A 57671-nucleotide genomic window follows, 5' to 3' on the forward strand; every position below is an offset into this window, starting at 1 on the left:
TTCTCAAAGCGGGTGCAAATATACAACCACTTTTTAATCCCACCAAAACTTTTTGAAAAAAAATAAAAGTTTTTTTTAAACCTGAATTAAATCTAACAAAACCCCTTAAGAACCCGTGAAATCTAAATCAACAAACAAAATCAATCTCAATGAACTAAACAAAAAAAATACCCCGTTTTGCGGGTGCAAACATACAACCCTTTTTCTTTTCAACAATACTTTTTTTAAAGAAATTTTTAATCTTTTTATAACAGCCTAGAAATAGCAAACTTACACAGTAAAAAAAATACAAATAACTAAAAAAGATGATTAAACATTTAGAAATTGAAATGTCATTTTACTTAATCACTTTTATTTCTATATCTAGAATGGTACCTCTATTTACAACAGAATCAACCATGATTTTTCCATCCAGCTTTTTTAACCTGTTTCTAATACTTCGCAATCCTATCCCTTCTTTATTCGGATCAGGCACAAACCCTACACCATTATCTTCATACATTATATGGATATTATCTTTTAATAAATCTATTTGAACCGTAATCGCTGTAGCTTTTGCATGTTTAAATGTATTGGTAAGTAATTCTTGAATAATTCTGAAAACTTCAACAGATAATTTTTCATCTATAACATCAATCTCCTTTTTAGGAAACGCGCTAAATGTCATCCTTAAATTATTTGCTTTCACTAGATCGTTTAGATACTCCTCCAAAACTTCGGTAAATCTATTACCATAAAAATTATCAGGGATAAGATTATGAGAAATCTTTCTAACCAGACGATAAGTTTCGTCAATCTGTTTTTTTATTAGACTGAATTCTTGATTTTGTTTCTTTACAGAACCCAATTTCAAGTTTATTGCTGCAAGATTACCTCCGATACTATCATGCAAATCCTGTGCTATACGTTTTCTTTCTGTATTCTGAACATCCAAAGAAGTTTTCACCAACTTTAACTCTTGTCCTTTTATAATAGACTTTATTCGTTCTTCATTAATCTCTTCTTGTTGTTTATTAAGCTTGTTTTTTGCTACTAATTTCTGTCTATACACTATTAAAAGAATACAACTAGATAAAGTTACAAAGAGGAATCCATAAAAGAGTAATCTCGTATGTTTTCTTTCTGAGAATAAAAGATTATCCTTAATTTCTTGATTCTTTCTTAATAATTCGATTTTCTTCTCTCGATCAAGAATATCGTATTTGATCAACAACTCTGCAATCTCTTTATCTTTTTGAATCTTAAGTAATGAATCTTTTAATTTATATTTATAAGTAGTGAACTCATCTGCTTCTTTATATCTATCCTGTATTTTTAAAGAGCTGCTTAGATTCTTCAAAATTTCAATTTCAATATCAATAAATCCTTTTGATTTCACTTTTTCTAATAAATCATTATAAATGCTAACAGCTCTTTGATAATCCTTTTTATGATGATACGCTTTTGCCATTGTATTCCTGGAAAGAAGTACAAATTTTAAATCTTTATCCTCAAACATTTCCTGAACTAGCTCCCCATAAAAAATCGCTTCATCAAATTTTTCCATTTTTAAATAACAAGCGCTAATACTTTCTAAGCAATATCCTCGTGCTTTATAACCTTCAGGAGCTTCACAAGCTTTTTTTAGATAATAAAGAGCATTCTTAAACTCTCCTTTTCTCGTATATATCTGACCCAAATTATTATAAGAAAAATAAACAGTGTTATTATTTTCATCAATCTCTATACTCTTCTTATAAAAGGGTATTGCTTTATCGTATTCTTTTTGGTCGAGATAATAATCAGCTAACCCTCTAATATGATGAACGGACATTTCCTTGGTTACCAGTTGTTTTTCAAACAAATCCAAGCCTCTTAAATGATATTCACCTCTAATCTTAACCAAACCTTTAAAACCATATCCTACCGCTAGCATATTATACGCTTTACTAAGCCATTCATAAGACAAAGAGTCGGTTTTACCTATAGACAATTCATATATTTGATTACCGTAATAAATTGTAGAATCAGCTACTTCTTTTTCCATATAATACCTACCTAGATAATCTAAGCCCCAAATACGCGCTTTTTCATTATTTAAAAGAGGAGACACTAATGGGAAAAACTCTTCGGGGTTTAAGCTATTCATGTTTTTGAGTTTTTGTTCTAATCCTTCGAGAACATAATTAGCTTCTTGACAAAAAGAGAATAGGCAGTTAAATAACACTATAAAAAAAGACACAACCTTCACTAGATTGTTGTACGGTTTTCGGTTATTTTGTTTATAAACGATCAGTTTCATTAAGAATCAAAGGTAATAGCTGCTCCCTTATCTAACAAATGAAAACATAAATACAACACATCTAACGACACTTAATCTCTTCCTTAAAAGCAATATATCGCAAAAACGAGCTCTCAACCATTGGATAAATTCCCTCTCTAATTAACATCATCATACATTCGGTACACTTTCAAATTTTATTTATTTTAAATATTCCGTAATTATTGTGAGGGTTTTATTATCGTATTATCTTTGCGACTTTAATTTAGAAAAACAATGATCAAAATTAAGTTGCCGGACGGTTCGGTTAGAGAATACAATAGTAGTGTAACTGCTATGGATGTTGCAAAAGATATAAGCGAAGGATTTGCTAGAAATGTGATTTCGGCAAAATTCAATGATACTATCATAGAAACATCAACAGAATTAACAACCGATGGAGATTTAGTTTTGTTCACCTGGAGAGACGATAACGGAAAAAAGGCTTTTTGGCATTCTTCAGCACATATTCTTGCTCAAGCGCTTGAGGAATTATATCCTGGAGTTAAGCTATGGGTAGGTCCTGCTATTGAAAAAGGGTTTTATTATGATGTAGATTTAGGAGATAAGGTTATTTCTGAAAAAGATTTTAAGGCCATAGAAGATAAAATGCTGGAAATTGCTCGAGGTAAACATGATTTTACAATGAGGTCAGTAAGCAAATCTGAAGCTTTATCCTATTATCAAGGCAAAAACGAATACAAAGTAGAGTTGGTTGAAGGACTTGAAGACGGCACTATTTCCTTTTGTGACCACGATACTTTCACTGATTTATGTAGAGGTGGACATATCCCAAATACCGGTATTGTAAAAGCTGCTAAAATAATGAGCGTAGCGGGTGCGTACCATAAAGGAGATGAAAACAATAAACAACTTACAAGAGTTTATGGGATCACTTTTCCAAAACAAAAAGAACTTAAAGAATATCTTCTATTATTAGAAGAAGCAAAAAAGCGAGACCATAGAAAACTAGGAAAAGAACTAGGGTTCTTTACTTTTTCTCAAAAAGTAGGTCAAGGACTACCTCTATGGTTACCAAAAGGTGCAGCTTTACGTGAACGATTAGAACAATTCCTCAAAAAAGCTCAGAAAAAAGCAGGTTATGAAATGGTGGTAACGCCTCATATTGGACAAAAGGAGTTATATGTAACATCCGGTCATTATGCTAAATATGGAGAAGATAGTTTTCAACCAATAAACACTCCCGCAGAAGGAGAGGAATTCTTGCTAAAACCTATGAACTGCCCACACCACTGTGAGATATACAAAAGTGGTCCATGGTCATACAGAGATTTACCAATACGGTACGCTGAATTTGGAACCGTATATAGATATGAGCAAAGTGGAGAACTTCATGGGCTTACAAGAGTACGTGGATTCACCCAAGATGATGCACATATCTTTTGTACTCCAGACCAATTAGACGAAGAGTTCAAAAAAGTAATAGACCTTGTTTTATATGTTTTTGGTTCTTTAGGATTTGAAAACTTTACAGCGCAGGTATCCGTAAGAGATCTTGATAATCCTGAGAAATACATTGGTGATGTTGTAAATTGGGAAAAAGCCGAAAATGCAATTATAAACGCGGCAAAAGATAAAGGTCTTGATTATGTAATTGAAACAGGTGAAGCTGCTTTTTATGGACCAAAATTAGACTTTATGGTTAAAGATGCTTTAGGTAGAAGCTGGCAACTAGGAACAATACAAGTAGATTATAACTTACCTGAGCGTTTTGAACTTGAATATAAAGGAAGTGATAATGAGATGCATAGACCAATAATGATCCATAGGGCACCTTTTGGTAGTATGGAGAGATTTATTGCTATATTATTAGAACATACCGCTGGTAACTTCCCTCTTTGGTTAATGCCGGAACAAGTTATTGTCCTATCAATCAGTGAGAAATATGAAAAATACGCTGAAAAAGTTTTAAATTTGTTAGAAAATAACGAAATTCGCGCCCTTGCGGACCATAGAAATGAAACTATGGGTAAGAAAATTAGAGAAGCAGAAATGAAAAAAATTCCTTACATTGTTATTGTAGGGGAGCAAGAGCAAAATGATAATACTATTTCGGTACGAAAACATGGTGGCGAAGATATTGGAGCCATTAGTATTGAAAGGTTCTCAGAAATAATTACAGAAGAAATCAATAGAACGTTAAAACCGTTTAACGGATAATAAAATAATTAAGTTTAATTTAAATTTTTAAGTCATAGCAATAAGAAGAAGAAGGTCTCAGAAACCACTAAGAGTAATTAAAGAAGATGCTCACAGAATCAATCATAAAATAAGGGTTGACGAAGTACGTCTTGTAGGCGACAACGTAGAAGTTGGTGTATATCCAACTAAAAAAGCACTAGCACTTGCTGAAGAGCAAGAATTAGATCTTGTAGAAATTTCTCCGAAAGCGGTACCTCCTGTTTGTAAAATAATGGACTATAAAAAGTTCCTATATGAGCAGAAAAAAAGGGACAAGGCTCTTAAAACCAAAGCCACCAAAGTCACTATTAAGGAGATTAGATTTGGACCAAATACTGATGAACATGATTACGAGTTTAAGAAAAAACACGCGATTAAGTTTTTAAGCGAAGGTGCTAAATTAAAAGCTTATGTTTTCTTTAAAGGTCGTTCTATCATATACAAGGATCAGGGACAAATACTACTATTAAGGCTTGCTCAAGAATTAGAAGAGTATGGTAAAGTAGAACAAATGCCTAAATTAGAAGGTAAGCGAATGATCATGTTTATTGCTCCTAAGAAAACAAAATAATAAAAACAAAAACCTCTTAGTATTAACTAAGGAGTTTTAAAGATAATAAGTGAGATTATTATAAAAACAAGGATACAATGCCTAAAATGAAGACAAAATCCAGTGCTAAAAAGCGTTTCAAGCTTACCGGTACTGGTAAAATCAAAAGAAAGCACGCTTTTAAGAGTCATATTTTGACAAAAAAATCTAAAAAGCGTAAGCTAGCTTTAACGCACTCTACGTTAGTGCATAAAAGCGATGAAAATAGTATTAAAGAACAATTACGTTTAAAGTAATCGTTTTTTAATCAGGTTAGAATTATTATAAACCCAGGAGTTGGGCCATTTAAAAGAATTCATAATTTAGAATTTATAATTCATAATTGATGGATCGCCTACTACTAAAAAATTTAAAATTATGCCAAGATCAGTAAATTCTGTTGCGAAAAGAGCTAGAAGAAAAAGAGTTCTTAAGCAAGCAAAAGGTTACTTCGGACGTCGTAAAAACGTTTGGACAGTAGCAAAAAATGCAGTTGATAAAGCAATGTCATATGCTTATAGAGACCGCAGAAACAAAAAAAGAACTTTCCGTGCTTTATGGATCACTCGTATTAATGCAGGTGCACGTATACACGGTATGTCTTATTCTCAATTTATGGGAAAAGTAAAAGCTAATAATATCGAATTAAACCGTAAGGTTCTTGCAGATTTAGCTATGAACAACCCAGAAGCTTTTAAAGCTATTGTAGAAAAAGTAAAGTAATTTTTTAATAATATATTTTCTCACTTATAGTAAAAACCTCGCCTTCAAAAGCGAGGTTTTTTATTGCACTTAAACGATGAAAAATGTTTTTAAACGATGAAAATTGCTTTTTATCGAGCTAAAATAAAATTAGTCGTCATTTTTTTACTATTTTTGGCCAAGCTGAGTTAGATATAAACAAGAACTCAAATTTTATTCTTGGTTTTTTATAAACCATATTCTGTTAGGTTTATTTCAGCTCCGTTTTTATTACTGTTTTTTTTGGGGGAAAACATAAAAGTTAATCTATTACAATTAGCTCTAATTTTGATATTAGATACCTATTAAATAGATGTAACTAACAAAAAGAAAGCCCCATGATCCAAAATTGGTTTAAAACTCTACCAAAAAAGAGAAAGTCTAAAATTCCTTTAAATAAGGAAGAAAAAGAAATTATATACTTAATAAATTTTCTTTGGAAAGAGATTGACAAACCTACTAGTGCTTCGGACATAAAAGCTAAAATAGAAATTTTCAATAAGCTTTCTTTAAATATAAAAATCCAATCACTACCAGAATTGTATCTACTTATAGAAGATCATCTAATTCAAAAAAATACAGTTCGTAATTATACCAAACAAAAACTACGGGATAAAATACGTATTGATTATAGTTTCCTATTTAACTACCCAAACTTTGCACCAATTTTACAGGAACTTAAAAGACAAGAATTATCTATATGCAAAATATTTCTTATTCATGTATTAGAAAAATCTTTAGAACTAATTGGAGTTTTTAATGATCCTGATTTAGAAAAAATAAAAACGGATCTAGATACTTACGACAACTCTAATACTATAGAAATCACTGAAGGAAGAAAGAAATTATTAGAATTTTCATCTACAATATTTTTTAAAATAAAAGAGAGTTTAGGCGAAAACACTATTGCTAATATATATATCAATATATACAAACAACATTTCCAGTCTTATCACCTACTCGACTCTTTTACTTCAACTTTAAATGTAATTCCAGAAGATATCTTCGCCAAAGATCTCATTAACTTTCCAAGTAAACAGCAGATGTTAAAAATGCTTCAAAAGCAGTTGCATAGTTTAGAAGATGTCAATGAGAGACTTACAAAAGAAATTATTGAGCGAAAAAAAATAGAAGACAACCTAAAAGATAGCGAGCATCTAAAATCTAGAATTTTAGATACTGCCTTAGATGGAATTATTTTGGTAGATAAAAATGGTATCGTATTGGACTGGAATAAACAGGCCGAAATTATCCTAAGGGTAGATAAGGAAGAAACCATAGGACAGAGTATTTATGCCCTTGTACCCTATAAACTAAGAGAAGAACTACGTAGTAGTTTTGACAATTATATTAGAACTGGAAAAGGTGAATTGATTAATAAAAGAGTAGAAACTTCTGTCCCTTTAAGAGATGGAACTATAGTTTATGTAGAGCTAACAATAATTGCTATTAAAACTAAAGATGACTATTTATTTAATGCCTTTTTTAGGGACATAACAAATAGAAAAATCATTGATAATGATATAAGAGAAGCAAAAGTATTTGCAGAAAAATCGGCAAAAGCTAAATCGATTTTCTTATCTAACATGAGTCACGAAATAAGAACTCCATTGAACGTGATATTAGGTCTCACAAGTATTCTTCAAAAAAGTGAGTTTTCTAATCCTGAGGTGGACAAGGCCAATCTTGATGGTATACAGTTTTCTGCAGAAAATCTTCTAGTACTGGTAAATGATATTTTAGATTTCTCCAAAATAGAAGCTGGTAAACTTACATGGCAAGAAACAGATTTTAATATACACGAACTTATTAATAACATTTCTAGAGGTTTTAGAATCAAAGCTGATGAGAAAGGGCTTAATTACAAAACAATTATAGATTCCTCTTTACCTAAATTTATTATTGGGGATCAGTTTAGATTGAATCAGATTTTAACAAATCTTCTAGGTAATGCTATTAAGTTTACTCAAAAAGGAGAAGTCATCATAAGTATAAAAGCAGAAGAGAAAGAATCCGATAACATCGTGATAAACTTCTCCATAAAAGATACTGGTATAGGAATAGCTGAAGATAAACTTAATAATATTTTCAATAGCTTCTACCAGGTTCATGAACCTGGTAAACATAAAATTGAAGGAACTGGTTTAGGGCTTTCGATATCTAAACAACTTATCGAATTACAAGGTGGTATTCTAACTGCAGAAAGTACTCCTAATCATGGTTCTGATTTTAAGTTTTCGATTAAATATAAAAAAAGTAAACTAACATCTTCAAAAGACATTTCGGATTCAAAATCAAAAGTAAAAAACACTACTTCTTTATTAGGAATGCGTGTTCTGATTGTAGAAGACAACAGGATGAATCAGTTCTTTATTAAACAATTATTCTCTAATTGGAACATCTTAGCAGACATCGCTGAAAATGGAAAGGTTGCACTAGAGAAACTTGAGAACACCTCATATGATCTGATTTTAATGGACATGCACATGCCAGTTATGGATGGACCAGAAACGACTTTTCATATTAGAAATTCTAATGACTCTAAAATAAAAAACATACCAATCATTGCATGTTCTGCTGATGTGTTTCCTGAATCCAAAAAAATCGCAATAGAATCCGGAATGGATTTTTATCTTACAAAACCTATATGTGAAAAAGCGTTAGAGGAACTATTATATAATCTAAAACCCAACTTCACGAAGGATCCATTAATTATTAATAATACCGATGATATATTAAGAAATAATACAAGTAACGATTATCAAAAATTATGTGATTTTTCTATGTTATACCAAACTTTTTCTGGAGATAGTGAAATCATTAAATCTATACTTCAGGTATTCATTGAAGAAACACCTCAAGATTATAAAAAGTTGCAATCAGCAGTGAAAGGTAAAGAGCTACTATTAATATCAGAGCTAGCTCATAAACTAAAATCAAGTTTCAAAACACTGGGCCTATCGGAACAAGTCATTATTCTTCAGCAAATGGAACATAAAGGAAAAGCAGCGCCTAATTATGATTATATTTTGCAATTAATGGATATACTAGACGCTTCATACCCATTAATTATTTTGGAAATTAAAAATCAGCTTAATAATTTAACCTCTTTACAGATATAAAGTAAATAATTTCTCCTTCTCTTGCTATATTTGCTTTTATGCATAAACAAATTACGAGTAACCAGAATCCTAAAATTAAATTCTTGAACCAGCTTAAAGATAAGTCAAGAGTTCGTAAAAAGGAGAATCGTTTTTTTATCGAAGGTAGGAGAGAAATATCACTCGCTATTTTAGGAGGGTATCAACTAGAACATATATATTACTGTGAATCTATTATTTCTAAAGAAGAAGTTTTTTCAATTACAAAAATAAGTAAGCATGAAATCGACTTTTTTGAAATTACATCCGAAATTTATCAAAAACTTTCTCATAGATCTACAACTGAAGGTATTTTGGCTATAGCAAAATCTAAAGAAACATTTCTTGACAATCTAGATTTGCACAAAAAAAACCCATTAATTCTGGTTGCAGAATCCCCGGAAAAACCGGGAAATATTGGTGCATTACTTCGCACCGCCGATGCTGCAAAAGTTGATGCTGTTTTAATTGCAAACCCTAGAACCGATATCTATAACCCTAATATCATTAGATCTAGTGTTGGTTGTGTGTTTACCAATAAAGTTGCTACAGGCACTACTTTAGAAATTATAAATTTCTTAACTGATAAAAAAATAAATATTTACGGGGCCGCATTACAATCTTCTGAAAATTATTACACCCAAGATTATACTAAACCCACTGCAATTATCGTTGGTACAGAAGATAAGGGCTTAACCGATGAGTGGTTAAAAAACACTACCCAAAATATTAAAATCCCCATGAGTGGTGTTATAGATTCGATGAATGTTTCAGTAGCTGCAGGAATATTAATTTTTGAAGCAAAACGACAACGTAATTTTGTTGTCTGATACCTAAAAAATCATTAACTTTCTAAACCTACAAATCCCAAAGCTACAAACCTATACAAATGACATCAAACCTGCTGTTTTACCTATTGATTTCTATTATCATAATAGTATTTCTTATAGATTCTTTACTTGATATTCTTAATGCTAGACATTATAACGATCGCATTCCCGAAGAACTTTCTGATGTATATCCTGAAGACGAATATGAAAAGTCTGTAGCTTATAAAAAAGCTAACTATAAATTTAAGATGGTTTCTTCATCAGTCTCCTTAATTATCATGTTACTATTCTTTTTTCTTGATGGTTTTGCATGGGTAGATGGAATAGCCAGAAGTTTTTCGGATAATTCGATTATAGTAGGTCTTATTTTTTTTGGAATTATAATGATTAGCAGTGATATCCTATCTACGCCAGCAGCTTATTATAAAACCTTTGTTATCGAGGAAGAATTTGGATTTAATAAAACTACCACCAAGACCTTTTTTATTGACAAAATAAAAGGTATCATTATGATGATAATTGTTGGAGGTTGTCTATTGGCATTGATTATGTGGTTTTATGAAATTACAGGAGAAAATTTCTGGATATATGCTTGGGCGCTAATTTCTATTTTCACATTAGCAATGAATATGTTTTATGCCAAACTTATCGTACCATTATTTAATAAACAGACTCCATTAGAGCCAGGAGAACTTAGAGATACAATTCAAGAATATTCTAATAATGTTGGATTTCAGTTAAAAGATATTTTTGTGATCGATGGATCTAAAAGAAGTACAAAAGCAAATGCTTATTTCTCTGGCTTAGGAAGTGAAAAAAGAATTACATTATATGACACATTAATTAAAGACCTTAATAAAGAAGAGATTGTAGCTGTTTTAGCTCATGAAGTAGGTCACTATAAAAAAAGACATGTAATCATAAATCTTCTTTTATCCATTTTGCTTACCGGAGTTACATTATGGTTTTTATCTCTTTTCATAGCGAATCCTTTACTTTCTGAAGCTTTAGGTGTGGCTCAACCATCTTTTCATATAGGATTGGTTGCTTTTGGTATCCTATATAGTCCAATATCCGAAATCACAGGTCTCATAATGAATGTTGTTTCCAGAGCCTTTGAATTCCAAGCAGATGAATATGCTAAGAACTCTTATGATGGTGAAGCTCTTATTAATAGTTTAAAAAAATTATCCAAAAACAATCTTAGCAATTTGACGCCTCACCCGGCCATGGTATTCATACATTACTCACACCCACCACTTTTACAAAGGATAAAAAACATACGAAAACAAATGAATTAGGATAGACTTGGTGGTTACGATTCTTAATTGTATTTTTAACTATTACTCAAGATTAAAACTAAGTTTTTTTCATTGATAACACACACAATCACATTAAAAAAAAGGCTTTCTAAGAAAACTTTATAGTATGACCGAAGCCGCTATAGAACAGGAAAACAAACAAATTGCAAAGCAATATAAAGAGTTGCTTCGTATTAGCTATCGCGATCTCAGTAAAGACGATAAAAAACTAATACGACAGGCCTTCGATATTGCTGTAGATGCGCATAAAGATCAGCGACGTAAAAGTGGTGAAGCCTATATCTTCCACCCTATCGCTGTTGCCAAAATAGTAGCAAGTGAAATTGGTTTAGACGCAACCTCAATTGCCGCAGCATTATTACACGATGTTGTTGAAGATACTGAATATACCTTAGTAGATATTGAGCAAATGTTTGGAGAAACCGTTGCGCGTATTGTAGACGGATTAACAAAAATATCTTCTTTAAAAAAGGATAAAGATATTTCTCTGCAAGCAGAAAACTTCAGAAAAATGTTACTTACCCTTAATGATGATGTAAGGGTTATTATTATAAAAATCGCAGATCGTTTGCACAATATGCAGACAATGGATGCGATGCGTCCTGACAAACAGGTCAAAATCGCTTCAGAAACCTTATATATATATGCACCTTTAGCTCACAGAATAGGACTTTATAATATAAAAACCGAATTAGAAGACCTAGGGTTAAAATACACCGAACCCGAAGTTTACAAAGATATTTTAGAAAAAATAAAAGAAAGTAAAGAAGAACAAGATGCTTATATAAAAAGATTTTCTGATAAAATAAAAGAAGGACTTGATAAAGAAGGGCTAGATTATGAAATAAAAGGACGGCCTAAATCTATTTTTTCGATCAGACGTAAAATCCTGAAGCAAAACATATCATTCGACGAGGTCTATGATAAATTCGCAATAAGAATTATTTATAAAGCTGATGATATAGAAAATGAAAAGTTCATCGCCTGGAAAATTTATACTATTGTTACCGATTACTATCGTCCTAATCCCATTAGACTAAGAGACTGGATTTCTCAACCTAAATCTACTGGATATGAGGCATTGCATATCACTGTAATTGGCCCTGATAGTCAGTGGGTTGAAGTTCAAATTCGTAGCGAACGTATGCATGAGATTGCAGAAAAAGGATACGCTGCACATTATAAATACAAAAACACAGAAGAAAAGCAAGATCAAGGTCTTGATGGATGGCTCAATAGATTGCAAGAAGCTTTAGAGAACTCTGAAGCTAACGCAGTAGATTTTGTGGAGGAATTTAAACTAAATCTATATGCGAAAGAAATCTTTGTTTTCACCCCTGAAGGTGATCTAAAATCTTTACCCAAAGGTGCTACCGCTTTAGATTTCGGATTTAGTGTACATACAGAAGTAGGCTTAAGAACTAGAGGTGCCAGAGTTAATAATAAACTGGTTCCATTAAGTCACGAACTTCATAATGGAGATCAAGTAGAAATCATTACTTCCTCTAAATCAAAACCTTCCTCTAACTGGTTGGACTACGCTACTACAGCAAGAGCCAGATCCAAAATAAAATCTGCATTACGTGATGAAAAGAAACAAATTGCAGAAGAAGGGAAAGTTATATTAAAACGTAAACTACGCTCGCAAAAAATAACAATGGGCGAAAAAGTAGTAAATGAACTTGTACTTTACTTCAAACTTAAAACTAGTCAGGATCTCTTTTATAGGGTAGGTATAGGTACTATAGATAACCAAAAGATCAAGGAGTTTGCTACCACTCGTAGTAATGTATTCATGAATTTTATCAAAAATAAGATTCGAAGAGGTAATGCAAAAGATATTGTAAATAAAGATGAAATTACCTCTAAATATGATCTGTTAGTTTTTGGTAAAGATTCTGAAAAACTAGAGTACAAATTATCTAATTGTTGTAATCCTATTGCAGGAGATGATGTTTTTGGATTTATTACAGTTAACGAAGGAATTAAGATTCATAAAAAAGACTGTCCTAATGCTTTGCAATTGCAGAGTAATTATGCATATCGTATCATACAAGCAAAATGGATTGACTCTAGCCAAGAAGTATTTAAAGCAGTAATCAGACTTAACGGTATCGATAATATAGGTGTTGTCAATGAAGTGACTCAGGTTATATCAAATAACATGCATTTAGCAATCTATAACATGAATTTTGATACAAATGATGGCGTTTTTACTGGTAAAATCACTGTTGGCGTTAAAAATAAAAACACATTAAAAACAGTAATTCAAAATCTTACCAAAATAAATGGTATTGATAAGGTTATACGAGAATAAGTCATTCTATTTTTTTCTGAATAAGTATTTATAAATTGGTCTCTCACTTATAAAAAATAATGTAAATTTGCTTTTTTAAGCATTATGAGTACCAAAACAACTACACAAAACGATCAAAATATCGTTAAAAATGTGTTTACTAGTTTTCTAGAGGAAAATGGTCATAGAAAAACACCTGAACGATACGCTATACTTCAGGAAATATATGAAAGTGAAGAACATTTTGATATTGAGTCGTTATATATTAAAATGAAAAACAAAAACTATCGTGTTAGTAGAGCTACACTATACAATACGATAGAACTCCTGCTAGATTGCAAGTTAGTGCGTAAACATCAGTTTGGTCAGAGCCAGGCACAATACGAAAAATCATACTTCGACAGACAGCATGATCACCTTATTCTAACGGATAGTGGTGAAGTACTGGAGTTTTGTGATCCAAGAATACAATCCATAAAAAAAACAATCGAGGAAATTTTTGATGTAGATATTACAAATCATTCATTGTATTTCTACGGAACTAAAAAGAAACCAACTAATCAAGAAAACTAATGGCGGTAAACTTATTACTTGGTCTTCAATGGGGAGACGAAGGTAAAGGAAAAATTGTAGACGTTCTTACAAAAAATTATGATATTATAGCTAGATTTCAGGGCGGTCCTAATGCAGGACATACATTGGAGTTTGATGGTATAAAACATGTATTACATACGATTCCGAGTGGAATTTTTCACGATAAGGCAATTAACTTAGTAGGAAACGGTGTTGTTATTGACCCTGTAATCTTCAAAAAAGAGTTAGATAATCTTGCTAAATTTAATTTAGATTATAAATCAAAGTTAGTAATATCAAGAAAAGCACATTTAATATTACCGACACATAGGATTCTTGATGCTGCATCAGAAGCTTCTAAAGGAAAAGCAAAAATTGGTTCTACACTAAAGGGTATCGGTCCTACATATATGGACAAAACCGGTAGAAATGGAATTCGTGTTGGTGATCTGGAATTAAATGACTGGAAAGAACGTTACCGCAATTTAGCTAATAAACATGAAGCTATGATCGATTTCTATGATGCAAAAATAGAATATGATCTAGATGAATTAGAGAATGAATTTTTTGAAGCTATAGAAACTCTAAAATCTTTAACTTTTATTGATAGCGAAGAATATCTTTATCAAGCACAAAAAGAAGGAAAAAAAATACTAGCAGAAGGAGCACAAGGATCTTTATTAGATATTGATTTTGGTACATATCCTTTTGTTACTTCTTCTAATACTACGGCTGCTGGAGCTTGTACCGGATTAGGTGTCGCTCCTAATAAAATCAAAGAAGTATTTGGTATTTTTAAAGCCTATACCACTCGAGTAGGTAGCGGACCATTTCCAACAGAATTATTTGATGAAGATGGTGAAACTATGGGACGTGTTGGTAATGAATTTGGTGCTACTACAGGAAGAGCTCGTAGATGTGGATGGTTAGATCTTGTTGCTTTAAAATATGCCGTACATGTAAATGGTGTTACACAGTTAATGATGATGAAAGGTGATGTACTAAGTGGTTTTAAAACCCTAAAAGTATGTACTGCATATAATTATCAGGGTAAAACGATCACTCACCTACCCTATAATATCGAACAAGAAAATGTAACTCCTGTATATACTGAGATGAAAGGTTGGTCAGAAGACCTTACTAAAATGAATGATAAATCTCAGTTTCCTAAGGAACTAAATGACTACATTGAGTTTTTGGAAAAAGAATTAGAGACTCCTATCACTATTGTTTCTGTGGGGCCAGATAGGACCCAAACAATACATAGATAATAATATTTCAATACAAAAAAGTAAATCCCCAAGATTGATTCTTAGTTTACTTGGGGATTTTTTTTGAAATCAATTTGTTTTTTTATTTCGTCCTGATCTTAAGCATGTATAAGAACACGAAATATTTTTTTTAACTAGCTCTAATTGAACAAACATTCAATTTCATTGATTCTATACATCTTTTCAATAATTTTAAGACTGGCTTTTCTTACTACATTATAGAAGAGTGGTATATTTGCTGTGAATTTGAAAATCCCTTATTTGAGAGTATTTTTTTCCATACTATTATTTACTGCTTTTGCTATCAGACCAGCAATAGAAATTAGTAATGTGCTTTACTATCAGCTAAATATTGATACTATTATAGAAAAATATTGTGTCAATAAAGAAAGACCAAAACTAAATTGTAATGGAAAGTGTTATCTGATGACTCAAATGAAAATGAGTAAAACCACTTCAGAAACCAATAAAACAAATTCACTTACAGTAATTGTAGAAGCGTTCATTCCTCTATTTTTCGAAGATAATACTGTTCATATCGATAATAACTTAAATTTTTCTACAAATCGTAAATCAAACTGGAAACCTAAGCATCTACGTATAGAAAATGTTTCCAAAAATATTGATCACCCTCCAGAAATTTATTTCTCATAATCACTAAACAGTGATGCATTATCTAGAAATCGACTGAGAGTTATTCTTAGTTGATCAACTCTGTATGCTATTTTTTAAAATTTAAAACTATTAAGAGCAAGTTACTTATACCTCTTTATAGGATTAATCTTGAAAGAATAGCTTATTCAACAATAAATCATTTTATATAATGAAAAACATACTAATGACAGTTGCATTCCTAATTATAGGAATTAGCGGCTACGCGCAATCTTTTCAAGGAAAAATTGTAGATAATTCTAATAATCCGTTATCAGGAGCAACAATAATTGAATCAAATACACCTTCTAATGGAGTAATGAGCGATGATAAAGGTCTTTTTAAAATAATTCTCAAAAACTCAAACGAAGTAACTGTTAGTTTTTTGGGATATATCACTAAGAAAGTAACACTTACAAATAATACTAACATTATACGGCTCAATGAAGATAATGTAGCTCTAGAAGAAGTATTTGTTACATCAGCAAGTAGAGAAATTCAAAAACGCTCTGAAGTACCTGGATCAATCTCTACAATCTCTGCAAAAACTATTGAAGAGACAAAGGCTTTTGGAATCGATCAATTGATAAATCAAGTTCCTGGAGTTTTTATGTCAACTTCTAGAGCAGCTAGTAATGAACAACATTTTATGGCTGTTCGCTCTCCTATTTCTACAAAAGCCCTCTTTTTATATTTAGAAGATGGATTACAAATACGCCCTACTTCAGTTTTTAATCATAATACTTTATTAGAAATGAACGATCTTTCTTATGATCGTATAGAAGTACTAAAAGGTCCAGCTTCTAGTATATATGGTAGCGAATCTATTGGTGGTAGCTTTAATTTTATTACCAAAAATCCAACAGAGAATCTGAGTGGAAGTATTGGCTTCCAAACCAATGATATAGGATTAACTCGTTATGAATTAGAAGTATCGGATAAAACCAATGATAAATTCGGCTTCTATTTTGGTGGGCATTATGTACAACGTAATAATGGACCGATCGAACATAGTGATTACGAAAAACTAGCTGTTACATTTAAGACCGTTTATAACTTTTCTGACATCACAAAATGGACAACAGTTTTAGATATTATTGATTATAGATCAGACATGACAGGTTCTCTGAGTGAATCAGATTATTTTGGACGAAATTTTGAAAGTGATCAGACATTTACTGAAAGAGAAGCTTTGGCTTTTAGATTCAGAACAACTTTAGATAAGTTCTGGAATGATCGTAATAAAACTTCTTTTAATTTTATTTTCAGAGACAATACAATGGATCAAAATCCATCGTATAGAGTTCGTCAGTTTAGAGATCAAGGTCAGTTAACTGGTTTTGGGTCTGGAGAAGTAAATTCTAATCAATTTAGAAGTTTTGTAGGATTGATTCAGCATAAATTAGATTTTAATTTTGCTAATTCATCATTAATTCTAGGTGCTACCGGTGATTTCTCGCCTCAAAAGTATATAGCAGAAACTACTAGCATTACTGTAGATCCTGTAACTGGAAGAAATATAGATTTCAGCATTAATTCCGGAGATTTCATATTGAATTATGAAGCGAACATCTTTAACTATGCTGGGTTTCTACAATATGAGATATCACCTATTAAACAATTAAAAGTTACAGCTGCATTAAGGTACGATGGATTCGAATATGATTATGACAATCTGGTAGATGAAATTGCGGGTGTACAAGATGCTGTAGACAACTTTAATAATCTAACTCCTAAGTTAGGAATCAATTATAATTTTTCCAGTAAAACAGGAATCTATGCGAATTATTCACAAGGGTTTACTCCACCTCAGGTTTCTACTTTATATCGTAATAGAAACGAAGTACAAGGTATTAGACCTAGCAGGTATAACAATTATGAAATTGGAGGATATCATTCGATTTCATCGAAGCTAACCTTAGATGCTGCAATATATGTTTTAGAAGGAAAAAACACATTGATCACTTTACGGGATGAGGATGATAACTTTTTTAATACAAACGCGGGTAAAACCAGATCATATGGTATTGAATATGGAGTTACTTGGAACATTCTTAAAGAATTGTCAATCTCTCATAATGGTAGCTATGCAAAGCATCAGTACATAGATTTTTTTGACAACGGGGTAGATTATTCAGATACAGAAAGAGAGACTGCTCCTAACTTATTGGGAACCTCAATGGTAACCTACCGTAAAGATTTTAAAAATTTTGGTTTTAGCATCACAGGAGAACATGAATTAGTCGGAAGCTATAATACTAGTTTCGAAAATCAAGTCGAAAATGACGATGGAACATTTAGTACAGCAACATATGATGGTCATAATGTCTTTAACCTTCGAGCTTCAATAAGCCATAAAGGATTTGAAATATGGGGACATGCCTTAAATGTTTTTGATGAATTATATGCTGCAAGAGCTTCATATAATAGATTTAGAAATGAAAATAGTTTCACTATTGGAAATCCAAGAGCTTTTCATCTTGGAGTAAGATATAATTTTTAAAAACAAAGTAAATACAGTTTCTAAAATATAATTATGATCTGCTGTCGCATTGAGTATGTGTTTAAAGAGTTGACATCTCTATTATTTGTTTCTGGACACTACTTATCTATTATGGGGTAATAGATAATGTCGACAGTAGATCTTTTTATAAGCTTATATAAAACAATCTATAATGAAAAAATCAAAACTTAATAGTTGGCTATGGAAATGGCATTTTATAGCTGGACTAATATCACTTCCTTTTGTGCTAGTGCTTTCTATAACCGGAACGATTTACTTATTCAAATCTGATTATGAAACTCCTAGACAAAAACATATAAAAGAAGTAACGGTAACCGGAATTCCTATTCCCTTACAAGAACAATTATTAATCGCCAATACTAATGCTATTAAAAAACCAAATTCTGTTATTATAGCTACATCTCCTAATCAAGCCACAGAATTTATTTCTGGTAGATTTGGTGGCAAAAGTAGTTTGTTTATTAATCCATATACTGCTACTGTTTCTGGAGAGATTATTAGCAAAAAAACAGACATGCATATCGTAAGAAAGTTGCACGGAGAGCTACTAACGGGTAAATTCGGAACTAAGATCATAGAATTAATAGCAAGTTGGATGGTCGTTTTAATAATAACCGGTTTATATGTTTGGTGGCCGTCTGGAGGATGGAAGTTAAAAGGATATTTTATACCAAGAACAAACCTTGATCGCAGAACTTTTTATAGAGATTTGCATGCCATTTCTGGGTTCTGGATATCAATTTTATTACTCATGATTTTAGCTGGGGGATTTCCTTGGACAGATGTTTTTGGTAATAACTTTAAGCAAATACAAAAACTAACAAACACCGGATATCCTAGTACCTGGCAAGCAAATCGAATACAGTCTACTCCTTCTGGAAATCCTTTAACACTGGATCAAATTGTAGAAAAGGCAAAAACATTAAAACTTCCTGGCGAAGTAACACTTAGTTTTCCAAAGGACTCAAAAGGAGTATATAGCCTATCTAATTTTAATCCATCTGATCTATCGTCACAGCAAAAAATTCACTTTGATCAATATTCCGGAGAAACTATTCTGAAACATACTTGGAAAGACGTAGGAATCTTAATGCGAGGTAGAATGTGGTTTATGGCCTTTCATCAAGGAGAATTTGGGGTATGGAATTGGTGGTTGATGTTATGTACAGCAATTATATTGACAATAATGAGTGCATCTGCGATTGTATCTTATGTATTACGGAAACGAAAGAAAAGTTGGGGAATTCCTAAAGTTCCTGCTTCATTTAAGGTTGGATATGGTATTGTTATAATTCTTGTATTACTTTCTTTGTTGTTCCCTTTATTTGGAATAAGTCTTTTGTTTATTTTAGGAATCGAATACGGAAGAAAAAAATACAAACTCACTAGAATTTCTTAATCAATAATAGCTTTAATCGATATACTTAAAAAATTAATACATTTGAAACACAAAAATAATACTCATGAAAACTAAAAGATTATATTGCTTCTTATTCACCTTAGGACTCATTTTCAATGTTGCCTGTAATCAATTATCCAAAGAAGAGCAAGAGTTTGATGCTTTGATGCAAAAAGTAATTGACGTACACGATGAAGTAATGCCTAAAATGGGAACTATGAGTTCTTTAATAAAAGATCTGGAACCGAAAATTGACACGACTGCTACTGGTAAATCATACGCTACTGCTCAAAAAGACCTTAAAGACTCTTATGATTTTATGATGGATTGGATGGGTGACTTTAGTAATAAATTTCCTCACGGAGAAGAAAACACAACCAAGGACATTGAAAAGTTTACTGCTAAAATGAAAATGCTGCAAGAAGAAGAACTGGAAGTTAAGAAACTAAGAGATCAGATCAATTCTAGTATTAATAATGCAAAGAAGCTGTTAGAAAAGTCATAACCTATGGTTTTTGGTTATAGTTTATAAAATTGTTTTATTTTTGCTGCTGCAACAAATCGCTTAAACCAATGAGAAAAATTATTTTATTTACCTCTGTACTATTATTGACCAATACATTTGTACACGCTCAAAAAAAGAAAGACTTATTAGCAGAAATTGATAAGCTTCGACAAGAGCTAAAAACTACAGAAGGAGAACTAACTGAAGCTCGTAAAAATGAAAGAGTAAGTCAATCCAAAGTAAAAACAATGGAGACTCAGGTAGCTGACCTAAAAGAAACCAATGCTACGCTATTAACTAATATGAGTAGTTTTACGGAGCTTTCTAACAAAAAAGCCAATAACCTGCAGACTTCGCAAGAAATCATTAAAGCAAAAGATCAACAACTAAATGTAATCAATGATGCAATTACTGCTAATGACTCTATTAATTTAGCCGTGTTTAGTAAGTTTAAAAATGCTATCGGAGGTGATAACATAAAAATCAGTAACGGTACGATACATATAGTTATACCAAATACTACTCTTTTTGGAGAAAACGATAAGAATTATATTGTAGATGAAAAAGCAAAACCAACATTAGAAAAGATTGCTACTATACTAAACGCCGATCCAAATCTTAATGTATTGGTAGAAGGTAATAGTAATGCCCTAAAACTAGATGGAAAAAAACTTATAGATAATTGGGATTTAAGCTCCAGACAAGCTGCTTCTGTTGTGAGAGTGCTACATACGGATTATAAAGTGGATCCTAAACGGCTAGAAACTTTAGGAAAAAGTGAATATAGTACCGAAGGTATTGAAACTGTAACAAGAATTATAATTGATCCAAAATTCGATAAATTTTATAATTTAGTAAAAGACAATATGAAGAATTAATTTTTTAAAGTTTCATATAACATATATCAAAAGACCAACTATTTCTAGTTGGTCTTTTTTAATGGTTTTAACGAAAATATAAGTGTACCTTAATTCCTAAGAATTAGTAAGTTTTTTGTTCTTAAACTCCGTGGGATTCATTCCTGCATGTTTTTTAAAAAATTTAGAAAAATGCCCTGCTTCTTTATACCCTAACTCATACGCTATTTCTTCAGAAGTTTTGTCTGAGTATATTAATAAACGTTTTGCCTCTAATACAATACGTTCATTAATCGTTGCTAAAGGCGACTTATCACTATATTTATGAAACAAATTGGATAAAGTCTTAGGAGATTTAAATAATAACTCCGCATATTCAGCAACTTGATGTTTTTCACGAAAGTGTTTTTCTATTAAAATATTAAACTTCCGGATAGTATCCAATTGATTATTTGGTAAATCCGGTTCTGGCAAATCCTCTTTTACCAGTCTTCTTGATTTAATAAGAAATCTTTTTAGAAGTGTCTGAAGCATTTCTCCTTGTATCTGATCTTTATTTTCAAATTCCTCTCTAAAAGAATCGAACATCGCCGAGAAACTTATCCTTTCCTTTTCATTAAGTGATAATATCTGTGGAACAGAAGAACCAAAAAACAAAAAACCATTACAAGAAACCTCCTGATCATGATCTTTGATGCAATAAAATTCTCTATTGAATACCAAAGAAATCATACCATCTGTATTTTGATCAATCTCCAATACATTGATGGGAGTACAAAAAATGACTTGATCTTTTTTTAATTCAATAAGCGAACCATCTACACGAAAACTCACCTCATGATCCTTACTCCATATGATTTTATATAATCCTTTATTTCTTAGTAAATCTAATGCCGGAGAGCAATTAAAATCAGTAAGAATAAAGGAACTCTCATCTTTTATGCTTGAATAATCTAATCTCATACTCAAATAAACAAATAAATTTTATCAAAAAAGAAAAATCTATCAGTCTTAAGGAATAATTTACATTTTACAACCTTTACTTCTGATTTAAATTTGCACATATAATTAATCTAAAAATAAAGATACATGGAAACTGTAATAGAAAACAACCTGAAACACATTCACGAATTATTATCAAAAGGAGCTTTTATTGAAGCTATGGACACTTATTTACATGATGATGTAGAATTAAGAGAAAGTAATGATGCCCCTAAAAAAGGAAAAGAATTCAATCTAAAATTTGAACAAGATTTTATTGACAACCAACTTTCAGAGTTTATTAAATATGAAGTGAAAAATTACGCTATTAATGGGAATCATTCTTTTTATGACGCCATAATGGAATTAAAACTAAAAGATGGTAGTACAATGCTTTCTGAACAAACCGTAGTTACAGAATGGAAAGATGGCAAAATCTATAGAGAACGTTATTATCACGCATAGTAAATACTAATAAGGAAATCCAATCAGAAATGATTGGATTTTTTTATTACATCAATAAGATCTTCATTCAATTACTTTATAACCGATATTCTTTTCTAAATTCCAACGGTGTTTTATGTGTCTTCAATTTAAATACCTTGGAGAAATAGGCATAATCTTCATAACCTAAACTTTGTCCAATTAAGGACAAAGAATTATCAGAATGCACAATTAGTCGTTTTGCTTCCAATATAATACGTTCAGTTATTAATTCGGTGGTAGTTTTATTTAATGTTGTTTTTGTAATTCGATTTAAGTGTTTAGCAGTAATACTTAGCTTTTCTGCATAGAACTTTGCAGATTTTTCAGTTTTATAAAACTCTTCTATTGTAGTTTCCAAAACAGATAACGTCTGTAAGTAAATTGGAGTCGAAGATTTATGAACGGCTTTTTTATTTATGTATAAACGAGATAAATCAATATAAATAAGATCAACCAAACTAGCTATTTTTTGTTTATTAAAAGGTAGGCTTTGGTAAAACTCTAAATTTACTTCATTAAAATAAGATGCTAACGCAGTAATCTTATCTATCTTCAAGTTTATGTAAGGTGGATTATTGTATGAATAATAAAACGGAAATTGTTGGAGTTTTTTATTTGAAAAATGAAATTCATAAAAATCTTGAGAATGAAAAAAAATATACCCCTCTGGTTGTTCATCAAATTTCCAATAATGTGTCTGACCTGGCATTAAAAAAAAGACACTTCCTGGTAATACTTCGTAAGAATTAAAATCAACTTCATGTACGCCACTACCTTTTAAAAAAAATACGCATAGAAAGAAATCATGCTTATGTGGCTTATGAAAGATTTCCTTATTTTTCAGTAAATGGTTCTTTAGATCATTGCTGTAAAAATCAGTTAAGGATTCTTCCTTTTCAAATTGAGTGATATTTAATATTGGTATTGTTTTCAAGAAAAAGCAAAATATGTCTCTAAAGTACAAAAAGTTGTGATAAAATTCTGAGTATTTAAAATCTAAGTATTGCTAAATTTGTATTTTAAATATAAAGAATAGAAGCTTACACAATAAAAAATAAATATTTACTCCTAAAAAAAGGTAAAGTCTTTTATTTACAAATAACATACACTATGAAATTTCTAAAAGGAACAAAAATCAACAGTATCTTGGAAGGTAGTTGCCCTGTTTGTCAGAATGAAAGTATGTACTCCGAGAAAAATCCATACAAATTAAAAGAGACATTAAAAATGAAAGAGCGATGTGGTTCTTGTAATACAAAATATAAAATTGAGCCTTCCTTTTTTTATGGTGCTATGTATGTAAGTTATCCAGTAGGTATTATGTTTGCCAGCACTGCGTTTATTATATCTTACCTTATATTTGGTATTGATCTAATACCTACTTATTGTATAATTGTACTGGTTATGATTTTTTCTCTTCCGATCATTCTTAGAATATCAAGAAATATTTGGATAAATTTTTTTATGAGTTATAAATAAAATTAGAAACATTATAAAGCTAAACTACAGACATTTAGAAAACCAATTAAAGCTAGCACTTTATTTGTCTTTTTTATTTTAAAACATTGCTTTGAGCAAGCTTTGTGATGTTTTAAAATAAAAAATCCAATTGTAAGAAACAATTGGATTTTTTTGTCGGGTAGAGAGGATTCGAACCTCCGATCTCTGGTCCCCCAGACCAGCACTTTAACCGGACTAAGCTACTACCCGAAATTTAGGAAACAAATATAAAAATACTTTTGTTATAGAGAAGGGTTCTTATTCTGTTCTAAAATTTTAATCATCTTAAATGATTTCAACAAATGGAAAAGTCCTGGAAGAATTACTGCACCTCCAATGATTAATGATACGCCCAAAACATTAATCACGCTATCCGGTGCTATATCATCTAATAAGCTAACACTATGCGTATTTGTAATAATGATATTAGGAAAATGAGATATGAAGGCTGCAAGTAAAATCAAAAACACTTGTAACCCGGCAAAAAGCCTACTTAGCACTCTCCTACCCTTTTTTATTGTGATCCAAAGAGGAATCAATAACAATCCTGAAATTAACATCGCCACAATAGCATATGGATCCTTAATAAATCCATTTACAAATGTAGATGCATTAGCGTATCCATAGACAAAAGTAATCAAGCCCATTATAAAAACTACTAGAGTAGCAATCGTAGCTTTCCTAATATAAATATTTTCTTTTCCTGGTTCAGATTCACCAATAAGTAATACTGAAGATAAAAAGGCACAAAGAGCTGCAAAAAATAATCCAACTAATATGCTAAAAACATTACACCAAGGTCTTACAAAAGCTTCGTAAAAGGTTAAGGTACTTACATCTTCTATAAGCTTAATTTCTCCACTAATGAGTCCTCCGAAAACCATTCCTAAAAATATCGGTGTAATCAGACTTGATATTTTAAACATGGCATCATATAATTTCTGAGAATTATCAATCACAGCATCATAATGTCTGAAAACAAAAGCAACTCCTCTAAGCGTCACTCCTAGTAAAATTATAGTTAAGGGAATATGAAGATTTACTACTAATATATTATAGTATACAGGAAAAGCGATCCATAAAATTACAATCAGAATAATAATCCAGATATGATTTGCTTCCCACACAGGTCCCATAACTCGATAGATCGTTTTTTTTGTGATTTTCTGATTCTCCTCTGATGAAAATAATTCTACAATACCAGCGCCATAATCCGCACCTCCTAAAACTACATATAAGTATAGAGAAAATATCAAAAAGAATAATACTACATACAACATAAACTAATCATTTTTGGCATTAAGAACTTTGATTTGGCGCATCATCAACCACGTTACTGCAATAGAAAGCGTAATATATACAACTACATAAGTATAAAAACTAAATACAATTCCGGGCATTGGTGTTACTGCATCTTTAGTTCGCATTATTTTATGAATTATCCAAGGTTGTCTTCCTACTTCTGTTACGATCCATCCTGCTTCTAAAGCTATGAATCCAAGTGGTGCTAATATTACAAAAAACAACCAATACTTATTTTTAGTCAACCATTTCTTCTTTTTTAAAGAAATAAAATACAAAAGCCCTGCTAACATCAATATTCCTCCAATACCCACCATTGTCTGAAAAGCATAATGAACAATAGGAACATTAGGTCGTTCATCTTCAGGAAAATCATTTAACCCTTGTACCTCAGCATCAAAATCACCAAATGCTAAAAAAGATAACATTCCAGGAATGGCCAGCTTATATTTCACTTCCTGAGTTTCTGCATTTACTATACCTCCAATATATAAAGGAGCTCCTTTTTCTGTATTATAATGTGCCTCCATTGCAGCAAGTTTTACAGGTTGTCGCTCTGCTATATCTTTTGCAGAAATATCACCACTAATAGGTTGCAAAATAGCTGCGATTGCTCCAAATGTAATTGCTATTTTAAATGCTTTGGTATGTAGTTGTACTCTTCTTCCTTTAAATACCTGATATGCGTGGATTCCTGCTACTGCAAATCCTGTAGCAGTAAAGGCTGCCAGAGTCATATGTAATGCTTGTGTAAACCAGGCTGGATTTAGCATAGCTTTTAACGGATCAATATTAAGAAACTGACCATCGATATAATCAAAACCACTTGGAGAATTCATCCACCCATTTGCAGCTACTACTAAAATCCCTGATGCTACTCCAGATAATCCAATAATAACTCCTGTAAACCAATGAAACTTTTCTGGTAGTTTATTCCAACCATATAAATAGAATCCTAACGCAATTGCTTCTACAAAAAATGCTGCTCCTTCTAGTGAAAATGGCATTCCAATAATAGGTCCTGCGTGTTTCATGAATTCGGGCCATAACAAGCCTAATTCAAAGGACAAAGCCGTACCGGAAACAGCACCGGTTACAAAAAAGATAGCAACCCCTTTTTGCCAAGCTTTAGTTAGCGTTAAATAGAGTTGATCTTTGGTTTTTAGCCATTTATAATGTGATACTACCATAAAAAAAGGCATCACCATACCAATACAAGCAAAAACAATATGAAATATTAAAGTAAATGCCATTTGGAGTCTTGCTGCATCAAGGTTTTCCATAGAAAATATTTAGAAAAAGGAGATTATTTTAATTACCCTATAAAGATACAACCCAAAGACCATTTTAAGAAGAAAAACGACCTGTCTTTTCTGTTATTATCAACCTTTTGGAAAAATAGTTCTGAACCTACAAAAAACAAATAATTAATACCAAAAATATGCGTTATTAAATATGTCCAAAAGTTACATCAATCATCAGTTTTAAAAACATTAAGGTGTTAAGTTTTATTAAATATAAGGTTAGTTTATAAAACTTAACTCTCGAATCTTTACCTTAGCAAAGAGACCAACTTATTATATTCACATAGGCTGAAAATGGATAGTAGATACTATAGAAAAACACTAATACTTATATCTTTTTGGAGCGCTTTTCTTTGCTTCGGACAAGAATCAGCAATTACAAAACTTGACAAGGCAATTGACTCTTTGGATACCAATCCAAATTATTCATACACGGTTTTATCCAAAATTTCTAAGAGTAAAAAATATCAGGACTCTATTAAAGCAAAAGCAAAATTGTTTTTAGGAAGTTATTTTAATTCTATTGGTGTAGTAGACTCATCGATGTATTATACCAGAGCTTCCCTAATTCACCTCAGAAATAAAAAATACTTAGCCAAAGCATATCGGTTATTAGGTTCCAGTCATAGAAGAAGCGGTAAAATAGATGATGCTTTAGAGTTATTATATCGAAGTCTTAAAATTTCGGAAGAAATAGATTACTTAGATATGATAACTAAGGTGAAGTCTGATTTAGGATTACTGTACGCGAATAAAAAGGAATATGATAAAGCAATTCGTTTTTTACAAGAAAGTATTGCTAATGCTCAAAGTGAGCAGGCTATATATGGTAATTATGTAAATATTGGTGCTATATATTTTTTCCAGAAAGATTTTGAAAATGCTGAAAAATACTTTCTTATAGCTTTTGAAATGATGCCCCCGGAAAAAGATCCTAAAGTTTCCGCCACAATAGCTCTTAATTTGGGATCTGTTCTTTATGAAAACAAAAAGTATGAACAAGCAATCGATTATTACGAAAAAAGTAAACAGATTGCGGATGAACATGGTTTTATAGATAAAAGCCTAAATGCAATTATTCATAAAGCACTTGTTATAGGGGTTTTAGGAGATCATTCTGAAGCCATACAAATGCTAACAAGTACAATGGTAAAGGCTAAGGAAATTTCTAATTTAGAAATACAGAAAAATATTTATGATAATCTAACGATTGTTTATAAAGAGGCAAATGATCACAAATCTGCCAATGATGCGTTGGTTCAATATTATATTTTTAAGGATTCTTTAAATAATAGAAAGCAAAAAAAGGAGATTACTGAACTTGAAGTCAAATATGAAACGGCTACAAAAGAAAAGGAAATTTTATTATTAAAAGAAGACCAACTTGTAAAAGAAGCCGAAATTAAAAGACAACGCTTATTAAAACGATTTTATATTATTGGTTTTATTATTGTTCTCATACCTATTATTGGGTTGCTATTTGTTTATTATCAAAAATTACAAGTAAAGACTAAATACAATGCGCAAAAAGAAGAAATTAATAAACAGAAAACCTCATCTTTTCTTAAAGAACAAGAACTAAAACTTGCGAATACTTATGTAATTGCTCAAAATGAGGAACGAAATAGAATTGCCAGAGAATTACATGATAGCATCGGCGGAAATCTTGCCGCAATAAAACTACAAATGATTGATATAAAGAAGGGCGAAGAACTTCAAGACACGATTATTAATCAGCTGGATAACACATATCAGCAGGTACGTGAAATATCTCATAATCTTATTCCTAAAAAAATCAGTCAGACCGCTTTTGCTAATTATATACATGAATATATAGACACGATAGAAAAGGTTACAGATCCAGATATTACTTTTATACCACATCCAATAGAAAAAATTAATACCATTGATGACAATCAGAAAGTTGAAATTTTTAGAATAATTCAAGAATTAATGACGAACGCTTTAAAACATGCTAAAGCAAAAGTAATTGAGATATGCCTTAATGCTTACAATGACTCCATCGAAATTATTTTTGAAGATGATGGAATTGGTTTTGATGTTAAAAAAGAAATGAAAGGTATTGGGTTACAAAATATCAAAAAACGATTAGCGTTATTAAAAGCAAAAATAGATATTGATTCTGCGATTAACCGAGGAACTGCTATACGCATTGAAATACCTACTATACTAAATGACAAAAAAATATAAATACAAATTAGTGGTTGCTGATGACCATAAAATGTTTTTGGATGGATTATTAAGTATTATATCACACGAATCAGATTATGAAATTGTGTATACTGCGAGTAATGGTTTTGATCTTAAAAAATATTTAGATATCAATTCGTCTGATCAGATTGATTTAGCAATACTAGATATCAACATGCCTAAAATGGATGGAATTGCCCTTAACCAGCATATCAAAGAGCATCACCCTGCAACAAAAACACTGATAGTAAGCATGTTATCAGAGCCTCAAAAAATTTATGAATTAACTCAAGCGCAAGTAAATGGGTATATACCAAAAAATGCTAAAAAAGAAGAGCTTCTAAAAGCTATCGAAACAATACTAAACGGTTCTAATTATTTTTCGGATAGTATCAAAGAAGCATACACAAAAAGTATCTTCGAACAAAAACAAAATAGTGAAATAAATCTAAGTAAGCGAGAAAAAGAAATACTTCAATTAATTGCAAAAGAATATACTACACAAGAGATTGCCGATAAGCTCTTTTTAAGTAAGTATACTATTGAAGGATATCGGACAAGCTTAATTTCTAAACTCAACGTGAAAAATGTAGTTGGTCTAGCTAAACACGCAATTAAATTGGGGTTAGTCGATTAAGCACAATAAACTACAAAATTAGATTAAAAACTTACTTCCATCATAAACGATATATAATTCTGTTATTGACAGACTACATTCTCATCTAATAATATTTCGGTACCTGTATTAGCTAAATCACATATAGCATTAGGTATAGTAATTACGTTGTTCCCTGTTAGATCTAATGTTTTAAGATTAATCAAATTGCTTAACTCACTAGGTATTTCTTCGATAGCATTTGTTTGTAACAACAAATATTCTAGAGGGAATAAATCACCAATAATTTCATTTATTTCGGTTAAATTATTTCCAGATAACTGAAGTCGTTTTAGATTTGTAAGTCTGGTTATTTCTGAAGGGATATCAATTATACCGGCATTGTTTATGTCTAATCTGGTAAGTGTTGTAATTTCAAGAATATTATTAGGAATGGATCCTAAAGGATTTGAAGATAACCCTAAGGATGTTAACTGCGATAAATTTGTTATGTTCTCAGATACTTCTGATAATTCAATATTATTAATAAATAGTGAATTTAGTTTGGAGAGTTCAAACAATTCTGGAGGTAATATTTTTAAAGAATTATTGGACAGACTTAAATACCTAAGTTCCGTAAGTTTATTAATATCAGAAGGCACCTCTGTTAATAAATTTGTATACACTCTTAGGTCAGTTAATTTGGTTAAGCTAAAAAACTCTTGTGGTATTACTTCTATCTGGTTCCCTCCAAGGTTAAATGTTCTTAGATTATTTGACAAGTCTTGTATCTGTCGTGGGATTTCAGTAACCATATTGCCCTCTAACGATAGCGTCTTCAAATAAAATAAATCACAAATCTCCGGAGGCAATACTGTTAATCCTTTTTCATCTAGCTCCAATTCGACTACTTTATCATCTACAAGAATCACCCCTTCCCAGGTAGAAATATCGTTACTAGTTATATCCCAACCTAAAAGATTATCTGGATTTTGATCAAAAATTGTCAATAATATTTCTTGTTCTGTACTTGCTACTACTCGCACTCTTACTGTATAATCCGAAACAGTACCATCCTCCGCTATAATACTGTATATGATCGGCGTAGAAAAGTCAAAAGAGACATCTACATTTTGTACAATGGATGCGGATTCGGAAATTCTTATACTGGGTTTCAATGCTCTAACTGGCGTTCCATATGGTAGTACAACGGATACTATTTTATCTTCCTGATTAATATTAGCAGTAATATCGACCTCCAACTCTCCATTCTCTTGTGCAAGAAAGGTAAATTCTAGTATTGCGTTTTCGGAGTTTAGTAGCGTAACATCAGATTCATCTAATTCTTTAGAACAAGAAAATATAATCAAACTACATACTATGAGGAGTAGGTTTTTATAGATTAATAAGCCCTTCATTGGTATTGGTTTTAAGAGTTTTACTATTTGTGTGTGTGTGTGTGTGTGTGTAATATCTATTCACTAAAAGTAGAAAATAAGACTAGCATATGCATCCATGATTTCCATAGAAAACACACCCTGAAAACCACTAATATTTAACAAATTGATTTATGATCAAGTTCACTTTCTGAGAACACAAACTAAATCCTTTATTCTTTTTTTGTTAAGGGATACTTATTATTAGGAGGGTTAAGCATATAGATCTCATTTCCAGAAATAAAGTATTGATCTTTTTCTTTCAACAAAATATAATCCTCATCACTTTTTTCTTTTCGAATAATCAGGGTATCTTTTGTGATTTTTATTATGTTGCAGTAGAATCTTTTATCGTCAGATTCATCAATAGTAATTTCAATATATGGTTTTTCACTTATAAAAAAACGGTAAGATATATTATGTGATTCTCCCATTCTTTCTAGATCTGATAACTTGAAACTATATAAGCCTAACCAATTCCCTTTTAAATCAGGTTCTTTTTGTGATTTTGAATTTATCGAATCCGATGAAGACATCGGATCCATTTTTTCGCTTATTTTCTGAATATCGCTATCAATTTTATTTTCAGAAATATTAAACTCTAAACGATCTATAAATTTAAATTCAATTTTTTCATTTTTCGATATAGAGAATAATTCTTTAGAGTTATCATCAAAGTAAAACTTTCCCTTTTTAAAGGTTTCTCCAGAATATTCACCTAAGTAATCGAAGACACTATTATCATAGTGATATAAAGAGTACGTAGAATATTCTTCTGTAAAAGAGGGAAACAAAATATAGCCTTTGGATAAATCTTTTTGATCAACTAAAAGGTGAATATCTTTCTCTACGTCTTTATATGTTGAATCGTAATAAAAATTTACGTTGACTAAATTCCAAGTAAATAACCTTTCTGATTTGTTTACACCTTGTAAATAGGCTCTATCATCGATATATTTCAGTAATATCTGAAGCGTTTTATGGCTTAGTTCTAGTTTTTTAATTTCATTTCCATAATCTCCATCTGTCGTTAAATTAACTTCTTCATATGTAGAAACGTCTGTTATATTTGTTTCTTGTTTAGCTATTTGATTTACGACATCTTCTTTATTATTCTTATGCTGCTTACAACTAGTTAAGACTAATAGATATAATAATAAATTTAAAATTATTGTTTTCATAACATTAATTATTATTGAGTAAAACCATCCATATTACCATAGACTAATTTTTCTGAACCATTTACTTCTTTAGTTTTACCATTATTTTTTTCATCTGTCTGCTCTTGTCTATCTGACTCACTTTGATCATCATAATGCTTATAAGGTACAAAAAGACCTGGATTAATACGATAACCAGTTCCAACACCAAAACTATACTGACATAGTATTTCGAAATGTAAATGAGGAGCTGTTGTTCCAGCTGTTATTCCTGACCTTCCGGTTTTACCCAAAACTTGACCAGAAGTAACTTCTTCACCAAAAGAAAAGGCATTTACACTATCTAAATGAGCGTAAAGTAAATAAATATCTCCACTTTCATTCCAATTATTTCCTGATCTTTGTTCATCAGAAGAGTTTAATACGTATGATCTTTTTAATGCTAAAAATGCTTTTGGATCCTTCACTTTAATCGTAATCGTATTTCCATATCCTCCGTGCCATCTTCTATTATATACGGTTCCATCTACACAAGCATATATATTCTCTCCTGTTTTGGCAAATAAATCTAAGCCAGTATGTGCTCTTCCACTTCTAATACTATTTCCAAATAGCCCCCACTTTTTACCAAGTTCGCCTCCACCGCCGCTTTGCATATAATTAGTAGACATCGGATTATCTACTGGATCATGCCAACCGGATTTGTTACAATCACATTTATTTTTATGCTGTACTCCTTCATCATAAAACTCTCGTATTTTTCTTCCGATCTCCCAAACATATGTTTTACCATTGGGGTTAGTTCCATTTTCTCCTTCTTCAAAAAAGAATGCTGGATTTTGAGAATACCCTCTTCTACTAGATCTAATTGAACTTGTAGCATCAAAAACCACATAATCAGGATTATTACCATTTCCTGCAGCATTAGGGTACAAAACAGCAAGGTAAATATCTGTTAATGTAAGTAATTTTGATTTTCTTCTTTCAAAATATTTTTCAACATATTCTAATTGTTCTAAAATTGTCATTTCCCTAAGTGCATCAGTAGTAGTACCTAGATCTGTAGCAGCAGGAGTTCCAAATTGTATTAATCCAGTATAACCTAAACTATTAGTTATGGAAGGATCAAATGTTCTACCCGTTTCTAAAGCCATAATCGACATCAACCAATTTGCTCCTTCGATATGATCATTATCAGCAAGCTCCAAGTTTTTGGCCATTTGAACAACACGTTTTCTCTCTTCACAATTAAACTTATTTCCCCAAATAATAATATCACATCCACCTATCCTAAAATAGGAACTATCATCATTTTCTTTGTCTTTACTTTCATTTAAAAACTCTTCATTATGTTCTTCTTCGCTCCCATTAGCATGCGCTTTTAACCATAAAAGTTCTGTTTGTTCACCCTTTTTATATTTAGGAAAAACGAAAGATGTAGTATTATTGTAAGTAGCACCTTCTACCAAAAGTTCTACGATATCTTCCTTCTTTACGATATGATCTGTTAATTGATTATTACTTCTATTTTGGATTGTAGCGGCAATAGCATCTGCATCTCCAGTGACAGAAAACTCTCCTTGTACCTGATAGGTATGCATTCCGTCTTCAGTACCGCCTTTCAATTTCTCTGTCCAGGTTTTTAAATCCTCCGCAGATTTAGGACGTAATTTTATTTTCTTTTTAGCAATTCCTTCTTCTACAATTGCCTTGATTTCTGTAATCTCATTTTCTTCTGCATCTTTTTCTTCTTCTGTTTCGCTTTCTTCATTGGTTTCTGATGAATCCGACGTTTCAGTTTCAGAAGTTCCAGAATCTGTTGCTGCTGATCCTTGAGTTGCTTCAGAACTTTCTGATTCAGAAGCTATACCCGAATCTGTATCTCCATTCATTCTTTCTTCATTACGTGTATGCGTTTGATTTTCTTTAGACTCTTCTTGTTCTTCTTCCGGAATATCTAAAACAGGTAATGGTGCATCTTTTGCTACTAATAATTCTTCTTTTTCCTGTATCGTAATCGTAACTGTTTCTTCATCAAGATTGGTAGTTTTTGCCACAATAAATACTTCACTACTCAAAGGCGCACTATCTATTTTTTCATATTCGGGTGTCATTTTATAAGTTACAAAGCTTATAGTCTCTCCTATACTGTATTCATCTTTATTAATACCATTTAGAATTGCATTTTTTGTTGTAAACTCTTTTTTAGCATTTAAAATACTTCTCGTATTTTCTAAAATATATACTGCATCATCTTCTTTATCCCCTTGATTTTCTGGATAATTCTTATTATTACCAAATGCATATTCATCATAGGTACCCGCCACTTCTTCTCCTTTTTCTACAAATATTTCTTTTGCAAAATAAGCATCATTAATACCATCCTCTTTAGCATCATTAGCCGCTGTAGCATTATCTGCCAGTTCTTCTGTTGGCTCTTCTTCTTCTTCAGTTGACTCTTCTTCGGTTGATTCTTTATCTGTTTGTGTTTCTGTTTCCTCGTCTACAGCTCCTTGACTATCGGGAACTAGATTTTCTGGACGTTCCTGAGGACGTACCGCTGGTTCTTGTTCTATACCGATTAATACTTCTTCTATTTCCGAAGCCATATCAGTATCTGCATCAGGAATGGGAATATCTGGTGTAGATGGTATAAGCGTATCTTTTATATTTGGGTAAGCAAACACACCTACTGCAGCAACAACTGCAACCACTGCTATTAAGATTATCATATTAAAACGGTTTAATAATTTATAATATAAGTTCTATAGATACTTCCTTAAAATGTATTGTCGAATACCAATTAAAATCTCCTCCTAATTCATGATCTTTTCTATAGTTACTATAATTGGCGGGTGTAATCTTGAAACTCTCTTCTTTGATAATCGGTTCCTGATTAAAAATCACTTTTCCTTTATCAATAATTTCGCAATAACTCAAAGAAATCTCTTCATTCTCATTTTCAAAGCTATATTGATCTTTCAGATAAAAACCTAAACGCTCTATATGTATACCTAAATGAGTTTCTTTTTTGCTTATTTTACCAAAAGCAATTACTCTCATGGAACAGTCGTTAAATAACAATCCATCCATATCATCATCAATTTCCTTAATAAAATATTCTTGTAATGACATCTCATAAAAATGATTTGTATCAAATAATGGTACTAATGCTTCTTCTTGATCAACCAATTCAGTTTCTAGAATACCAAAAGAATATGCTTCTTCTTCTCTGTAGATGTCAATCATTTTCTGCACCTGATAAACTAAAGATTTTTTGATCTCATTTCTGTTAGATCTAGATATTTGAGCTATAATTTTTTCGTAATGCACCTGATATATCTGCTCGAATCGTGAAGAAGTTTCTAACAATGTTGTAAAATCGATAAAATCTAGTATTGGATTTGCTATTTCCGGATTATCCTCTGCAGGCAAACAAAACCAGTTACCATGGGCTTTTTTTGCCTGTTTGTATCCTGCTATTTCCAACAAATCAGGTATGTACTTTATAAAATGTACTCTATACGGATTAGGAATTTCGTTTTCTTCATTTCCAATACAAATGGAAAAATAAAAATCTATACAGGTAGGTAATGTCCTTTTTATAACATTTATATATTTTGCAACTCTTGTATAATACCAATAATCAATATCTAAGAAATAAGAATTCTTATCATCTTTCATATGTATAGGTTCCGAAGTATAAATCAGCACCTTATCTTGATTTAAACGAGGATTTTTCGCATACGCTTTTATAACATATTGATTTTGCTTAATTCCTATCTCTGGTAAGAAATTTAAGGTAACTCTATCTGTTTCAAATTGAAGTATCATATTATAATCAATTAATCGGAAAACTTTGAGGATGCTAATGTAGTAGACACGGGCTCATCTGGAGTTATTCCGTCTACATCTGTAGCTTCTATAGCTTCTGGTTCTGATTTTTGGATATGATCTTTGATTTTAATCGTCGCCCCACCATAACTACATTTAATAGTAGAACACTCTAATAAGGCTTTATCACCTTGAATTAAGATTTCACCAGTATTAATCCATTTTACAGGAGCTATAATTGCTTTACAAGGAATTTTTTGTTTTGGACTTTTTAAACATTTACCACTAAATTTCAGGTTAGCTTTTGTTTTATCCTTAATATTTGCCCAAGTTTTATCTTGCAATTTAATAGTATTAGAAGTTACCTTTAGTTTTCCTATAGGTTTGGTACATAAGGAGCATTCTATTTTTGCACCATTGCAAACGTATTTCTTTCCACTCATACCTTTTGTTTTATTATACTTCTTGTTTTAGTTGATAGTTTTGATTTTTTTTATAATCTGTACCATACTCTGTAATCATATTAAGAGTGATGCTATCAAAAATACCGGTCTTTTTATTGTACCTGTACTCTCCCATATAATCAGTTAGTTTAACCCCTTCAGGGCTGGAAATATTTTTTCTTTTAAATAAATTTCTAATTTTTGTAGCATATTCCTGTTCTTCATCTAAAGTTCCAGAAATACCAATAATTACTTTGTCTTCTTCTTCACTTAAAAGCAATACTCTTTCTCTTATGCTTAAAGGAAGTTGATATACCATATTTCCAATAACACGAAGTCTATCATGAGCTTCTTTAGGATCACTTGAATGATAACCAAATAGATCATTAAACAATAATCCATATAGTCTATATTGCAGACAATCTAAAAGAAGTTTATCGTGTTGAAGTATTTTCTTTTCTATTCCTATTAAATATCGTTCTATTGCCTGCCCGCTATATCTTTCTTTTAATTTTGGTTTCTGTTTATTCCAGCGCTCTTTAATTTCTTTATGATTTACGATTTCGATTAACTCTCCTTTCCAATTCATCCTAAACTCTACATCCCTTAATATTTCATAGATTTCTTTAGTTAAATCTTGTTGTTTTTTTAGTATAGAACCCAATTGAACAGTAACATTCTTTGTGACAATTTTTACTGTAAAAAACATGGGATTGTACTCTAGAACTTGCACATCCATATCTTTATGGAGTACTTGATTCTCTATTCGATTATAACAGCTAATTTCTGAATGTATTTTTTGATGATAACTTACTATTTCAGAGGTAGGAAGTATCCCTATTGTTACTTGATCTTCTGTAAACATTCTCATAACTTAACCTTTGCTAATTTTTACGTCAGAATTACCCTGTAATGTAGAAATACCTTTAGCATGCATCGTTAAATCTCCTGCTACGGATATTAGACTTGTACTTCCTGCAGATTGCATATATGCTAAATTAACATTAACAGATTTTGTTTGAGACGCAAACTCTATACTCTTACTTGTATTCACTTTATGAGTTTTAGTAATCCGTTCTGTTTTATCATTACCTACGTTAATGTCTAAATTTTGATCCACATTTATCTCCATATTTTTAGAGTTCAATGTCATTGTCTCTAAAGCTGTGATAGTAATATTATTATTAGCTGTATCTATGTGAATTAGATTTTCGTTTTTATCTTTTATAGTAATAAATTCTGCTTTATCTGTATCATTAAGCTCAATTGTATGACCACTTCTGGTTCTAATTGCTTTTACATTGTTTTTATCTGTTTTCCATCCAGCTGGATTTGCAGATCCATTATAAAGTGCTCCCATAACAAAAGGTCTTTCTGCATTTCCTCCCTCAAACCCAATAAGTACTTCTTCTCCTACTTCAGGAATAAAATGAAATCCTTTATCTCCACCAGAATGTGGTGTCATTACACGAAGCCAAGGAGTATAGACACCTAATGGCTTTTGCCAATATAACTGAACTTTTATTCTTCCTATACCATCAGGATCATCATTAGCAGTAACAGTTGCCACCTGAGTTTCACTTTTAGGAGTCTTAAGAATATTTGTATTAGGATATACATCTTGTTCTACTGAAATTCCCTCAAAATGATTTACATACGTACCGTTTTCTGTAGCTGTATGTTGTATTTTAGTAATCCTATAAACACCTTGTTCATTATTCTTTTCCTTTATCTTTACTTTTTTACCTAAACTAACTCCAGGATTATCACTTTTACCCGTAATAATAACCTGTTTAATTTCTTCGGCTTTTTTTTGTTCTTTTACCAGGTTACTAAGTCTTTGTTTTGTTTGAGTATCATTATAAGTATTAAGAAAGACCTGGGTTTTATGAGGAAACATGTCTTTGCTTTTATTAGAAGCATATCCATTATGTCCGTTTATTGAACTTGTAATTTCTGAAGTGGTAACCTCGTGCTTTTCATTATTCAAATAATCATTTGTAAAGAAAGAATAACTATTAGACCTTGGATGTAGACTTCTAGAGAATTCTTGTAAATCAAAACCATACGTTAATGTAGTTTCTTCAGAGTCTAAAGGTATCCCAAATACTAAATTTTCTCCATCATAATAAAACCACTCTCCGTATTGAGCAGATAACCTACTTGCAAATTCAAAACTGCTTTCTCCATTTTGAACACAATAATGCAACGTATCATTAGATTTTGTAGATACGGTGGTATTTAACTTTGATCGGTCATATCTTTGGAAAACATTTGATAGAATTGATTCTAAGTTTTCATCACTAAAAGATGCATAATGTGGGCCATCATCTGTTAGTATTGAATTACTTTTAGCTTTAATCAAAATAGAATCTCCAATGGATCTGTGAAAACCATTAGTCACTTTTACTTCTGTGACTACACCATTAAATTTTAGTTCTTTATACACCTCTAAAGTGTCCAAGGATGATATAGAAAGAATAATAGTTTGCCCCAAAAAGTCATTGCTTTCATCCTCGTTTAAATCAGAAATTTTTTCTAACACATCTCTACGACATAATATTTCGAGCGTGTGATGATCATCAATTTCTTGTTTCAGTGTAAGTTCCTTAAATGCCTTTATAGAAACTCCACCAATAAATAATTGAATATTAGATTGAAGTGCCATTGTTGAGTTTTAAAATTAATTTGTGTAACCCACTTACAAAAACAAATTGCTACTACTTAACTAAAATATTTTGTGATCATAAAATTAGTTCTTAGAATAAACAACTATTCTGCATTGGTTATTTCAAATTTAGAGAACTGACGGCTCCAAATCAACCAGATATTCAGTGGAAATACACCCCTGAAAACCACTACAAATCGCAACGGTTCATTACTAAAAAAATTGAGGGTTAGCCGCAAAATAGTAAGATTAACTTGAAAGAAATTATACAAGTATTATCAGGATTTAACCTTTATGGAAAGAAAAAACTGGATATAAAATTGAATTTATATCCAGCTATTAAAAGTACTTTGTAAACATTTTGTTTGGGGTTTAGGTTTATGAAAGTCTATCGATGAATCGCGTGGCTACTAGCCGCTGGTAATTCTTGTAAAAACTTTCTTAAAACGCTCCAGTTGATTTTAAATGAAATAAAATTTGTCATGATTTCCTTTTTTTAATTAAACATTTTTTAACCGATACTTATAATTGCCCGATCGGTTGCTAAGTAATTTTCAAAACGCGTGCCAAACTTTTACAACCTAAACCACAAAGGCTATAAACAATTAAAATACAAGCATTTAAATTCTTTAAAAATATTTTCAAAATAGTTCACGACAAAGATGAAGATATACTTCTTTCAATGTTTAAAATAAAAAACGGTCTATTACTTTATTAACAACTCATAGTATAAATGAGTAAAATTATGATGTAGGAATATCATTATTAAAAAAGCTTTGGAAAAAATCGCTCTACACTTTTCTTATATCTGTTGTATTTTGTATATTTTTTTAAAAGTAATTCTTCTTCATAAGAGCTTTTAAAATAAAACAAGATCAGTAATCCAATGGAAACTAACATTCGGGATCCAGAACAGCTATATAATGCATAAAAGAAAGTACTTATCAATATTCCAGAATAAATAGGATGTCTGGAAAATCTAAAAAACCCATTTTGTATTAAAACTCCAGACTCTAAAGGAGCAGGAAAAGGAGATAATTGATTACGTAATTGTAACATGGTTCCTATAGTAATACTACTCCCAATAATTGTGAATACTATAAATAAATATCTAATAGATGAAAGACAAAATATTCTCAAATCATATATTGGAAAAACATACAGTACAAACAATATAAACTGAATCAATACATAGGTAAAACCTTTTTTATCATTTTGCATAGCTAAAAATAAAAAAAACCTGCCAAGGATAATCACTTCCTCAACAGGTTTTTACTTCAGCAAAAAAATTGTTTACTTCACCATTTTCATCACCTTCACATTTTTATTGGAAACTATCTTTAGAAGATAAATCCCTTTTGGAATGTTCGATGTATTTATAGTTACTGTATTTGTTCTGGTGTCCTTTACCAGCGTAGTATTTGTTTTCTTACCTGCTAGATCAAACATTTCTATACGTACGTGATTATCTTTCATATTTCCTGTAAAAGATAATGTCAATGATTGATTAAAAGGATTTGGCCAAGCTTTAACCAATTCTAGTGTATCACTTACTGGAGTTTTGTCTGAAAAAGAACCTTTTATATCATTTATTGATGGACAATCACTTGGACAATTATCAAACCATTGGTTATCATACCAGCCATCGGTAGTTCTAAATAAATCATCCGTTTGTGCCCCTCCATTATCAGTAAAAACAATTCCTACTTCTACAGACTCATCAATTATAGAAGAATACCAAGGTGATCCATTAATAGCATTCATCTCTACACCAGGCCAAGCTGGTGCACCAGGGATTGCAGCGTTTGCATTTTTGTCATATATATAGATAAATGCAGTATTCCAGGAAGAAGGTTTCTTAAAATACACATCAAATGAAGTATCTGGAATTATTCCTGGGCATTCTCCAGGACAGGTATCTGTCCAAACATTGTTATACCATCCATCTGTAGTTCTAAACAAATCATCAGTCTGTGCTCCACCGTTATCGTTAAAAACAATTCCTACCTCAACAGATTCATCGATGTCATATGTAAACCAAGGAGAAGTTCCTAATTGCGTCATTTGAATTCCTGGCCAAGCCGGAAATCCTGGAATTGCTGCATTTGCATTTTTATCATACAAATATACATACGCTGTATTCCAGCCATCTGGTTTTCTGAAGTTCACTGTATATCCCGATGTGTCTTGGATAGAATATTCTCTATTAATTACATCAGAACTTCCAACACTATTTATTGCTATCGCTTTTAAGTTTGTAGTTCCAGTAGAAGATATTGTGAATGTACCAGAGTACAATGTACTTGTTGCATCTGGAGTAGAACCATCTAATGTATAGTAAATAACTCCAGAATTAGTGGCACTCATGCTTACTTCTACACTCCCATTAAATGTTCCTGAATCGGGAGAGATTGTTAATACAGGTAATTGAGGTCCTGGACAATCACTTGGACAGCTATCAAACCATTGACCATCATACCAACCTTCTGTTATTCTTGTTAGATCATCTGTTTGGTCTCCTCCATTATCATTAAATACAATACCAACTTGTACATTTTGATCGATAGTATACGTAAACCAAGGAGTTCCTTCTACTTCATCCATTGTTGCTCCTGGCCAAGCTGGAAATCCATCTAATGCTTCTCCAGTATTTTGATTAAACAAATAAATAGTAGCTGATGACCAAGTAGCTGGTTTTTTGAAATACACATCAAATGGAGACCCATCACCAATTATATAGTCTGCAGGTACTATATTAGATTCATTTCCTTCTGAATCAAAAGCTATTGCCTTTATAGAGGTCGTAGTTGTTATATCAAATGGAGCTGTATATTGCGTACTAGAAACAGAAGGGTCTGAACCATCCGCAGTATAGAAAATATTCACCGTAGCTCCTTGCGCAGTTGTAGATGCAGTCATTTCTACAGTTACAGCATCTGTATAAAATCCTGAAGCCGGATTTATCGATAATGTTACAGAATCTGAAAGATCAAAAGGCTCACCTACTAGTACAATTCCAAAAGTAGTTCCAAAAGTTACTGTTCCTCCGGATACTGTTGCTGTAGTATCAGAAAAGTAATCCTTAAGTACAGTTCCTTCAGGCCACATTCCGAAAACATTTAGTGCTCCTACAAAATCATTATCCTGTCCCTGGAATACCAATGCCTTATCGGTTTCTCCATTACGATTATACTCACGTTTAAAAATATATGGAGCATCACTTAATTTCTGATGCGAACCACCACCGATAGAAATATGCTCTCTTCTAAACTTTCCTAATTTCCTCCAATGTAATAACATGGCATCATCTATAGAATCCCAGTTCATATCAGAACGATATCCCGCATCCACATAGGTAGTAGCATCAAAAAACTGACGCCCGGATTCATCTCCATAATATATTTGTGCACCTCCAGGAGATAATAATAACTTCACCGCCCCTTCGAACATATTACCTGTATAGAATTCACTGAAATCATGAGATCTTAGGTAGCTAATCATATTATATTCTCCAGGAGTATTAAACCCTCCATCGTTATTGTTTAATTTTGCTGCAAAAGAACTAAATATTTCTTCTTGCCCAAGATCTGTATAAGCTTCTTTAGGAGAACGAAAATTAATCATACTATTAAACTTTCCAACTGTAAAATCATCAGGTAACTGATCACCTACATTACCAATAATATTTACTCCAGAATGTTCTCCTGTCATGTAAAAGTCCAGATCATCCAACTTTTTAGTTGGATTATTTTGTTTCCATTCTTTTAAGGCTGCAACAGCTTCATCCTTAAGTTCTGCCCAAGCATCAACACCTACGTGTCTTTCTGTATCAACTCTAAATCCATCGATTCCGTATTCTCTAACCCAGTCTGTTAACCATTTGATTAGATAATATCTTGGTGCTCTTGGTTTTCCTGTTCTGGCAAAATAAGCATCCAATTCATTCAATTCTTCTTGTTTTCTTCCTTCGGCATCCCATTTATCTAATAACCATTGCGGAAGGTTTACAGAATTAAAAGATTCTGTTCTTATATCCGGTAAACCAAAAAGTGGTGTAGTCAGGTCATCACAAGGAAGTTCTCCATTCTCTGTTCCACATTGTAATCTCACCCAATCAGATGGGTAATCGTCATCTACAAATTCTAGCTGACCATTTACATTCTTAAAAGTTCTATACCCAGAATGATTCATTACGATATCCAATAATACTCGTATACCGTGATTGTGAGCCGTATCAATAAATCTTTCAAAATCCTCAGCACTAGTAAAGTTAGGATCAAAAGCTGTCCAATCATTTGTGTGATATCCGTGATATGGATAGTCTCTAAACGCAGGATCATTAGCAGGAGGATTATTAAATCCATGTCTGTTTTCTACAACAGGTGTCACCCAAATTGCACTAACTCCTAACTCGTCAAAATAACCTTCTTCAAGTTTTTGTGTTACTCCGGCAATATCTCCTCCATGGAAGTCAAGCTCATTGTTTCTACTATCCTGAAAACGATCAAAATTCGAATCATTAGTAGTGTCTCCGTTGTTAAAACGATCTGTAATAAGGAAATAAACTGTTAGGTTATCCCAGGAAAATGGGAGATTTCTTTCCGATTGTGCAAAACCTATTTTAGGTAAACATAAGCACAACAATACCCCTAAGTAGAGTAATTTTTTCATAATTAAGTTTTGTTTGTGTGTTAATAAAAAACGAAGAGGAAAAATATCTTTGGTTATAGAAATCCCTCAAACGTTGTAATAAATATTTCGAAAAAAAAACCGGATAATATAATAATCGAAGTATCGTTTTTTTGCGAAAACGTTTGAGTGTTGATATTTAATTAATGAAGAGTTAAAAAAATGAAAAATGAATAAAAAATTAAGGTATAATTTAGTGTATTATCTGTTTGTAAATTTCGAAAATTCGGATTTTACATTCCTTTAAAGAATATTATAAGTTTTTAAATGATCAATCAAATTAGGAGTTTATAATTAGCATATTCTAAAACCTATTTTAATAATTATACTAATCGAATAGCCATGAAAACAGACATCGTTAACGATAAACAATAGAACACATAAAATATTGAATAAATATTAACCGATCACTTTCAATTTAGCAAATCTTAGTAATAGCTTTTTAATTCCACCGTTTTCAAAATTAATCTCGGCTTTTTTATCCTGACCTACTCCTTCTAATTGTAGAATTTTCCCTTTCCCAAAACGCATATGTTCTACAATAGTTCCAGGTACCAGATCTCCATCAAAAAGATTAGTTTTGGGAGCATTCGAATCACCATTAGACATAGGTCTTAGTTTACGCAGCTTACGTAATTGTTCCTCGGATGGTTTATGAGAGACTGGTGGCGATCCTGATATTGGTTTTTTAAGTCTTAATTTACTTTTATCAACGTCTCCAAAAATATCAGTATCTACCAATGGTTTATAACGATAAGTATCAATTGGAGTAATATATTCTAAATATTGAGGATCAATTTCTTCTATAAACCGACTAGGTTCGGCATCTACTAGCTTGCCCCATCGATAACGAGATTGTGTATAGGTTAGATAGGCTTGTTTCTCTGCTCTGGTTAATGCTACATAAAATAACCTTCGCTCCTCTTCTAGCTCTGATCTGGTATTCATACTCATTCCGGATGGAAACAAATCTTCCTCCATACCGACTATATAAACATAAGGAAACTCCAGCCCTTTTGCTAAATGTATCGTCATTAAAGCTACTCTATCATCATCACCAGTATCTTGATCCAAGTCAGTTGCCAATGCCACATCTTCTAGAAATTCTGCAAGTGATCCTGTCTCATCAGCCAACTCTTTTTGTTCTTCTACAAAGTCTCGAATACCATTCAATAACTCTTCTATGTTTTCAATACGAGCAATTCCTTCTGGTGTCCCATCTTTCTTAAGCTCTTGAAGCAACCCTGTATTTTTAGCTACCATTTCTGATAATACAAAAGCATCAGAGGTCTGATTGGTAACTTGAAAACTTTTGATCATATTCATGAAGTTTTCCAACCTGGTTTTTGTTCCGCTATTAATCTTTAGATTAATTCGATCCAGATTTTCAATAATTTCGAAAATAGATCGATCATAATGATTAGCAGCTACCACTAACTTATCTACGGTAGTACTACCAATTCCTCGAGCAGGATAATTAATAACCCGTTTTAGTGCTTCTTCATCTTTTGGGTTGATGATTAATCTAAGATATGCTAAGACATCCTTTATTTCTTTTCTTTGATAGAAAGACAGTCCTCCATAAATCCTATATTTTATATCTCTTTTCCGGAGGGCATCTTCCATTGCACGAGACTGTGCATTTGTTCTATACAGAATTGCAAACTGACCATTAGTCAACTGATGCTGCATTTGATTCTCAAAAATAGAACTCGCTACATACCGACCTTCATCACCATCTGTGAGCAATCGATTCACGAAAATTTTAGGACCAGGATCATTAGCTGTCCAAACTACTTTATCAAGCTTTGTTTTATTTTTATCTATAATAGAATTAGCAGCTTCTACAATGTTTTTAGTAGATCGATAGTTTTGTTCTAATCGATATTGTTGTACATTATCATAATCTCTCTGGAAATTAAGAATGTTATTAATATTCGCCCCACGAAAAGCATAAATACTTTGCGCATCATCCCCTACCACACAAATATTTTGAAATTTATCTGATAATGCTTTTACAATCAGATATTGTGAGTGATTTGTATCTTGGTACTCATCTACTAAAATATATCTAAAGCGATTTTGGTATTTAGCCAATACATCCGGAAAGCGATTCAACAACTCATTAGTTTTAAGTAATAAATCATCAAAATCCATTGCTCCGGCCTTAAAACAGCGATCTACATAATGCTGATAGATTTCACCCATACGTGGTCTTTTTGCCATTGCATCCGCTTCCACTAATTCAGCATTTTGAAAATATGCTTTTACAGTGATTAAGCTATTCTTATAAGAAGAAATACGCGATTGAACCTGCTTATACTTATAGATATCCTTATCCAATCCCATTTCTTTGATTACAGAAGAAATTAATCGTTGAGAATCTTGTGTATCATATATAGTAAAATTAGAAGGATATCCTAATTTATCAGATTCTATTCTTAGGATTTTAGCAAAAATAGAATGGAACGTTCCCATCCACAGATTTTTTGCTTCACTAGCACCTACAATATCAGCAATACGCTTTTTCATTTCTCGCGCTGCTTTATTGGTAAACGTTAATGATAAAATATTAAATGAATCAACTCCTTGATTCATCAGATAAGCAATCCTAAAAGTAAGTACCCTTGTTTTTCCAGAACCAGCACCTGCAATTACGATCATAGGACCATCTTTCTGCAATACAGGAGCTCGTTGCGCATCATTTAATCCAGCTAAATATTCTTCCAAGTTTTCAGTGTTTTATAAGCTTCGAAATTTAAGTAAACTATCCATTTTATTGAACTAATATTACTGATACTTATAAACAAATCATTAACGTTTTTATCAATCAGGTTTCAAGTAAAGAGTTCTCTTGCTTGATATTATTTCTTACGTTGTTAATATCTTTTTTTGAAAAAACATCGTTTAAATGCAGTTTTTTAAGACAAAAAGCATATATTTAAAAATCTTTATGATATTAAAGAAATTATTTTAACCCAAAAATTTAACCTAATTTTTTTCTTATGTCCCCAAATCTAAACGTTCAGCCTATCGAAAAAGAACAAATCAAATTTCTAACCTTCCCAAAAGAAGATGTCCTCAATAAAAGAAAAGATCAAATTGATCGAATTTTAGAATTACAAAGAGCATTATCTCTTGGTAACTTAGAAAGGCATAAAGTAAAAATTGTATTTGTTGATAATAAAGGACTAAAAAAAGTAGAAACTACTATCTGGGGAATTACAGATAAAGAAGTAATCCTTAAACAATCTACTATTATCCCATTAGAAAGAATTATAAGTATCTCATAAAAATTTAAGTGTTATTGCTCTGAAAGCTCTCAATATTTTCTTAATGATGTATTGAGAGTTTTTATTTGAAAGTCTTTAACACAATAAACCAATTTTTATGGTGTTAAGGAATGATTGACATATATTTAAATCAATGTTATTCAGAACAATAAACCTATTTAAGAACTGATTTTACCCAAAAAATCCAAAATGATCAAGATCTACTACAAAAATTTCGTTTTACTCCTCCTGTTTTTTATAAATACTATAGCTATACAAGCACAGGATACCAAGGCACAATTAATAGCCGAGAATTCAGATAATTTTATCAAGAACCTTACTATTAATAAGTCTAAAGAGTTATTTCTAAATCTATCTAAAAAGAACACTTCACTTTCATTACATGTTAAGGTAGAAAAAGTCGCAAACAATATAACCACCTTTATTGGTAATATAAACAATGAAAAACTATCCACTTTTACTTTATTCAAAATCAAAAATCAAGTAGAAGGAACTTTAGTACTTAGAAACGAAAAGACGGGTTATAAAATTTTCACAAATGATCTGGGAAAAGTATACATTAAAGAAGTTGACATTAACTCTTTAGTTTGTATTGATTTTGAAAAAACTGAAGAGGAAAATGACAAAAATATAACCGATACGTATTCTAAAATGGCTCCTCAATTAGAAAGTCTTCCCGGAGCACCAGGAATTATCTACTTAGATTTTGATGGAGAAGTTGTATCCGGCACGAGTTGGGTTGGCGGTGGTACCATTAATGCACAATCACCAAATTTTTCTGATCAAAAAATCATAGATGTTTGGAAAATAATGGCTGAAGATTTTAGAGCTTTTAACTTAAACGTAACTACACGAAGAGATTTGTATGATGCTGCTCCTCAGAATCGTAGAATGATGTGCATATTTACTCCTACCAAAGATGCAGCACCTACCGCAGGTGGTGTTGCTTATTTAGGTTCTTTTTCTTCTACCAGAACAGATAATCCTTGCTGGGTATACAACTTAGGTACAAGAGCAGCTGGAGAGACTGGATCTCACGAAGTAGGGCATACACTAAGACTAAGTCACGATGGTAGACCTGGTGAAATATATTATAGAGGTCATGGAGAATGGTCGCCAATTATGGGGTGGAGTGCCAGTAAACCTCTTGGACATTGGAGTAAAGGAGAATATGATAATGCTTCTGAGCAAGAAGATGATATAGAAATTATTGCCGGATCCCAAAATGGTGTTGGTTTTAGAGAAGATGATCATAAAGATGTTATTACAGATGCTACTCCAATATTAGTAGATACCGATGGAAATGTGAGTGCAGATCAAAACTTTGGTTTTATACATAATCGTGATGATAAAGACGTGTTTTCATTTGTAATTGAAACGGGTAATGTATCTTTTAATTTTAATCCTAGTCCAGATCATCCTAATCTTAATATACAAGCTAGAATCCTAAATGGGATTGGTGAAGAAATTGCTATTTCTGATCCTTCCGGACTCAATGCTGGTTTTGATTTAGATCTCAGTTTTGGAACTTACTTTATAGAAATTGATGGTGTTGGAGAAGGAAATCTAAGTAATGGATATTCTGATTACTCATCAATAGGTAATTATTATATTTCTGGTAAGTATATTCCCGGTGATAACAACCAACCTCCTATAGCAAATTTTGAAGCAGCTACTAATTGCGCTACGGTAAATTTTAATAGTACAACTATCAATAATGTAAATGCTTATTTATGGGATTTTGGAGACGGAATCACCTCGACAGAACAAAATCCAACACATACATATGCTAACAGTGGGACTTATAGTATTACCCTTACCACTTCTAATAGTGCTGGAGAAGATACCAGACAACGTGATGATTTTATTACCATCAATATTCCCCAACAGCCTGTCGGGACAGATCAAAATATTTGTATCGGAGAATCTACATCGTTAACTGTTACGGGAAACAGTGAATTTAGGTGGTATAACGCCCCCACAGGTGGAACTTTATTATACACAGGAGATACTTTTGAAGCACCAGCACTACAATCTAGTCAGACATATTATGTAGCAGGCTCTTTTGATAATTGTACAACAACCACAAGAACAGCAATCAATATTGTGGTAGAAGAAAATCCACAACCTCCTACAATAATAATTCCCGATACTAAAAATCTTACAACGGATGCCACATATGCAGCATATCAATGGTACTTTAATGAAACACCAATTACTGGCGCTAATGATTCTCAATATATACCAGATCAAATAGGAAATTATAGTGTCGAAGTTTTTAATGAAACAGGATGTAATGCCGTTTCTTCGGTATTTTCTGTTGATTTATCCCAACTTAATTTAAGTCAAGGAACCAGTATTTTTAAGTTCTACCCTAACCCAACTAGAGATATACTAAATATTGATGGACTTACTATAAACGAAAATGATATAAGAATAGTAAATACTTCTGGACAAGTAGTTGTTAATTCTGTTATAGAACCTGAGATAGACTTAACTAAATTATCTAGTGGACTTTATGTTATTCTAATAAACAATAAATCTGTTGGCAAATTTGTCAAACTATAAGTTCTTTTAAAACATTTCAAAAGCATATTTCTTTAGTAAGAAATATGCTTTTTTTATTTAGACTAAGATCTAAAGTATATTTTAACTTTCCTGTAATAGATTTTTGAATATCTTTAGAAACCAAAAAAATTAAGATTGAAACACACATTTTTAATTCTCCTCGCGATACTACCAGGAATACTTTTTTGTCAAAAAGAATCCAAACCAGGAACTGTTATTACTCAATTCGGTAAGACATATGAAGTAGAAAGTCCAGACTTTAAAACAAATACAGCGAGTGAATTAAAGGCTGTATTTGATGTTGGACGATCTTTTGGAGATAGTACTAAGATTAATCCACTTATAAACACTGCAGCCAGATATCTTAATATGCATGCGGATGCGGGAGTTTCATTAGAGAACCTAAAAGTGGCATTAGTTATTCATGGCAGTGCTGCTAATGATGTTTTGAACAACAAAAACTATAAAACAAAGTTCGGTCTGGACAACCCAAATAATCTTTTAATATCAGCGCTTACCGAAAAAGGAGTTCAGATTATTTTGTGCGGACAAACAGCTGCATATAGAAATATCTCTAAGTCTGATGTTCATCCTAATATCAAGTTTGCATTATCAGCTATGACTGCTTTAGTGCAATTACAAAACGAAAACTACAAACTCATTAATTTTTAACGTAACTCACCCTATGAAAAACAATATATTAATCGCTTTTCTTTTAGTATGTTCAATTTTACAAGCCCAAAAAATAGATCCGGATGTAAAGTCAATGTCAGAAAATATAGAAAGTAAGGTAATTGAATGGCGAAGAGATTTTCATCAAAATCCGGAACTCTCTAATCGTGAATTCGAAACTGCTAAGAAAATTGCAAAACATCTTAAAGATCTTGGTTTTGAAGTAACAGAAAATGTAGCTAAAACTGGAGTTGTAGGGATTCTAAAAGGTGGTAAAGAAGGAAAAGTAGTGGCTTTGAGAGCAGATATTGATGCACTTCCGGTTACTGAAAGAGCTGATGTCCCTTTTAAGTCTACCGTTAAAACTACTTTTCTTGGTTCAGAAGTTGGAGTTAGTCATGCCTGTGGACACGATACACATACCGCAATCCTGATGGGAGTTGCAGAAGTTTTAAGTAAGAATAAAGAAAAAATATCTGGTACAGTTAAGTTTATTTTTCAACCAGCAGAAGAAGGACCACCTCCTGGAGAAGAAGGTGGAGCAAAATTGATGATTAAAGAAGGGGTCCTTAAAAACCCTGATGTTGATGCAATTTTTGGGTTACATATCAATTCTGGAACTCCAGTAGGTATGATACGCTATAAACCAGGTGGCACTATGGCAGCTGTAGAGCGTTTTGTAATCGACGTAAAAGGAAAACAAACTCACGGATCCGCTCCTTGGACTGGTGTTGATCCTATTTTAATATCAGCAAAAATAATTGATGGTTTGCAAACTATTATTAGTCGAGAATCACCTTTGGTAGATGAAGCAGCAGTAATCACCGTTGGAAAAATCACCAGCGGAGTTCGATTCAATATCATTCCAGAAAGTGCGGAAATGATTGGAACAGTGAGAACTCTGGATCCAAAAATGCGCGAAATGATTATCCGCCGCATGAACGAAATGGTTCCTGCAATTGCCAAGGCATATGGTGGAGAAGCAACTATAAAATTTCAAAATAATACTTCTATTACCTATAACGACCCTACATTGGTAAAACAAATGTTACCAACTATTCAGGAAATCGCCGGAAAAGAAAATGTAGTTTTATCTAAAGCTACTACAGGTGGTGAAGATTTTTCGTATTTTCAGGAAGTAGTCCCGGGATTTTATTTCTTTTTAGGCGGAAAATCACCAAATACCGAAAAAGCTGCTTCACATCATACACCAGATTTTTATATTGATGAAAGTGGTTTAGTACTAGGTGTAAAAGTGATGTCTCAATTAGCTTTAGACTATTTAAACGCTCAATAATACAATTTATAATGGATACTGTCTTAAATTTCTTAGGTTCAATCTCTTGGTGGATTTGGATTTTAATCGCACTGGCTTTAGTGGCTATAAGAGATATATTCTTCAATAATAAACATACAATCAGTCATAATTTTCCTATTGTTGGACATCTACGATATCTTTTGGAGAGTATTGGGCCTGAAATGAGACAATATTTTGTTGCAAACAATAGAGAAGAACTTCCATTTAATAGAATTGAAAGAGGATGGGTATATGCTTCTTCTAAGAATGAAAATAACTATGAAGGATTCGGAACTGATAGAGACATCTATGCACACCAGCATATTTTTGTAAAAAACTGTATGATTCCTTTCCAAATGGATACCAATCATCCTAATAAGCTTGATAAAACTTTTTTACCATGTGCAAAAGTAATGGGCGAATATAATAAACGTAAAAGACCGTATCGTCCAGCATCTGCCATCAATATATCTGCCATGAGTTTTGGTTCTCTTTCTGCTCGTGCGGTAGATTCTTTGAATATCGGAGTAAAAAAAGCAGACGCTTATCATAATACAGGAGAAGGCGGATTATCACCATATCATAGTAATGGTGGTGATGTTATATTCCATTTTGGTACCGGATATTTTGGTGTACGTACTGAAGATGGTAATTTTTCTATGGAAAAAATGAAAGCATTAGTTGAAAAAAATCCATTTATCAGAGCGATCGAAATTAAACTCTCTCAAGGTGCAAAACCAGGAAAAGGTGGCGTACTACCAGGCGCTAAAATCACCAGTGAAATTGCAGAAATTAGAGGTGTAGAAATTGGAAAAGATGTATTATCTCCATCGTCGCATAAAGCCTTTACCGATGTTCCTGGGTTATTACAACTTATTGAAGATATTGCATCAGAAACCGGATTACCTGTTGGTATAAAAGCCGCTATTGGTAAAACGGAACAATGGGAATTATTAGCAGAATTGATGGTTAAATCTAATCGAGGTCCTGATTTTATAGCAATTGACGGTGGTGAAGGTGGTACAGGAGCTGCTCCACCAAGTTTTGCTGATCATGTATCATTACCTTGGATTTATGGATTTACTGCGATCTATAAAATATTCCAGAAACATAATCTTACGGATCGAGTTGTATTTATAGGTAGTGGAAAATTAGGATTTCCTGCAAAAGCTGCTATGGCATTTGCCATGGGAGTAGATTGTATTAATGTAGCTAGAGAAGCTATGATGAGTATCGGTTGTATCCAGGCTCAAATATGCCATACCAATAGATGCCCAAGTGGTATAGCTACCCAAAGTAAATGGCTACAAAAAGGAATAAACGTTCCTCTTAAATCTGATAGATTGGCTCAATATTTTAAATCTTTTAGAAAAGAGCTTATAGAAATCACTCATGCAGCCGGATATGAACATCCATGTCAGTTTACTATGAAAGATATAGACGTTAATGTCGACGATGGTGAACTAACTAAAACGCTGGAAGATTCATTTAAATATACTAAAACCCCGGTAACATATACTTGTGCGCAAGATCTAAAAGATTGTTCATATCTGGGAGGACACTATAAAAAAACTGATAAATAATAAATCAATATACATGAATCTAGAAATCATACCATTATTAATCTCATTAATACCATCGCTTTTTATCACCTTATTAGCTTTGTATTATTTTAAGACACATACTGATAATGAGGAAAAAAGACGAAGGTTCCTTTTGCATCAAGAAAATCAAAAACAATCACTACCATTAAGATTGCAAGCATATGAACGTATGGCATTGTTTCTAGAGCGAATTTCTCCGGGCAAATTACTGCTTAGGACTCCTCCTCTAGCAGATGATAAAAAAAGTTACGAAGCTTTACTTGTGAATACTATCGAACAAGAGTTTGATCATAATCTTACGCAACAGATTTATATCTCTGATGAATGTTGGAATATTGTAAAAGCTGCCAAAAATGGGACTATTGCATTGATTCGTAAAACAGTTCTAAAAGAAGACGTTGATTCTGCAGATAAAATGAGAGAAATGATTCTGACCACAATTGTAGAAAAAGGCTCACCAAGTGATACAGCCTTGGCTGCTATCAAAGGTGAAGTAGCAGACTTGTTTTAGTAGCTTCATAAGTTTATAATTGAAAAAGATAAGAAGTAAGTAATTAGCTTTTATGATTTATTCAATTGTTGTCTATTATAAGTGAAAAATGAAAAACTTTAAAACAATAAAAGAATACTCAGAAGTAACTAGAATACCTCCTGCTAGATATGAGCATTTTGTTGTAAGAAGTTTTCAAGAGAACATGCCTACTGTTGTTCATAAAATGCCACCTTTTAGACATGCATTTTATGCTATAGCATTAAAAATGAATGGAGATGGCAAAGCATTATCCAGTCATTATTCTGATTTCCCAGATGGTTCGGTTGTTTTTTTTAATTCTCCTTTTCAGATATTATCTTGGGATATTGCCCCAAATTGGGAAGGCTATTACGTTTTAATGACTAGAGACTTTATCGCTCAATCTCATATTTTCAAGAACTTCTTAGAAGTATTCCCTTTCTTAAAGATTGACAAAGCCATTCCCTTTCAGGTAAGCGAAGAGGAAACAAAAACTCTCCTAAACATTTATCAAAAGATCAATGAAGAATATCTTAGCGACAATCCTGACAAATTTGATTTCATTAGTACATATGTTCTTTTACTCTTAAACCACATTAAAAGATATTTTAATAAAGAAACCTCTGAAGAAAAAGCCAATCAGATTATTAAAACTGCTGATTTGAAATTATTAAGTCGTTATCAAGAATTAATAGAGTTTCATTTTAGAGAAAATAATGATTGGGATTATTCTAAAAATTTGCACTCACCAAGTTTTTACGCTGATATATTAAATATCCATCCTAACTATTTAAATTCTATTGTAAAGAATAATTTAGGTATTACCGCATTACAATATATCCATAAACATTTATTGCATTTGGCAAAATCTTACTTAACTCAGACTAAGTTAAGTGTAAAAGAAGTTGCTTACCTATTGCAGTTTGACTCTCCTAATAACTTTAACAATTTCTTCAAAAAACATACTCAATACACTCCTGGAAAATATCGCAAATCAATTCATATTTGAAATTCATACTTCTTGATTTGTTTTCATAAATAAGTGCGCTCTAGTTGTCTGCATCTTTGTATCAACAAAAAACAAATGATATGAAGAATTTAATAATCAGCTTAATAACTCTTTTTACAATCGTACTAAGTGCACAACAAACAAATTCACAAACATCTAAAAATTATATTATGAAAAAAGTAACATTTAAAAGTGGAGGTTTAGATCTCGTAGGTGACCTTTATTTACCAAAAAACTATCAGGATGGAAAAAAATATCCAGCAATACCAATATTAGGACCAATGACTTATGCCAAAGAACAAGCACCAACCGAATATGCCAAAAGGTTCGCCGAAAGAGGTTACATTGCATTAGCTTTTGACCCACGTTACCGTGGAGAAAGTGCTGGTCTACCAAGGGAGTTAGAAGACCCTATTGCCAAAGTAGAAGACGCTAAAGCTGCCGCTAAATTTTTAGCTTCACTTTCTATGGTAAATGATCAACAAATTGTTGGATTTGCCTTATGCCAAGGAAGTTCAGAAATGTTACGCGCTGTATCAGAGGATGACATATTCAAGGGATTAGTTACAGTAGCAGGACATTATCGTGACCGAGAAGGAGATATTCAATGGATGGGAACAGAAGAAGCACTAGAAGAAAGAATAGCATCTGGAAAAGTAGCACATAATACTTATAAACAAACTGGAGAAGTTATCAATGTTCCAGCAGTTGACCAAGTAAGAATGGACGTAGGAATGCCAGGGAAATTTGTATGGGATTGGTATCACATATGGTCTGATAGAGAAATTTGGGTGAACAATTATCCTAAAATGAGTGACGCATTACTATTTGAATACGAATCTTTAACTGCAGCACAAAAATTAGAAAAACCATATCTGATGATTCATAGTGATAATAGCTTTTTACCTGAAGCTGCTAAAAGACAGTTTAAAGCAGTACCTGCAACCAAGAAAAAATTAGAATGGGAAGGAGAAACTGGTCATCTTCAATACTACGATGACCCAGAAGTTTTAGACAGAACTGCTAATCAAGCAATTACATGGTACAATTCAATATTTGAATAAAAAAATCATATTCAATACTAATCACAAAAAGCAATAACGATTTGAGAGTATACTCGAGTCGTTTTTGCTATTATTAAGTATATTGTAATCAGAAAAGTAATTGCAATCTTAAACACTACTGTTCTTATAAGACTGCTTACTAACAATAACCTATTGGTTCTTATAGCTTTGCAAAGATAAAAAGCTTATACATAACACACTTATTTATTATCTTAGACTTATAGATCTGAATTTACGTACCATTTCGAGAAATAAAAACTGAAAAGTTATTACATATATGAAAAGTAACCAAATGAAAATTTTTGAAGACAGACTAAAAGGTGGACATCCGAATTCATTAGGAAATACCGTAGAAATTGTTGAGGAAGTTTTAGCTATAAATGAACTCTTCAGTGAATTATTTAATTGTTATTTTAGTAATGATGAGATTGTCCGATTGAGAGTTTCAAATGCAATGAAACGTATTTGCAAAGAGAAAAAATCAATACTCGTTCCATACATTGATCGATTTTTGACCGAAATCGCTAAAATTGATCAAGCATCAACACAATGGACGCTATCTCAGTTGTTCGGAATGTTAGAAAAAGATATGACCGACAAACAAATCGAGCAAGCTAAAAAAATAATGAAAAACAATCTAGAAAATCACAACGATTGGATTGTATTAAACCAAACAATGGACACTTTGACAAAATGGTCGAAAAAAGATACTGAGTTGGAAGAATGGATAGTGCCGCATTTAGAAAGATTAACATCAGACGAAAGAAAGTCTGTTTCTGGACGAGCAAGAAAGATGCTGGACAAGATTCGGAAATAAAAACAAATCTGAACACTATTAGATTTCTAATCGAAGATAGTTCTCTTTTACAGGTATACGATTTAAGTCTTTTTTATTTACGAATTTTATTAAAATGAAATGATGGATTTGTTTTAATAATCCAATACTCATTATAAATAGTTTATTGATCCTAAATTGTGATACCAATCACCTAAAAAACTAATTTCCTTTGTGAATATACTCTTACGTAGATATAATCACATTATACAGAAATTGAATCAAAAAGCACCGTTAACATCCCGTGAACATTGTTTTTTTATTTAAGAATCTTGTTTTTAACTATTTTATACCAGTATGAATAATGATGTAAAATCCAAAAGCTTTCATATAATTGATAATAAATAAAGGAATTTTGTGTTATTAATTTTAGATATAACTTTTTTAATTCAAGTTGTATCCTCCTAACATGCAATGAAACAATACCACGAATAGATGTGCTCCAGAACCGTCTATTTAAATTTCAGTCTTTGGATTGGAATTGGTGATATCTTACCTCCCGTTTCTATAGCAAGTGAGGCGTATTTATTATGGACAAATTAGTGTCCAATATTTTGTATGCTCTAATAATTCATATTATGCATTTAACTTTTTAAGTAAACACACACACAAACTCATGAAACCTTTACAAATTTCAACAAACAACCTACAAAAAAGTTTGATTATGAAGCCTTATTTTATTTTGACATTCGCTTTATTCATTTTTTATAACGGTATCTCGCAAAATCAAAAACCTTACAAATTAGGAAATGAAAAAACCTTTACTCAAACATTTTGGAATAAAAAGTCCGATATAATCAGACTTAATGTCTCAAAAGATATATTCTATGAAGGAAAAATTACTAAAAAAGAAGGTAATACAGATACGTACTCTATTATTGGAAGTGTCAATAATGATAATACTGCTACATTTCATATTACAAAACAAAATAACATCATTTCTGGTCATATCGTTTTATACAAAGAAAAAATAGCCTATAAATATTACTCTGATGATGTGAATGCTGTTC

General features: G+C 31.8%; 44 protein-coding genes and 1 tRNA gene (1 of these 45 running past the window's edge). 29 read left to right on the forward strand and 16 right to left on the reverse strand.

Features of this window, described 5'->3' with window-relative positions; all coding sequences use genetic code 11:
- Positions 1-337: 337 nt before the first annotated feature.
- Positions 338-2128, reverse strand: coding sequence for a sensor histidine kinase (locus Q0829_RS26770; protein ID WP_298549026.1), 1791 nt, complete (start codon positions 2126-2128; stop codon positions 338-340).
- A 408-nt stretch (positions 2129-2536) separates the two neighbouring features.
- Between Q0829_RS26770 and thrS the strand changes: the two genes are divergently transcribed.
- The 15 genes from thrS (at position 2537) to Q0829_RS26845 (ending at position 21220) form a co-directional block, all read left to right on the forward strand.
- The gene (gene thrS, locus Q0829_RS26775) at positions 2537-4480 is read left to right on the forward strand and encodes a threonine--tRNA ligase (protein ID WP_298549028.1); all 1944 of its coding nucleotides are present in this window, start codon (positions 2537-2539) and stop codon (positions 4478-4480) included.
- 76 nt (positions 4481-4556) lie between these two features.
- Positions 4557-5072 (forward strand): translation initiation factor IF-3, encoded by a 516-nt coding sequence (gene infC, locus Q0829_RS26780; RefSeq protein WP_298549095.1) that lies wholly within the window; start codon positions 4557-4559, stop codon positions 5070-5072.
- 77 nt (positions 5073-5149) lie between these two features.
- A complete protein-coding gene (gene rpmI, locus Q0829_RS26785) occupies positions 5150-5347 on the forward strand; it encodes a 50S ribosomal protein L35 (RefSeq protein WP_027394180.1) in 198 nt (65 codons plus the stop codon).
- A 121-nt stretch (positions 5348-5468) separates the two neighbouring features.
- Positions 5469-5813 carry a 50S ribosomal protein L20 gene (rplT, locus tag Q0829_RS26790; RefSeq protein WP_027394179.1) on the forward strand — a complete coding sequence of 115 codons (345 nt, stop codon included), beginning with the start codon at positions 5469-5471 and terminating at the stop codon, positions 5811-5813.
- A gap of 356 nt (positions 5814-6169) precedes the next feature.
- On the forward strand, positions 6170-8953 hold the full coding sequence (locus Q0829_RS26795; RefSeq protein ID WP_298549030.1) for an ATP-binding protein: 2784 nt from the start codon (positions 6170-6172) through the stop codon (positions 8951-8953).
- 38 nt (positions 8954-8991) lie between these two features.
- Positions 8992-9801 (forward strand): RNA methyltransferase, encoded by an 810-nt coding sequence (locus Q0829_RS26800; protein WP_298549032.1) that lies wholly within the window; start codon positions 8992-8994, stop codon positions 9799-9801.
- A gap of 59 nt (positions 9802-9860) precedes the next feature.
- Positions 9861-11102 (forward strand): M48 family metallopeptidase, encoded by a 1242-nt coding sequence (locus Q0829_RS26805; protein ID WP_298549034.1) that lies wholly within the window; start codon positions 9861-9863, stop codon positions 11100-11102.
- Positions 11103-11229: 127 nt separating this feature from the next.
- Positions 11230-13440 carry a RelA/SpoT family protein gene (locus tag Q0829_RS26810; RefSeq protein ID WP_298549036.1) on the forward strand — a complete coding sequence of 737 codons (2211 nt, stop codon included), beginning with the start codon at positions 11230-11232 and terminating at the stop codon, positions 13438-13440.
- An 84-nt stretch (positions 13441-13524) separates the two neighbouring features.
- Positions 13525-13992: a transcriptional repressor gene (locus tag Q0829_RS26815; RefSeq protein WP_091412900.1), complete on the forward strand. Its 468-nt coding sequence runs from the start codon at positions 13525-13527 to the stop codon at positions 13990-13992.
- Positions 13992-15263 carry an adenylosuccinate synthase gene (locus Q0829_RS26820; protein ID WP_298549042.1) on the forward strand — a complete coding sequence of 424 codons (1272 nt, stop codon included), beginning with the start codon at positions 13992-13994 and terminating at the stop codon, positions 15261-15263. Before Q0829_RS26815 ends, Q0829_RS26820 begins: the two co-directional genes overlap by 1 nt.
- Positions 15264-15524: 261 nt before the next feature.
- Positions 15525-15917 carry a hypothetical protein gene (locus Q0829_RS26825; RefSeq protein ID WP_298549044.1) on the forward strand — a complete coding sequence of 131 codons (393 nt, stop codon included), beginning with the start codon at positions 15525-15527 and terminating at the stop codon, positions 15915-15917.
- Positions 15918-16086: 169 nt separating this feature from the next.
- Positions 16087-18417 carry a TonB-dependent receptor gene (locus tag Q0829_RS26830; protein ID WP_298549046.1) on the forward strand — a complete coding sequence of 777 codons (2331 nt, stop codon included), beginning with the start codon at positions 16087-16089 and terminating at the stop codon, positions 18415-18417.
- A 172-nt stretch (positions 18418-18589) separates the two neighbouring features.
- Positions 18590-19837 carry a PepSY domain-containing protein gene (locus Q0829_RS26835; protein WP_298549048.1) on the forward strand — a complete coding sequence of 416 codons (1248 nt, stop codon included), beginning with the start codon at positions 18590-18592 and terminating at the stop codon, positions 19835-19837.
- Positions 19838-19901: 64 nt separating this feature from the next.
- Positions 19902-20342 (forward strand): hypothetical protein, encoded by a 441-nt coding sequence (locus Q0829_RS26840; protein ID WP_298549050.1) that lies wholly within the window; start codon positions 19902-19904, stop codon positions 20340-20342.
- A gap of 68 nt (positions 20343-20410) precedes the next feature.
- Positions 20411-21220 carry an OmpA family protein gene (locus Q0829_RS26845; protein ID WP_298549052.1) on the forward strand — a complete coding sequence of 270 codons (810 nt, stop codon included), beginning with the start codon at positions 20411-20413 and terminating at the stop codon, positions 21218-21220.
- Positions 21221-21316: 96 nt separating this feature from the next.
- Here Q0829_RS26845 and Q0829_RS26850 read toward each other — a convergent pair whose 3' ends face one another.
- The gene (locus tag Q0829_RS26850; RefSeq protein WP_298549054.1) at positions 21317-22162 is read right to left on the reverse strand and encodes an AraC family transcriptional regulator; all 846 of its coding nucleotides are present in this window, start codon (positions 22160-22162) and stop codon (positions 21317-21319) included.
- Between the two features lie 126 nt (positions 22163-22288).
- Between Q0829_RS26850 and Q0829_RS26855 the strand changes: the two genes are divergently transcribed.
- On the forward strand, positions 22289-22645 hold the full coding sequence (locus tag Q0829_RS26855; protein ID WP_298549056.1) for a hypothetical protein: 357 nt from the start codon (positions 22289-22291) through the stop codon (positions 22643-22645).
- A gap of 76 nt (positions 22646-22721) precedes the next feature.
- On the opposite strand, the gene Q0829_RS26860 is transcribed toward Q0829_RS26855, so the two are convergent.
- Complete coding sequence (locus Q0829_RS26860) at positions 22722-23600, reverse strand: helix-turn-helix transcriptional regulator (RefSeq protein WP_298549058.1); 879 nt, start codon at positions 23598-23600, stop codon at positions 22722-22724.
- 176 nt (positions 23601-23776) lie between these two features.
- Between Q0829_RS26860 and Q0829_RS26865 the strand changes: the two genes are divergently transcribed.
- On the forward strand, positions 23777-24145 hold the full coding sequence (locus Q0829_RS26865; protein WP_298549060.1) for a DUF983 domain-containing protein: 369 nt from the start codon (positions 23777-23779) through the stop codon (positions 24143-24145).
- Between the two features lie 156 nt (positions 24146-24301).
- Here Q0829_RS26865 and Q0829_RS26870 read toward each other — a convergent pair.
- The 3 genes from Q0829_RS26870 to Q0829_RS26880 all read right to left on the reverse strand — a co-directional run bounded on the left by Q0829_RS26870 (position 24302) and on the right by Q0829_RS26880 (position 26751).
- A tRNA-Pro gene (locus Q0829_RS26870) sits at positions 24302-24376 on the reverse strand.
- Positions 24377-24408: 32 nt separating this feature from the next.
- Positions 24409-25446, reverse strand: a complete 1038-nt coding sequence (locus Q0829_RS26875; RefSeq protein ID WP_298549061.1) for a cytochrome d ubiquinol oxidase subunit II — start codon at positions 25444-25446, stop codon at positions 24409-24411.
- Positions 25447-25449: 3 nt separating this feature from the next.
- Complete coding sequence (locus tag Q0829_RS26880; protein ID WP_298549062.1) at positions 25450-26751, reverse strand: cytochrome ubiquinol oxidase subunit I; 1302 nt, start codon at positions 26749-26751, stop codon at positions 25450-25452.
- A gap of 315 nt (positions 26752-27066) precedes the next feature.
- Here Q0829_RS26880 and Q0829_RS26885 point away from each other — a divergent pair, with 315 nt between their 5' ends.
- Positions 27067-28983 (forward strand): sensor histidine kinase, encoded by a 1917-nt coding sequence (locus Q0829_RS26885; protein ID WP_298549064.1) that lies wholly within the window; start codon positions 27067-27069, stop codon positions 28981-28983.
- Positions 28967-29620, forward strand: coding sequence for a response regulator transcription factor (locus Q0829_RS26890; RefSeq protein ID WP_298549066.1), 654 nt, complete (start codon positions 28967-28969; stop codon positions 29618-29620). Before Q0829_RS26885 ends, Q0829_RS26890 begins: the two co-directional genes overlap by 17 nt.
- A gap of 62 nt (positions 29621-29682) precedes the next feature.
- Here Q0829_RS26890 and Q0829_RS26895 read toward each other — a convergent pair whose 3' ends face one another.
- From Q0829_RS26895 to Q0829_RS26940, 10 genes are all read right to left on the reverse strand, one after another.
- The gene (locus tag Q0829_RS26895; RefSeq protein ID WP_298549067.1) at positions 29683-30996 is read right to left on the reverse strand and encodes a hypothetical protein; all 1314 of its coding nucleotides are present in this window, start codon (positions 30994-30996) and stop codon (positions 29683-29685) included.
- Positions 30997-31187: 191 nt separating this feature from the next.
- Positions 31188-32195, reverse strand: a complete 1008-nt coding sequence (locus Q0829_RS26900) for a hypothetical protein (protein WP_298549069.1) — start codon at positions 32193-32195, stop codon at positions 31188-31190.
- Positions 32196-32206: 11 nt separating this feature from the next.
- On the reverse strand, positions 32207-34906 hold the full coding sequence (locus Q0829_RS26905; RefSeq protein WP_298549070.1) for a M23 family metallopeptidase: 2700 nt from the start codon (positions 34904-34906) through the stop codon (positions 32207-32209).
- Between the two features lie 19 nt (positions 34907-34925).
- Complete coding sequence (locus tag Q0829_RS26910) at positions 34926-36008, reverse strand: DUF6402 family protein (RefSeq protein WP_298549071.1); 1083 nt, start codon at positions 36006-36008, stop codon at positions 34926-34928.
- Between the two features lie 11 nt (positions 36009-36019).
- A complete protein-coding gene (locus Q0829_RS26915) occupies positions 36020-36451 on the reverse strand; it encodes a DUF4280 domain-containing protein (protein ID WP_298549072.1) in 432 nt (143 codons plus the stop codon).
- A gap of 13 nt (positions 36452-36464) precedes the next feature.
- A complete protein-coding gene (locus Q0829_RS26920; RefSeq protein ID WP_298549073.1) occupies positions 36465-37322 on the reverse strand; it encodes a hypothetical protein in 858 nt (285 codons plus the stop codon).
- A gap of 3 nt (positions 37323-37325) precedes the next feature.
- Complete coding sequence (gene vgrG, locus Q0829_RS26925) at positions 37326-39119, reverse strand: type VI secretion system Vgr family protein (protein WP_298549074.1); 1794 nt, start codon at positions 39117-39119, stop codon at positions 37326-37328.
- Positions 39120-39884: 765 nt separating this feature from the next.
- Positions 39885-40340 carry a methyltransferase gene (locus tag Q0829_RS26930; RefSeq protein ID WP_298549075.1) on the reverse strand — a complete coding sequence of 152 codons (456 nt, stop codon included), beginning with the start codon at positions 40338-40340 and terminating at the stop codon, positions 39885-39887.
- Positions 40341-40412: 72 nt separating this feature from the next.
- Positions 40413-43790: a starch-binding protein gene (locus Q0829_RS26935; RefSeq protein WP_298549077.1), complete on the reverse strand. Its 3378-nt coding sequence runs from the start codon at positions 43788-43790 to the stop codon at positions 40413-40415.
- Between the two features lie 417 nt (positions 43791-44207).
- On the reverse strand, positions 44208-46538 hold the full coding sequence (locus Q0829_RS26940; RefSeq protein ID WP_298549078.1) for an ATP-dependent helicase: 2331 nt from the start codon (positions 46536-46538) through the stop codon (positions 44208-44210).
- Positions 46539-46813: 275 nt separating this feature from the next.
- Here Q0829_RS26940 and Q0829_RS26945 point away from each other — a divergent pair, with 275 nt between their 5' ends.
- From Q0829_RS26945 to Q0829_RS26990, 10 genes are all read left to right on the forward strand, one after another.
- Complete coding sequence (locus Q0829_RS26945) at positions 46814-47101, forward strand: hypothetical protein (protein WP_118456764.1); 288 nt, start codon at positions 46814-46816, stop codon at positions 47099-47101.
- Between the two features lie 189 nt (positions 47102-47290).
- Positions 47291-49669, forward strand: coding sequence for a PKD domain-containing protein (locus tag Q0829_RS26950; protein WP_298549079.1), 2379 nt, complete (start codon positions 47291-47293; stop codon positions 49667-49669).
- Between the two features lie 135 nt (positions 49670-49804).
- A complete protein-coding gene (locus Q0829_RS26955) occupies positions 49805-50341 on the forward strand; it encodes a DsrE family protein (protein WP_298549080.1) in 537 nt (178 codons plus the stop codon).
- 13 nt (positions 50342-50354) lie between these two features.
- The gene (locus Q0829_RS26960; RefSeq protein WP_298549081.1) at positions 50355-51638 is read left to right on the forward strand and encodes an amidohydrolase; all 1284 of its coding nucleotides are present in this window, start codon (positions 50355-50357) and stop codon (positions 51636-51638) included.
- Between the two features lie 11 nt (positions 51639-51649).
- Complete coding sequence (locus tag Q0829_RS26965) at positions 51650-53221, forward strand: FMN-binding glutamate synthase family protein (protein ID WP_298549082.1); 1572 nt, start codon at positions 51650-51652, stop codon at positions 53219-53221.
- 13 nt (positions 53222-53234) lie between these two features.
- Positions 53235-53753 carry a hypothetical protein gene (locus tag Q0829_RS26970; RefSeq protein WP_298549083.1) on the forward strand — a complete coding sequence of 173 codons (519 nt, stop codon included), beginning with the start codon at positions 53235-53237 and terminating at the stop codon, positions 53751-53753.
- A gap of 88 nt (positions 53754-53841) precedes the next feature.
- A complete protein-coding gene (locus tag Q0829_RS26975; RefSeq protein ID WP_298549084.1) occupies positions 53842-54762 on the forward strand; it encodes a helix-turn-helix domain-containing protein in 921 nt (306 codons plus the stop codon).
- 170 nt (positions 54763-54932) lie between these two features.
- Entirely contained in the window at positions 54933-55826 is an 894-nt protein-coding gene (locus tag Q0829_RS26980) for an alpha/beta hydrolase (protein ID WP_298549085.1), read from the forward strand.
- 292 nt (positions 55827-56118) lie between these two features.
- Entirely contained in the window at positions 56119-56643 is a 525-nt protein-coding gene (locus Q0829_RS26985) for a hypothetical protein (RefSeq protein WP_298549086.1), read from the forward strand.
- Positions 56644-57325: 682 nt separating this feature from the next.
- Positions 57326-57671 carry the beginning of a PKD domain-containing protein gene (locus Q0829_RS26990; RefSeq protein WP_298549087.1) on the forward strand. Its footprint extends 2453 nt past the window's final position, so the window shows 346 of its 2799 coding nt (coding positions 1-346); it begins with the start codon at positions 57326-57328; its stop codon lies off the right edge, out of view.

It is taken from the genome of uncultured Aquimarina sp. (assembly GCF_947492405.1).
Lineage (GTDB): Bacteria > Bacteroidota > Bacteroidia > Flavobacteriales > Flavobacteriaceae > Aquimarina.

Coding starts and splice junctions, on each gene's coding strand:
- Q0829_RS26770 (WP_298549026.1), bottom strand. CDS start 2,128: ATGAATAGCTTAAACCCCGAAGAGTTTTTCCCATTAGTGTCTCCTCTT.
- thrS (WP_298549028.1), top strand. CDS start 2,537: ATGATCAAAATTAAGTTGCCGGACGGTTCGGTTAGAGAATACAATAGT.
- rpmI (WP_027394180.1), top strand. CDS start 5,150: ATGCCTAAAATGAAGACAAAATCCAGTGCTAAAAAGCGTTTCAAGCTT.
- rplT (WP_027394179.1), top strand. CDS start 5,469: ATGCCAAGATCAGTAAATTCTGTTGCGAAAAGAGCTAGAAGAAAAAGA.
- Q0829_RS26795 (WP_298549030.1), top strand. CDS start 6,170: ATGATCCAAAATTGGTTTAAAACTCTACCAAAAAAGAGAAAGTCTAAA.
- Q0829_RS26800 (WP_298549032.1), top strand. CDS start 8,992: ATGCATAAACAAATTACGAGTAACCAGAATCCTAAAATTAAATTCTTG.
- Q0829_RS26805 (WP_298549034.1), top strand. CDS start 9,861: ATGACATCAAACCTGCTGTTTTACCTATTGATTTCTATTATCATAATA.
- Q0829_RS26810 (WP_298549036.1), top strand. CDS start 11,230: ATGACCGAAGCCGCTATAGAACAGGAAAACAAACAAATTGCAAAGCAA.
- Q0829_RS26815 (WP_091412900.1), top strand. CDS start 13,525: ATGAGTACCAAAACAACTACACAAAACGATCAAAATATCGTTAAAAAT.
- Q0829_RS26820 (WP_298549042.1), top strand. CDS start 13,992: ATGGCGGTAAACTTATTACTTGGTCTTCAATGGGGAGACGAAGGTAAA.
- Q0829_RS26830 (WP_298549046.1), top strand. CDS start 16,087: ATGAAAAACATACTAATGACAGTTGCATTCCTAATTATAGGAATTAGC.
- Q0829_RS26835 (WP_298549048.1), top strand. CDS start 18,590: ATGAAAAAATCAAAACTTAATAGTTGGCTATGGAAATGGCATTTTATA.
- Q0829_RS26840 (WP_298549050.1), top strand. CDS start 19,902: ATGAAAACTAAAAGATTATATTGCTTCTTATTCACCTTAGGACTCATT.
- Q0829_RS26845 (WP_298549052.1), top strand. CDS start 20,411: ATGAGAAAAATTATTTTATTTACCTCTGTACTATTATTGACCAATACA.
- Q0829_RS26850 (WP_298549054.1), bottom strand. CDS start 22,162: ATGAGATTAGATTATTCAAGCATAAAAGATGAGAGTTCCTTTATTCTT.
- Q0829_RS26855 (WP_298549056.1), top strand. CDS start 22,289: ATGGAAACTGTAATAGAAAACAACCTGAAACACATTCACGAATTATTA.
- Q0829_RS26865 (WP_298549060.1), top strand. CDS start 23,777: ATGAAATTTCTAAAAGGAACAAAAATCAACAGTATCTTGGAAGGTAGT.
- Q0829_RS26875 (WP_298549061.1), bottom strand. CDS start 25,446: ATGTTGTATGTAGTATTATTCTTTTTGATATTTTCTCTATACTTATAT.
- Q0829_RS26880 (WP_298549062.1), bottom strand. CDS start 26,751: ATGGAAAACCTTGATGCAGCAAGACTCCAAATGGCATTTACTTTAATA.
- Q0829_RS26885 (WP_298549064.1), top strand. CDS start 27,067: ATGGATAGTAGATACTATAGAAAAACACTAATACTTATATCTTTTTGG.
- Q0829_RS26890 (WP_298549066.1), top strand. CDS start 28,967: ATGACAAAAAAATATAAATACAAATTAGTGGTTGCTGATGACCATAAA.
- Q0829_RS26895 (WP_298549067.1), bottom strand. CDS start 30,996: ATGAAGGGCTTATTAATCTATAAAAACCTACTCCTCATAGTATGTAGT.
- Q0829_RS26900 (WP_298549069.1), bottom strand. CDS start 32,195: ATGAAAACAATAATTTTAAATTTATTATTATATCTATTAGTCTTAACT.
- Q0829_RS26905 (WP_298549070.1), bottom strand. CDS start 34,906: ATGATAATCTTAATAGCAGTGGTTGCAGTTGTTGCTGCAGTAGGTGTG.
- Q0829_RS26910 (WP_298549071.1), bottom strand. CDS start 36,008: ATGATACTTCAATTTGAAACAGATAGAGTTACCTTAAATTTCTTACCA.
- Q0829_RS26915 (WP_298549072.1), bottom strand. CDS start 36,451: ATGAGTGGAAAGAAATACGTTTGCAATGGTGCAAAAATAGAATGCTCC.
- Q0829_RS26920 (WP_298549073.1), bottom strand. CDS start 37,322: ATGAGAATGTTTACAGAAGATCAAGTAACAATAGGGATACTTCCTACC.
- vgrG (WP_298549074.1), bottom strand. CDS start 39,119: ATGGCACTTCAATCTAATATTCAATTATTTATTGGTGGAGTTTCTATA.
- Q0829_RS26930 (WP_298549075.1), bottom strand. CDS start 40,340: ATGCAAAATGATAAAAAAGGTTTTACCTATGTATTGATTCAGTTTATA.
- Q0829_RS26935 (WP_298549077.1), bottom strand. CDS start 43,790: ATGAAAAAATTACTCTACTTAGGGGTATTGTTGTGCTTATGTTTACCT.
- Q0829_RS26945 (WP_118456764.1), top strand. CDS start 46,814: ATGTCCCCAAATCTAAACGTTCAGCCTATCGAAAAAGAACAAATCAAA.
- Q0829_RS26950 (WP_298549079.1), top strand. CDS start 47,291: ATGATCAAGATCTACTACAAAAATTTCGTTTTACTCCTCCTGTTTTTT.
- Q0829_RS26960 (WP_298549081.1), top strand. CDS start 50,355: ATGAAAAACAATATATTAATCGCTTTTCTTTTAGTATGTTCAATTTTA.
- Q0829_RS26965 (WP_298549082.1), top strand. CDS start 51,650: ATGGATACTGTCTTAAATTTCTTAGGTTCAATCTCTTGGTGGATTTGG.
- Q0829_RS26970 (WP_298549083.1), top strand. CDS start 53,235: ATGAATCTAGAAATCATACCATTATTAATCTCATTAATACCATCGCTT.
- Q0829_RS26975 (WP_298549084.1), top strand. CDS start 53,842: ATGAAAAACTTTAAAACAATAAAAGAATACTCAGAAGTAACTAGAATA.
- Q0829_RS26980 (WP_298549085.1), top strand. CDS start 54,933: ATGAAAAAAGTAACATTTAAAAGTGGAGGTTTAGATCTCGTAGGTGAC.
- Q0829_RS26985 (WP_298549086.1), top strand. CDS start 56,119: ATGAAAATTTTTGAAGACAGACTAAAAGGTGGACATCCGAATTCATTA.